A 44,016-nucleotide genomic window follows, 5' to 3' on the forward strand; every position below is an offset into this window, starting at 1 on the left:
ATATGTGATTTGCTTTTACGACCCATGCAGGTGCCCCTTTGCCATTTCTTTAATTAAATGCTTACTAATTTATTATTCTGATAATGGTATATAAAAAAAAAAATGTCAAGTGAGTTTTTTAATGTGTCGTATCATAGGGGGGGAGGCAGGTTATCGTCTTGCCGATCATACGTGGCAAGCAGATGATTCAGCGTGTAAAAATGTTGTCCAGCAGGATAGCAGGCATCACACCTTCTTGGTGGACCGGATTCGCCACCCCGATGAAAATGCGGAGTACCCCGGCGGGCGTACCGAAGAACCATCGCCAGAACTTGCCATGGGCGTTGATAAAAAGGAAGGCTGGCACCGAGTTAAGAGAAGATCCTGCACGACATTGAAGACAGAGCAGTTTCTGGCCATGGGTATTGATTTTTGTGGGACTTTGCAGGTAATGACCTGAAATTGCAGTTGTTTCTCATTAAAGATGTTGAGTTTCGAATGTCTCTACTATTATAATGGAAGCCATAAGGAAGATCAAAATTTAACCTGTATCCGGCCAATTATCCCCACCTGCATCCGTAACGGAGGTCTTGGAATGACACAACAAGGGTATGAAAAACTCGGCCTCTTTTATCTTGGTCGGGAAGTCAGCATGGACAGCGGTGCCGAGTCTGCCCTGCCACTTCTTTATAAATCCTCCCACCTGACCACCCATGCGGCTATCATCGGCATGACCGGCAGCGGCAAGACCGGGCTGGGGATCGCGCTTATTGAAGAGGCGGCAATCGACAATATCCCGTCCGTCATTATCGATCCCAAGGGAGATATGGGTAATCTCCTCCTCGCCTTTCCGGAGCTGCAGGCGAAAGATTTCGCCCCTTGGGTCGATCCGGGGGAGGCCGAGCGCAGGAAATGCAGCGTTGAGGAGTACAGCAAAAGCGTTGCCGACACCTGGCGAAACGGGTTAGAGAGCTGGGGACAGGATGGCGAACGGATCAGGAGGTACTGCGGTCGGACGGAGCGCACCATTTATACGCCAGGTGCGACTGCCGGTATGCCGGTTGCGGTGTTTGCAGGACTTGAGGCGCCGACGAAAGAGGTGGCCACCGACCCGGATACACTCAACAGTCTAATCGCCTCCACGGTCACTTCGGTCCTGGCCCTGGTCGGGGTGAGTGGTGATCCACTGAAAAGCAGAGAAAATATCCTGCTCAGCTCAATTCTCCTCTATTACTGGCAAAGGGGGGAGAACCTGACCCTGGAAACTCTCATTGGTGCCGTGGTGAGTCCACCGTTTAACAGGATCGGGGTGTTCGCTCTGGACACGTTTTTTCCCCAGGCGGAAAGGATGGAGCTTGCGCTGTTAATCAACAATATCATGGCCAGTCCCGGTTTTGTTGCCTGGACACAAGGTGAGCCGCTGGATATTCAGCGCATGCTCTATACCGAGGAGGGCAGACCGAGAACCTCTATTTTTTCCATATCTCATCTCAGCGAGCCGGAGCGCATGTTTTTTGTGACCATGCTGCTCAACAGGTTTGTGGACTGGATGCGCCGACAGCAGGGGAGTTCGTCCCTGAGGGCACTTCTTTATATGGATGAGATATACGGTTATTTCCCGCCGACGGCGAATCCACCGTCCAAGAAGCCGATGATGCTTTTACTCAAGCAGGCGAGAGCCTACGGTGTTGGCGTGGTCTTGGCCACCCAGAACCCTGCGGATCTCGATTACAAGGGACTCTCAAATATAGGATCCTGGTTTGTCGGGCGATTGCAAACAGAACGGGACCGGCAGAAGGTGACGGACGGGTTGCCGATGGATGAAGGAAGCGCAAGCCGCAGGCGCGTCCGGGAACTGCTCGCCGACATGAAGGCTCGAACTTTTATCCTGAACTCGGCAAAGATGGACGAGCCGCTTCTCTTTACCACCCGTTGGGTCATGTCCTACCTGAAAGGACCGATCTCCGTCAGCGATATCAGCAGACTGATGGCTGATCGGAGCGTGATGCAACCGGCACAACAACAGGCGCCTACGTCCATTGACCTGAGAGGCAGAGGAGCTGTGTCGAACATCAGGCCCATGGTGGGAGCTGGTCTCAACCAAAAATTCCTGTATCACCCGAACCTGACCGATGAACCTGTTTTCAGCCCGTGGCTGGTCGCCTCCTGTCGGGTTAGATTTTATAACAGCAGCCGTAACATCGATGAGGTACGGGATATCTGTTTGCGTCTGCCGGTGGATTCTAAGAGCCACTCGGTAGCCTGGGAGGAGAGTGAACCTTTTTCATATGATGATTTCGACCTGCAGGCGCACCCGGCCATGCAGAGTCGATTTGCTCCACTCCCGGCAGGTTGGGAAAATATCGTGCACACTCGGAGTTGGGAAAAGACGTTTGCCGACTTTCACTACCAGAACCAACGGCTGGAGCTCTACCGGGTGAAATCGCTGAAGCTTGAGTCCGATCCAGGTGAGTCCCAGGGGGATTTCAAGGTTCGGGTTGCCGATCTCTTGCGTTGCAGACGAGATGAGGCTGTCAGCCAGTTGGAGTCACGTTATGCGGTGAAAGAACGTAGGCTCAGACAACGTCTGGAGGATGCGAGGCTCAGGTTGATCAAGGAAAAGGGGGACGTTACATCCAGGACGACCGACACGATTATCTCCTTTGGCGCGGCCGTAGTGGGGGCGCTGTTTGGCAGGAAGAAGCTGTCTGCAACGACGATTTCCAAAGCTGGAACGGGGCTGCGTAATGTTGGTCGGGTGGCCAAGGAGAAAAATGATGTGGAGCGGGCTGAGGAGAAAGTGGCGGCCCTTGAGTTGGAGCTTGAGGAGCTCGGACTTGAGCTTGAGAGCAAAATTGACACCTTCACCACTGACCTGTCAATCGAGTCGGTTGAGATCGAACCCTTTTATATTACTCCGAGAAGACAGGATATTTTTAACCTGAAGATGTTCCTGTTGTGGGAACAGCGATATATGTAGATACGGTTCAGGGCGATAAAGGCTGCAAGGCTGCGGTCAAAAGACGGCGGTATCCTGGAGCAGGGACGTACTCGAAAAATAGCACGGGAGGTTTGTAGTTGAAATCTGTCATGCACCCTAGCCGATGATAATGTTGCGCAGCTCGTCGGTGTCATCTTCCTTTATGGGAAAATGGTCCTGCAACACGTTGCCCACCTGGGTGATGGCCTGGCAGAGGGCCTCACCCTGTTTGCCGGTTTTGATTCCCCTGGTGAGTTCGGCGACGATGTCCTGCCAGAGGTCTGGCTCTATTTTCTCATTTATCCCCCGGTCCGCAAGAATCCACACCTTGCGTTCCAGGACAGAGACAAAAACAAGAATGCCGTTCTCATCCCGCGTTCGATACAGTCCTTCGCCGTAAAATGCGGTTATGGCGGCTTCCTCCACCTCCTCCTGTACCTGGCTGCCCGGCAGAAACATCCGGGTAAGGGTGACGTTTTTTGACACCAGGTAGCGAAAGGGGAAGAAGAGTATGGCTGAAAACGCGAGGAACAGCCACATGTTCTGTGAGCCCAGCCAAAGGGTGGAACCGAGCAGGGATGTGAGCAGCAACGCCAGCGGGATGGTGAGAAACAGCCCCCCTGCAACCGAGGCGGTGGGATAGTTATGGCTGGCGGTTACGACCATCGGCACGATCTCCCCCGATGTCACCTGTTCCATACGCTGGACGGTCTCCGTGATTTTTTCCCGCTCGTGCTGCGAGAGAAACTGCTCTGCCAATTTTTTCATTTTACTCTATCGCAAAAGTTTTAGTGATTACCAGCCTCCTGAGGCGCCGCCGCCGCCAAATCCGCCGCCACCCCCTCCGAAGCCACCGCCGAAGCCACCGCCCATCCCTCCCCCGGAGGGTCCGCGATATATATAGTCCCCATGACTTCTTCTGGTCGTGCGCCTGGCCTTGGCAAAACTTGAGGTGACGATCGCACCAACTAAGCCGACGGGCACCAGGAGCATAAGGATAAACCACTGAGGGCCGAGGATCAGGTAGCCGAGAATCGGGGCGATTGCACCACCGAGCAGGGCGGCCAGGATCTTGTTCCTGCCAAAGACCTTGCCGATGAAAAAGAGACCCGCAGCCAGCGTCACCGCAAAACCAGCGGGGTCTTGGTTATTTTCACCGCCGGTTGCCAAACTCGACGAGTCGAATTCACCTCGCACGCTTGCCATCATTGCCCGGACTCCGGCCTGAATACCGGCATCGAAGTTTGCCTGCTTGAAGTGGGGCACAATAATGTTTCTGATTATCCTGCCGGCTCTCAGATCAGTCAAGCGACCTTCCAGACCGTACCCCACCTCTATGCGAAGCTTGCGCTCATTTCTGGCCACCAGCAGTATTGCGCCGTTGTCCAGACCGGAGTGGCCAATCTTCCACTGTTCTGCCACCCGCAGGGAATAATCTTCGATGGGCACCCCTTCGAGAGAGGTGACGGTTAAGACGACGATCTGGGTGGACTGCTCTTCTTCAAACAGTTTCAACTCCCCCTCAAGCCGGGCTGCTTGAGCTTTGGAGAGCAGTCCGGCATAGTCATTAACCCGAGCGGTTAATTGCGGTATCGCAAATCCGCGCGCAAGCCCAGGCAACTGCAACAGGGTGAGGAGCAGTACCATGCAGGCTGATCGTAAAGGTGTACCCATTGGCTCCTCACCCTCTACTGGAAGCTGACCTGCGGAACCGTTTTAGCAGCTCCGTCTGCCTTAAAGTACTCTTTTCGCTCAAGGTTCAGAAGGAAGTTGTTGGTAAGGTTCTGGGGAAACTTCCTGATAGAGCCGTTGAAGATCCGCACCGTCTCGTTGTATCTCTGTCGTGCCACGTTAATCCTGTTTTCAGTCCCTTCTAACTGGTTCTGGAGATCGAGGAAGTTCTCGTTGGCCTTCAGGTCGGGATAACGTTCCACCACCACCATGAGCCTGGAAAGAGCCGAACCAAGACCCGATTGTGCGGCCTGAAACTGACCCATCTTTGCGGCGTCGGCCAGGTCCTGCGGGCTGAGCTGGATTGAGGTTGCCTTGGAGCGAGCGTTTATCACCGCCTCCAGAGTCTCTTTTTCATGGCTGGCATAGCCTTTTACGGTTGCCACCAGGTTGGGGATCAGATCTCCCCGACGCTGGAGTGCAGCTTCAACGTCGGCCCAGGATTTGAATACTGCTTCTTCTTTCATCTGCAGCGAATTATAGCCGCAGCCTGAGATGAGCGATATGGAGATGAAAAATAATGCAAACAGCCTCAGTGTACGTAGCATGATACCTCCGACAGGTTCTCGATAATTAGCAAAAAGAAGAAAAATATCTTTTAATCACAATAATATACCTTAACTCGATCGCTGTCCAGAAAAACTGGAATTTTTCCTTGACACCCCATATATCAGCAAGCCTGGAGGCAGGAGGTCGGCCATCGCCTTGAAAGCCCTCACTGAGTTGTTGCAGAAAAAGTGATAGAAACACCTGGTAGGTAAGAAAACTTTTGCAAGACGACAATGCAGTACCTGAGTTGATCCCTGGCCAATCAGACTTTGCATTTTCACATCCATCAGCTTCTTGCTATTGCCTTAAAACGATAGCGCTAGGCAATAGACAGAGAATTGAGATATATAATCCGACAGACCACCTCAATTGAAGCAGCAACAGAAAGTTTTAAAACAATATATCATGCTAAAAAACTAGACAGCCGTGAGCCATGACATTTTTCGATCTTCCTCCGGTGTATTCGGACCTTCAATGTCATATACACATATCATGTGTTACAGGTTGTCCATCCCCCTGAGAACACAATAATAACAAAAAAAACCCGCAATCCTCTCTGGATTGCGGGCTTTGGAGGACCTCTATAAAAGTCCTTTGAAAATGGTGCCGAAGGTCGGAGTCGAACCGACACGGGTCTCCCCACACGCCCCTCAAGCGTGCGCGTCTACCAATTCCACCACTTCGGCACAAAAACTTTATTCGCCAGTCGTACCCTCGCTGTTCTGTTCTTCTGCAGCACTGTCCGTCGCCTTTTCTTCGGCTGCCAACGGCACTACCTGTTCAACTGCTGCGGGTTCGCTGATTGACATTCCAGACATCACAGTTGATTTGCTTGCCTGAGATGAAATATACGCTAACGTAACAGAAGTCAACATAAAAATGACAGCTACTGCGGTTGTTATTTTATTCAACAGCGGCAGCGGACCTTCTGTTCCGAAAAGTGATTGACTGGATCCCCCGAACGTTGCACCTATGTCAGCGCCCTTTCCGTGCTGGAGCAGAACTATGCCAACCAGAAACAGGCATACGACAACATGTACAATGATCAGTAGAGTATCCATACAATAACAACTTTTTTATGCAAAATTAATTATCCGCCCGAACGACTCAGCGTCAAGGGCAGCTCCACCAACGAGGGCGCCGTCAATATCCGGCTGTGCCATCAACTCATCAACGTTGGTTGGTTTGACCGAGCCACCATACAATATTCGGGTTCGCTCGGCAACGTTTTTTTCATAAATTTTTTGCAAAACGTCGCGAACGGCCACGTGAGCTTCCTGTGCCTGTTCCTTTGTTGCGGTTTTCCCGGTGCCGATTGCCCAGACCGGTTCATATGCGACAACCACATTCATCATATCATCTGCAGCTACACCTTCAAGCCCTTTTCTCACCTGAGCTTCCAAGACCGCGAATGTAGATCCGTTTTCCCTCTCATCAAGAGTCTCGCCGATGCATAAAATCATCAGAAGCCCAGAGGCGAGCCCGCCCCGTAACCTTTTGTTGATCATCGCGTCACCCTCCCCGAACAGTTGACGGCGTTCGGAATGACCGACGATTGCCGCAGTCCCCCCGGCATCCTTGACCATCAACGGAGATATCTCTCCGGTGAAAGCGCCTTGATTTTCCCAGCAAACATTTTGCGAGGCCACAATGATCGAGCTCTTCTGCAAAACGTGGGACACCTCGCTGAGAATGGTGAACGGCGGAGCCAGCAGAACCTCTCTGTCTTCGTACTGGTAACATTTTTTTGCCACCTCCGCGGCGAGCCTGCAACCGTCGACAACGGTGGTGTGCATTTTCCAGTTACCTGCTATCAGCGCCTTTCTCTCTACCATCCGATACTCCATGTGATTTTATCTATCATTATGCTTAATCCAAGGCGACCACGCCAGGAAGAGGCTTACCTTCCATCAACTGTAAAAATGCTCCGCCCCCTGTGGACATATAGGAAACATTACGTTCTTCTCCGGCTTTCTTGACCGCCGCGTTGGAGTCACCGCCGCCTACGATTGACAGGGCATGTGACGAAGCAATCTCCTGGCACAACGCCATCGTTCCCCTGGCAAAAGCATCCATTTCAAATGCACCCATGGGGCCGTTCCAGATGATTGTTTTCGCATCCTGCAGCGCCTCCTTGAAATAGATGGTGGAGGCGGGACCTATATCAAGGGCCATCCATTCTTTTGGGATATCGCTGAGCGTCACATTTTTGGTCACCGCATCCGGTGCAAACCGGTCGGCTACCACAAAATCGACCGGGAAGTAGAGTTTTACACCTTTTTTAGCCGCAGCTTCCGTAAACCTGGCTGCCGTATCCAAAAGATCCTCTTCTATCTTTGATGCTCCGACGTCCACCCCCCTGGCTTTCAGGAAGGTATTTGCCATGGCCCCGCCGATGATCATCCGATCAACCTTTTCCAACATATTTTCAAGGGCTCCAAGCTTTGAACTCACCTTGGCCCCACCGACCAGCGCCACCAGAGGCCGTACCGGGTTATCCATGGATTTATGAAAATAATCCATCTCTTTTTCAAGGAGAAACCCTGCCGCCTTATCCCTCACCTTTCCTGCAACCCCCACCACGGAGGCATGTGCCCGGTGGGATACTGCAAACGCGTCGTTGACATATACATCGGCAAGTTTTGCAAGCTCCTCGGCGAATCCCTGATCGTTGGCGGTTTCCTGTTCGTAAAAACGCAGATTTTCCAAAAGCAGAATCTCGCCGTCCTGCATCGCCTCGACCAGGGCTTCGACCTCCGGACCGATGGTGTCGGGCGCAAGAGTTGTCTTGACCCCGGTCAGTTCCTGCAGACGGCCGGCAACCGGTGCCAGGCTGAACTCTTCAAGCCTTTTTCCCTTGGGACGCCCGAGGTGGGAACAGATAATCAGCCTGCCCCGTTGCTCAAGGATATGACGAATCGTCGGCAGTACCATTCTGATGCGGATATCGTCGGTGATATTTTTTTCCTCGTCCATCGGGACGTTGAAATCAGCCCGGAGAAGAATTTTCTTTGAGCCAAGCTCAAGATTGCGGAGAGACTTCATCATTTACCTCGCATTACTATCTGATAATTTAACAAGAGCACCTGAACATACCTCACCTGGATATTTCATGAAATACCAGGTTGCGTGATATCTCTTTGCATAAGCAGCGCGTCGTCAACCGGCTCGCGATAGTAGCCGCGGCGCAGGCCTACCTCGTAAAACCCGTTTTTCCGATAGAACCCGACCGCCTGGTTGTTTTTCGACCGGACCTCGAGATAGAGAACCGAACATCCCTCCTTGACCAGTTTACCGATGAGATGGTCGAGAAGTTTCTGGCCGATGCCCTGCCTGCGAACCGCCCTTAGCACGGCAATTTTATGAAGCTCGGCCTCCGGCGGGACGACCTGCGCCTTGTACCAGCCCTCTATTTCGGCCCTGTCACCTTCCAGGGATTCGGCCACATAAACGTAATCCCGGCCCTGCTGCAGTTCATCCGTCAGTTCTGCAACAGGCCAGGGACTGCGTGTTTGTGATTCAATTTCAGCAAGCTGTGGCAGATCGACCGTGGTCAATCGGCGAATACGCATCGCCCTTACGGTTAAAACATCGATTCGGCCACATGCACGGTGAGGTCGCCGAGCATATTGGTGTAGCTGCCCAGTTCGTTGTCGTACCAGCCATACACAACGGCCTGGGTTACCGGGACATTGAGGATAGGATCGGCACCAGCGGCCAAACTCTCCGCCTTAACCTTGGACAGATCAACCTGGATATTGGCGGTCCTGGTATGGGTTTCCGCCCCTTCGATTATTGCCGCAGCCGCCGGCATGCCGATGATATCGGAGGACACGTTCTGCTTTTCACTGAACAGCAGATAACTGTTGTTGGCCGCATATTCCTTGTAGATCTGGTTCAGGTTTCCCCTCTTTATCGGATTCTCCAGGTCATCCTGCAGGTTCAGTACCAGGATGATCAGGGAGCCGGTTGAAGTCGGGACCCGTACCGATTCAGCCATGAACCCGATCGATCCCATTTCCGGGATTACAAGAGACAGCGCCTTTGCCGCACCGGTGGTAGTCAGGATGATATTGTTCAGTATCGACCTGTTTTTCCTCAGGTCAGAAGCGCCGGATTTAGGGAGCCGGTCAAGAACCTGCTGACTGCCGGTCGCCGCGTGAACGGTAACCATCGACGCGCTCATTATTTTGTCCGCGCCTATTTTCTCCATAAGCGGCTTGATCATATAGGATAGACAGGTGGTGGTGCAGGACGCGGCGGAAATCAGCGAGTGCCTACCGCTGTCGTACTTCTCCTCGTTAATCCCCATCACGGTGGTGAACGCATCTTCCGGCATCTCCAGTCCTTTGGACTTGATTTTAAAAGGTGCCGACAGAATCACCTTTTCCGCACCAGCGTGCATATGACCCCGCAGGGAGCCCTTACTCACATCCGGGTCGGCGGTCGGATCGGTGAACACCCCGGTGGTATCAACCACCAGCTTGACGCCGTTTTCCTGCCAGGCAATTTCTCCCGGATTTCTGGAAGAACGCAAAATGGTTACCGGAACACCGTTGACCACCATCGTTCCCTTCTCTTCGTTTAGCTCTTCAATGACTCGGGGGCATTTATGTCCGTACAGATAGGTCCCGAGACGTCCGTAAGTGGAATCTCTTTCCAGCATCGACGCGAGATCTTCCAGACTCGAACCGACCTCCCTGCCTATATTGGCGACTATCCCGGAAAAATATTTCTTGGACACATTGTGCCAAAGAGACAATTTACCAATCCTGCCTAAACCATTGATGCCTAATTTCATAGCAATGGATCTCCTTTGCAATTAATATGGAGTATCTTTTTTTTTTCAAAGCAACACGCTTTGAAAAACTCTTTTGTAAACAAACAGCGCATCTATTATTTACTCCGTTTTGTATCACTAACTCTATTGTTGCGCAACATTAACATTTAATAATTTTTGCTCTTTCCCAATGAAATTTGACACTCCTTTACTCCGTGGTACTCTAGTCAAAAGATACAAACGTTTCCTCGCTGATGTGACGCTTGACTCCGGAGAAACGATCACCGTTCACTGCCCCAATACCGGCACCATGCTCTCCTGCTCGGCGCCGGGCAGTATGGTCGGTCTGTCGGTTTCGTACAATCCCAAACGAAAATATCCGCACACCCTGGAAATGGTTCGTGTCGGCAACAACTGGGTGGGAGTTAATACCGCCCGGACCAACAAACTTGTGGCCGAAGCGGTAGAGCAGGGCAGGATCGATGAATTTCAAGACGTCCACAGGATCAAGAGCGAGGTAAAAACCTCTTCGCACACAAGGCTCGACCTCCAGATCTTCCATGGGGAGTCAACCACTTATGTCGAGATAAAGAACTGTTCGCTTGCACAGAATCATTGCGCCATGTTCCCAGATGCCGTAACTGCCCGGGGCACCAAGCATCTCCAGGAACTTGCCAGGCTTTGCCGGGAAGGCAGCCGGGCCTGTATTTTCTTTCTGGTGCAGCGCGCAGACGCCGACCGTTTCGCTCCGGCATCACACATCGACCCGGTGTACAGCATGGAGTTGTCAGCCGCTTCTGCCGCCGGGGTTATGGTACTTGCCTACCAGGCAAGGGTAAGCCCGGAAGCAATAAACATATACCGGCAGCTACCCGTCGAGCTCGACCAGGCTGCCCGATGAGGAACCGTAACACAGCATGATTCCTGGTTACAGAGGACCACTGACAGCCCTGCAGACAACAGCTTAGGCAGTTCACAGAGCAGATTTATAAGACGTTATAGGTTTCTGCTCCCCCCATAAATGTTGCCACGGCTAGTCCCTGCAGCTCCCAGCCGTCAAACGGGGAATTGGCCGCCTTGGAAAAACTTTTGGCCGCATCAAAAATGTATTTTCTATCCGGATCAATCACCGTCACATCGGCGGTTTTTCCCACGATGAGAGTTCCCCCGCCAACCCCAAGAATTGCGGCGGGATTACAGCTCATCAGTTCAACCAGCCGCTGCGGACTCAACAACTCCTCGCGCACCAGGGCGAGACTGAGGGAGAGGGAGGTCTCAAGTCCTGCGATACCGTTGGCGGCAATATTGAACTCCACCTCCTTTTCAAGAACAGTGTGGGGCGCATGGTCGGTTGCAATGACGTCAATGGTCCCGTCTGCAAGCGCTTCCACAATAGCCCTCCGATCGGCTTCACTGCGTAGCGGCGGATTCATTTTCGCATTGGTGTTGTAACCGGTTACCGCTTCTTCAGTGAGAGAAAAGTAGTGCGGCGCGGTCTCTGCCGTCACCCTGACACCTCTTTCTTTTGCCGCCCGAATCAGGCGAACAGCCGCCACGGTGCTGACATGGGCAATATGAATATGGACTCCGGTCAGTTCGGCAAGCTCTATTTCCCGCTGTACCATTATCGATTCCGCCGCTGCAGGAATACCGCGAAGCCCCATCCGGGTGGACAGTTCGCCCTCGTTCATGCACCCGCCCCTGCTCAATGCAAGCTCTTCTGCGTGGGAAATCACCAGCAGTCCGTGCGATGAGGCGTATTCGAGAGCCCGCCGCATCAACTGGCTGTCGACGACCGGACATCCGTCATCGGACACCGCTACGGCTCCCTCTTTTTTCATTTCACCATATTCGGCAAGTTTTTCCCCCTTAAGCCCGGTCGATATGGCGCCAACGGGATAGACACGGGCGTTGCACTGCGCCGCTTTTTCCCTGATAAAGGCGGTGACCGTTGCGTTGTCGTTTACAGGATTGGTATTGGGCATGCACGCCACACCGGTAAACCCTCCGGCGGCTGCGGCCATGGTACCGCTCGCGATCGTCTCTTTGTACTCCTCCCCCGGCTCACGCAGATGCACGTGCATATCTATCAACCCGGGAACCACCCAGCACCCGTCGACATCCAGCACCCGGCAATCGGCGGACTCAACCGATCCGGGCTCAACAATGTTCCCGTTCAGTATCCAGACATCTTCAACCTGGTCCCTGCCCTGAAGCGGATCTATTACCCGGCCGTTTTTCAGTATCGTAAAGTTGCTCATCAGTTTTCACCTTGTCCGTCGATCACCTTCGCACCGCCAAGTACCAGATAGAGTAAAGCCATCCTCACGGCAACCCCGTTGGTCACCTGGTCTAGGATAACCGACCTGGGCCCGTCAGCCACCTCGGGATTCAGCTCCACACCTCTGTTGATCGGACCGGGATGCATGACAATCGCGTCGTCTGCTGCATTTTTGATACGTTCATTGTTGATTCCGTAGCATCGGGCATATTCACGCAGACTTGGAATCAACGAATCGTTTTGCCGCTCAAGCTGAATTCTCAAGGCCATAACCACATCAGCGCCATCTAGCGCTTCTTCCACACTACTGCACACCCTGGCACCGAGAGAAGCCAGTCCGGGCGGCATAAACGTCCCCGGTCCCGCCACAGACACCATCGCTCCCATTCGGGAAAAACCGATAATGTCGGACATCGCCACCCTGCTGTGGGCGATATCGCCGATTATCGCTATTTTCAACCCTTCTATCCGCCCCTTGTGTTCGACAACAGTCAACATGTCCAGCAATCCCTGGCTGGGATGCTGGTGGGTTCCATCCCCCGCATTGACGACGGACGCATCAATGTGCTTGGCCAGAAGCTGCGGAGCCCCAGAGCTGGAATGCCTGACAACAATGATATCCGGTTTCATCGCCTGGAGATTGGCCGCAGTATCGATCAGGGTCTCCCCCTTTGTCGTAGAACTCGTAGAGGCGGCGATATTGAAGGTGTCCGCACTCATCCTCTTGGCGGCAATCTCAAAAGACATCCGTGTCCTGGTCGAAGGCTCGAAAAAAAGATTTATGATGGTCTTTCCCCTCAGGGTCGGTACCTTTTTTATCGGCCTGTTGGAGATCTCCTTGAAAGATTGAGCGGTTCGCAGGATATACGTGATATCCTGCTCGGAAAGCTGGTCGATCCCGAAGATATGCTTGTGGCAAAACTGATAATCAGAAGGCAGATCTTTAAGCATTTTTTTCCCTTAATCTATGAGGTTTGCCAGTCGTCCCCACCTGATCGACGTGAATCGGTCCAAGGAAAAGAGCGGTTTGTCGATGTCCCACGACCAGTAGAGAATGAATGCCTTGCCGAGAATATCCTTCTGGTCGACAAACCCCCAAAAACGGCTGTCGTAACTGTTATCCCTGTTGTCGCCCATTACAAAGACCCGGTCCTCGGGGACAAGAACCGGACCGAAGTTGTCCCTTGGGTTATCCCGGCCACTGAGAACGGTGGCGGAACTGATAAATGCATGTGGATCGTCAATCGCCTGTCCATTGACAAAAACTTTCTTGTTCTTTATCTCAATCGTGTCTCCGGGAGTTCCAATCACCCTCTTTATGTAGTCGACGGACCGGTCCCGGGGAAACTTGAACACGATCACCTCCCCCCTTTCAGGATCTCTGACCGGGATGAGCACCTTGCCTGAAAATGGGATACGCAGTCCGTATATGAACTTGTTTACCAGCAGATGATCGCCGATCTGCAACGTCGGCAACATTGATCCCGAAGGTATCTTAAAGGCCTGGACGATAAATGTGCGGATAACCAGAGCAAGCAGAACTGCAATGCAGATAGCTTCGAAATATTCCCTGAAAGTCGATTTTTTGTTGGCCTTGATACTCAATTTGTTCCTCTTTCTTCGCTGATTTTTTTCACCTCGCAAAAACCCACCCAAAATTACTTGAATTGATATACAATTACAAGAAAGTTTGGTAAAACGGCCGAGAAAGAACGGGTAACACCAGATAATTGGTTCAACACACTCTCTGACCCAACATGTAGTGCTTGCGCCAACCGTATGTTTTATGTCGCTAATTTATCTCCGTGTAAATACGCCCCTTCCTAACAAATACCCCTTGTCTTTCTTGACAAATAGTGCAATATATGACCTAATGATTGTAAATATTTGGTAAAGATACTGAGAGGGCACCAAACCTGTCTGTGCCGTTGATACAGGAAAGTCTTACAACATAAATTCAACCTGTCACCACTCATACGGAATATGGGAATTTTTTCGAACAACGAACTGGTAGTTGGTATCGATATCGGATCTCATGCGGTGAAGATTTGTCAGCTCAAGCGTTCTTCCGGCAACTATTCGGTCATCGCGCTTGGAAGTGCACCGTTGCCTGAGGGAGCCGTCGAAGACGGTACTCTCATGGAGCCAGAATCTGTGAGCAAAGTGATCGCCGGCCTGCTGAAAAACCTCAAAATAAAAAACAGGAAAGTCGGATTTTCCATTTCGGGCTACTCGGTGATTGTAAAAAAAGTCAACCTCAAAGCCATGGACGACGCCCTGCTCGAAGAACACATCATGGCCGAAGCGGAACAGTACATTCCCTTCGACATGGAAGATGTCTACCTTGACTATCAGGACCTGAAGACATCCACCGACAGGAACGACCGTACCGATGTCATGCTGGTGGCCACGAAAAAAGAAATTGTCGACGAGTACCTCGAAATGTTCGACGGCCTTAACCTGCAGCCGGTTGTGGTCGATGTCGACGGCTTTGCCTTTGAGAACAGTTACGAGTGCAATTTCAGCAAGGACGAGAACGTGGCCCTGATCGACATCGGCGCCTCCAAAATGCACATCAACGTCCTCTCGGGCGGGGTCTCGGTCGTCGCCAGGGACATTATCGCCGGCAGCGGACAGATAACCGAACAGATACAGAATGTTTTCGACCTTGACTTTGAAGAGGCGGAAAAGCTCAAACTCGGCGCCCTTCCAGCCGAAGACCGTACCGCGGAAATTGAGGATATCTTTGCCGCAACCTGTACCCAGTGGGTCCTTGAAGTAAAAAAAATCCTCGATCTTTACGCAGCAAATAATCCCGACCAGCCGTTACAAAAACTAATACTCAGCGGCGGCGGCTCCAAAGTGGCGGGACTGACTGAATTTCTCGAGAAAGAGACCGGCATAGAGGTTGACATCTTCAACCCGTTCACCAACATGACGTCAAACAGGAAGAAAATCGACGGAGATTACCTCGCCGCCGTCGGGCCGGAGATGGCTATCGCCGCAGGCATAGCGCTCAGATCATCTGCTATTTAAAAAACCCTGCCAAAGGTTCACTATGCTAAAAATCAACCTTCTGCCGATCAAGCAAATAAAAAAGCGGGCCAAGGCACGCAAACAATTTCTCGGGATGATACTGCTGTTCCTGATGGTTTGCGGACTGCTGGCAGGTACGGGATATCTGCAGGCCCGAAAAATTTCCTCCATCAGGACACAGATTGCAGCGCTGAATGCGGAAAAAAACTCTTACGCCTCGACCCTGAAAAAAATAGAGCAGCTCAAAAAAGATAAACAGGAGCTTGAAAGAAGAACCCAGGTCATCAATAAACTGAAAACAGACTCTTCTCTTACCGTCAGGGTTATCGACGAGGTCGCCAATCGTATCGACAATGAACGGATGTGGCTGACCTCTTTTCAGCAGCAGGGAGGATCACTCAGCCTCGCTGGCGTAGCACTGGACAACCAGACAATAGCCCAGTTTATGGACAATTTGAAGGAATCGCCCTTTGTCCGTGATGTCTCCTTGGCCAATTCATCGCTAAAGAACGTTTCCGGCAGGAATCTAAAAAGTTTTTCACTGAGTTGTGCCGTTTCACAGCCTGCTGAACAAACGCCAGAAAATGTTGCCGCTAAATAAACATGAAAATTTAGCCTATTAAAACGAGTATGAAAAAAGGTAATTCCGCATTTTCCTCCTTTATAGACAACAGATTCATTCCCCTGTCCAACAAGGCGAAACTGGTTATCCTGGTACTTATTGTCGCACTTCCCACGGTGGCGTTCTATTTTGCATATTACCAGCCAAATTCAGAGACCATCGCCTCGCTTGAGAGACAGAAAGCAAACATTGAGAAACAGCTGGCGGAAGTGAAAAGAAAAGCCGCCAACCTTGAAAAATTCGAACAGGAACTGGCCCAGGCTCAGGAAAAATTTCTTGAACTGGCCGTACTGCTGCCCAAGGAAAAAGAGATCCCGAAACTGTTAAAGGATATTTCATCCCTGGGGCGCACCGCAGGGCTTGACTTCAATATTTTCAAGCCGCTGCCCGATGTCCCGAAAGACTTTTATGCGGAGATCCCCATTTCCATCAAAGTCCGGGGACCATACCACAATATGGGTTTCTTTTTTGACAATGTCAGCAAACTGGAAAGGATCGTCTCCGTTACCAACGTAAAGATGAGCTCTCCTAAACAAGAACAGGGGGAGATGCTGCTCAATTCCGACTGCAGGCTGCTGACCTATCGATTCACCAATGTTGAGCTTCAGAAGAAAAAACCTAAAAAGTGATCCTTATGAACACCTATAAAGCAGATATAAAAGGTCGTATCGTAACTGGCTGCGCGGTCTTTTTGATCACTCTGGCGTTGCAGACAGGGCAGCTTTTCTGCGCCGTTTCGGGCGAGGAAGCCGGCGCGACCCAGCCGACACCAGCAAAGATCCAGCCTCCTGCCGCGCAAAAAGAACTTTTCAAGTATGCTCTTGAAAACAGAAAAGATCCTTTTGTCCCTTTCATTACCGAAAAAGCAGCTTCCGCCAGCAAGGTCAACATGAATGAAATCGTCGATGTGGAAAAGCCGCTTACCGGGATGCAGTTGTTTGAACCCGGACAGTTGACCCTGGTGGCCCTGCTCAGCCGAGGCCGAGAAGATCTGGCAATGGTTCAGGACTTTACCGGCAAGGGATATATCCTCAAAGAGGGCATGAAAATAGGCCGAAGGGGTGTGGTCAAAGACATCGCTTCCAACAACGTTATAATTGAAGAGACTGCCGTGACCCGTGCAGGAAAGAAAATCATTACAGAAGTCGTGATGATACTCAAGAAAGAGGGAGAAGAATAGAAAATGCTTAAATGGCTAGAAAAAACCAAACCGGCTGTTTTTTCCGCATTTTGCATCTCGTTCATTTTGCTGGCAAGCTTTGCAAAATCAGAAACAACAGTTTCTTACGAAATAACGGCTGTAGAAAGCTCGCTGTCTGACAGCACCCTCACCTACACCATCAAGGGAGCGTCGAAGCCGGTTTATACGGTTACCGAGCGTTTTGCTCCGTTCAGGGTTGTCGTAGATATCGCCGGGGGTGTATTTAGCGAGACGGTACCTGCGGCAACAACAATGATCCCTGAAAATCCTTTCTGTTCCCTTGACATTGAGGACCTTGCCCAAACCGAACCTCCCATCAAGCGATTTGTTTTCAAGCTTGCCGACAGCCACGATTACAAAGTCGACGACTCCGGCGACGGCCTGGGCCTTACTTTTGCACCGGCCGCCCCGGATGGCTCCGAAACCACCGGGACCATGAAGGGAACTGTCCTCACCAATTTCCAAATTGCGTCAACGCCTAAAAGCACCACCGTCTCCATAGTCGCCAACGGCACAATCGAGAACTACACAGTCGACTCCATCGGCAGCGGGCCAAAGGATCCTCCGCGAATGTTCATTGATATTGACGATGTTGCGGTAAACGAACTTGTCAAGGAGAAAAAAATCGGTTCGACCTCCCTTGACAGGATCAGGGTCGCTCCCCGTGGCAACGGGGTACGAATCGTGTTCGACTCCGCAACCGATAATCCTCTCGTCTATTCGGTAACCCCGGACCCCAACGGGCTGACCGTTGTTATCGACGAGACCGCAAACATCGCCGCAGCCGGTGATGCCGCTACAGCTGATGCCTCCACCATCGATCAGCTCATCTCCTCTTCGGAGAGACTGCTCAATGAAGATTCAAACGGATCATCAGTATCCGCAAAAGTTGCCGAGCTTCGCGATGATTTCACCTTTGCCGGATACCAGAAGCAGAGGGTCAGCTTCGATTTCTACAAAATAGACATCCATAACGTCTTCCGCCTTTTCCGGCAGATAACCGGCCTCAACATTATAATTGATGAAGATGTCAAGGGCAGCCTGACCCTCGCCCTCGACGACGTACCTTGGGATTTTGCTCTCGACATAATTCTCAATCTGATGGAGCTGAAGAAGGAAGAAAAATTCAATACCCTGGTCATCTATCCCGCCAAGAAAGAATTTATCTGGCCGACCCGTGCCGAAGACAACCTGGCGTTCGAGGCGGATGTCGCCGTCATTCAGGAGGAGGCTCTTATCGTTGAGCAGGAAACCAGCCAGACCAAAGAGATCATGATGGCCAAAGAGCTGATGGTCAAGGCGCAGAAAGCTGAAAAGCGTGAAAAATTTGAAGATGCAGCCTCCTTTTACGAGCAGGCCTTTGAACTGTGGCCGGAAAACAATAAAATCGCCAACCGGTTGTCATCTCTTTACCTGGTCCATATGGGCATGAACGCCAAGGCGCTTTTCTACGCAAAGAAATCCCTTGAGATCGCTCCCAACGATACCAGCGCCGCACTTTATGCGGGCATCGGCTCCGCCAATATGCAGCGAATTTCCGAGGCCAGGGAATATTTCACCCAGTCCATAAGCGGGTCGCCGCCGATGAAAGAGGCGCTGCTGAGCTACGCCGCATTCAGTGAAAACAACGGGCTCAACGATGCTGCACTCAAACTGCTTGACAAGTATCACTCCTTCTATGGCGAGACTGTGGACACCATGATCGCCAAGGCAAGAATTCTCGACAGGCTTGGACTTCGCAAGGATGCGGCCGACCAGTATCTCGCGCTGCTCGCCTCAGGGTACCAGCTTCGTCCTGATCTCAGGCAGTATATCCAGGACCGACTTGCCGACAAGGACTTGAAATAAGTTAAAGTAAACTTTGAATATTTATAAACATCAAATGTCCAAGGGGTTTTTATGATGGCCATAAAAAAAGCATTCCTGTCAGGTAGCCTCTTGCTACTCTCGTTATCAATTGCGTCCTGTTTTTCCGATCCTCAACAACATGGTTCGGCTCCGTCCCAGGAAACAATGAAACCAGCCGAGAGCGTAGTCGAGGCCCCGCCAAAACCGGCAACTCTTCCCGTCACGTACCAGATGGCAAGTTACGTTGTTGACCGGACCGGCGAGGAAGACATTTCCATCGCCGCCGAGAGCGTCCTGAAAGTGGGAGCCCGTATCACCTCCACCCAGGGTCCGCAACCGCTTTGGGATATAGTTAAAAGACTTGTCGCCCTGAAGGGAATGAACGTTTCGTGGGCAAGCGACGTCGACCGCAACGTCCTCGTGGATGTCGACATCAATGCCGATGACGATTTCTATCAGGCTCTTGACAATATGCTGCGCCAGGTGGACTACTTTCATGAGGTGCACGGCAAAACGCTGGTTATAAAATACCGGGAAACCCGGAGCTTCCAGATCGCCATGCCGTTCACCAAGCAGAACTACACCACCGAGGTGGGGGGAAATGTTCTTGGCGGCGGTGATACCTCAAATGATATTGGAGGCACCATCCAGCTCGACAGTAAAGACAACAAATTCGATATCTGGGAAAATATCGAGACTAACCTGCAAACAGTGTTCAACATCTACACCAGCACCAAGGCGGAGCAGGCGGTCAGAGCTGCTGCCGACATGAAGGCGGACGCCAAGGCCGACCCCAGTGAAGATTCCAACGTGACAGCCACGCCAACCCCGCCCAGAGGGGCCACGGGGTTTTACCTCATCGATAAACCGGTCGGCATTATTACGGTAACAGCTCCGCGCCCGATGCTTGAAAAAATAGAAGATTACTTCGCTACTCTCAAGAAAGCCCTCTATCGACAGATCTCCATTGAGGCAAAAATTATCGAGGTCCAGCTCTCGGATGCGTCAAGCATAGGGATCAACTGGTCCAACGTGCTCAAGGATTTCTCCATTAACGGTGCGGTTCAATTCGGTGCCAACGGCCAGGTATACCCATTCGTCTACAATAATCCCGAAGTCAACGGCAGCAGGACCTATCTCGGTGAAGACCAGGGCTCATTTTTCAAGACCATCGACCCTGGGCAGTTTGTTTCTAAAATTTCACTGTCCCCTGCAAATTTTAACGTACTCCTCAATGCCCTCAAGGAAGAGGGCGATACCAGGATTCTGTCGAACCCGAAACTCTCGGTCATGAACGGCCAGCCGGCGCTTATTACCGTCGGCAAAAACGTCACTTATATTGACGAGATAAAATCAGACAGCGAAACTGACAGTGACATCATAACATTTACCGTTGAAACGGAACGTATTCTCTCAGGCATTGGCATGTCGCTCACCGCGACAATTCTCGGGAACGACGAGATCATCATGAACCTCGTGCCCATCACGTCCGAACTTGAGCCAATCGAGTACATAGATGTAGGAAACCTCGGCGGAAAAGTCGGGTTACCCGTTGTCAACGTGAGGGAGATGAGCACCACAGTTAAGGTTCGTGACGGCGAAATGCTCGTAATAGGCGGCCTTATCAGCAATGTCGACCAGAAAAATGGTGAATTCGCCCCGATCCTCGGCGATATTCCCCTGCTGCGCTATCTCTTCGGATATGAAGAGAAACAAACGCTGAAACGGGAGCTTATAATTCTACTGAGACCCCGGATAATATAAACTGACTAATTCTACGTCCCACACTAATATGAGCATGGAGATAAACATGAACAGGCTGAAATATCTCATCATTGGAGCATTAGCACTGGTTTTAGCCGGATGTGGCCAGACAGTAATCGAAACTCTGCAGGTTCCTGGGGGACAGGATTACGATGCTCCAGGGAGTGGCAAGAGTATTGTAATACTTCCTTTTGCCGATTACTCTGAAGGCAATATTGAATCCGCACAGAGAAGAGACAGAGCTATCACCGAACACTTTACCGACAGATTGGTTGCAAACGGCTTCTGGCTGCCGATACAGGAGGATGTCTGCGATTTTCTCGTGGCAGAAGAGGTGATTCAACCGGTCTCCGCCGGCAGCGTCAACACCAGCTCCATCGATCTCGAACTGGAAAATGAATGGTCCGCGGCAATGAAAAGCCAGCTCAACTTTTATAAGGACCAGGTGCAACAGGCCGCGTTGAAAAAGAGTTCCGCATTCCCCGGCACCCACGGCCTGGACAGGAACGAAATCGTCAAGATCGGTCGCCAGTTCAACGCCGATTACGTGGTCCGGGGACGTATACTTGAATATAAAACCCGTGACGAAGCCAACTGGGCTCCATGGAAAAAAGGTATCCTGCCGTTTGCCATCGGCGGCACCAACAGAGCGGTCAACGGCTTTGCTTCATCAGATGCGTATGACGAGCGCAATGAGATGATCACCGGTGCGCTGCTTGGGACCATTATAGGCTACAACAATACAGACTTTCCGTCGTCGGACAATGAATCTATCTTCGGCTTTGTCAACGGCAGCAGCAATGCCGTCTTCTGGGGAGCCGTCGGAGGCGGACTTGGAACAAACGCCCACAATTCCGGGAAGGTGGACCAGGCTGTGGTACAAATGCGGGTCTGGGTGCAGGAAGCCGCAACAGGTGCTGTTGTCTGGACCAACAGGGTGAGGGTACAGGTTTCGCCGGAAACCGTCTACGCCGACAATCAGTACGATCACCTGTTCGACCAGGCGATCGAAAAAGGGGTGACAACCCTGGTGGATCACTTCGTCACCTACGGCCTGTAATACCGGTTGCCGGTGCCAAACGTTTAGAAGATGACAAAGGGCCTGACGCATCAAAGCGTCAGGCCCTTTGTCGTATCGGCAAAATACCGGATGCAGTTCGCTTCCGGCTTTGACATACTCCCTTAGTTTTTAGCCTGTTTTTTTTCCTTCTGTGCTTTCTGAAAAAGAGCCATAAAGTTGACGGGCTCCATCAAGAACGGCACGAACCCGCCGTCGATTGAGACCTGGCTTACAATCTGTCTGGTAAAGGGAAACAGCAGCGTAGGGCAATCGACCCCCAGCAGCATGGGCATATGTTCCTTGGGGATGTTTTTCAGCTTGAATATGGCAGCATGCTCAACTTCAAGAATAAAAAGGACCTTATCATCGGCCTTGGTGGATACCTTGGCGGTAATCTCCAGCGCCACCTCCCAATGGTCCTCGTCAACCTGCTTGTTGTTGAGCTGAAGGTTAACCTCCACCTTGGGCTCAGCGCTTTGCTGGACGGTAAAGACTTCCGGAGCATTTGGGTTTTCAAACGATAGATCCTTGACATACATTTTCTGCATACGAAATTCCGGTTTAGCGCTACCGGTAGTATCTGCTGTTTCTGCCATTTTTTTTCCTCGTAAATTATATTGATGAATAATGTTGATGCCCTACACCTCGCAAGAAGCTATTAGAGCGCACTTCAGCTCCTGATACAAGGGGCAATTGTCCGTCACAGTATCTTGCCCAGAAACTGTCCTGTATATGAGTTTTTATGTTGCACTACCTGTTCAGGCGTACCGGTTGCAACAATCTGTCCGCCACCGTCTCCGCCCTCTGGCCCGACATCTATTATCCAGTCGGCGGTCTTGATAACATCCAGGTTGTGTTCTATGACCACCACACTGTTACCCTGGTCGACCAGCCTGTTGAGCACATTGAGCAGGTGTTGAATGTCGGCGGGATGAAGTCCCGTAGTCGGTTCGTCGAGAATGTAAAGGATGCTGCTGCTGTTGCGGCCCGACAGCTCCTTGGCAAGTTTCACCCGCTGCGCCTCGCCTCCTGAGAGGGTGACCGATGACTGGCCGAGAGATATGTATCCCAACCCCACATCGAACAGGGTCTGCAGACGGTTTTTCACCGGTGGCACATTCTTAAAAAAATCGAGGGCTTCTTCAACCGTCATCGCCAGGACGTCATGGATATTTTTTCCCCGGTACCGTATATCCAGTGTCTCCCGGTTGTATCTTCTGCCGCTGCAGACATCGCACTCCACGTAGATATCGGGCAGAAAATGCATCGCTATCTTGTTGACGCCTTCTCCTTCACACGCTTCGCATCTTCCGCCCTTGACATTGAAGCTGAACCGTCCCGGCTTGTACCCCCTGGACCTGGATTCCGGCAGTTTGGCAAACAACTCGCGTATCGGGCCGAAAACACCGGTATAGGTGGCGGGGTTGGACCTCGGGGTCCTACCAATGGGACTCTGGTCGATATCGACGACCTTGTCTATCTGCTCCAGCCCCTCGAGCCTGCCTCTATTGTCGGTTATTGCCGCCTGCCTTTTGTTGATGCCTTTCCGGGTCAAAGAGAACAGCGTCTCGATCACAAGCGAGCTTTTTCCGGAGCCAGAAACCCCGGTAACACAGGTCATCACGCCCAGGGGAAAATCAACGGATATGTTTTTGAGGTTATTGGCAGTGCAGTCTTTAAGATGCAGCTTTTGTTTATTACCCTTGAACACGCGGCGTCTTTTTTCCGGGGACTCGATTTGCAGCCGTCCCGCCAGGTACGCTCCCGTCACCGACTTTTTATCTTCGAGCAGACCACCGATATCACCGTTGTAAACTATCTCTCCGCCGTGAATTCCGGCTCCAGGTCCCATATCGAGGATATAATCGGCTGCCAGGATGGTATCGGTGTCATGTTCGACAACGATCACGCTGTTGCCCAGGTCGCGAAGCTCGATCAGGGTACGAATGAGCTTCTGGTTATCTCGCTGGTGCAGCCCGATACTCGGTTCATCAAGGATATACAGGACCCCCGCAAGCCTCGATCCTATCTGGGATGCCAGACGAATACGCTGAGCCTCGCCGCCTGAAAGAGTGCCCGCCCTCCTCTCAAGGGAGAGGTAACCGAGCCCAACATCTTCGAGGAAGGAAAGCCGGTCAACAATTTCCTTTAACACCGGCTCGCCGATTTTCCGTTCACGCTCACTCAAAGGCACTACCGGCAGCCGCTCAAGTAATTTTTCCACCGACATGCAGGTGAGTTCATGGATTGACCAGTTGCCTATTTTAACGGCCAGCGCTTCGGATTTGAGCCGTGCCCCCTGGCACACCGGACAGATCTGCTCGTTCATGTATTTACCCAGTTCATCACGAATCATCGACGACTGGGTCTCGTGGAATCTCCTGTCAAGCTGCGGAATAACCCCCTCAAACTGCTTGACCGAAGATATCATGCGGCGCCCTTTCCGGTAATGAAAAGTGATCTCTTCCCCTTTCGAACCGTAGAGGAAGACCGTTCTCACCTTTTTCGGCAAATCGCCAAAAGCAGTATCCAGGGAGACGTCGAAATGTCTGGCGACCGACTCCAGCATGTGCCCGTAATAGGATTCCTCCCGGCGCCATCCCCAGGGTGCAATCGCCCCCTGCCTGATGGACTTTGCCGGGTCGGGGACAACAAGGCCGGGATCGAAAAACTGCTTCACCCCCAGCCCGCCGCACTCTTCGCAGGCTCCTTGCGGATTGTTGAAACTGAACAGCTGTGTTGAAATCGGCGGCATTGATACCCCGCAGTTGTGGCACGCCGCCAGTTCGCTGTAAAGCTGCTCCCTGCCCTCGTCAGGATAGAGAACCGTCAAAAACCCCTCGGTCAGTTTTACAGCAGTCGAAACCGAGTCGGAAAGACGTCTTCTGATCGAATCTTTAATAACCAGCCGGTCGACCACAACATCGATTGAGTGCTTCTTGTTCTTCTCAAGAGAGGATACGTCATCGGCATGCACAATCTCACCATCCACCCTGATACGGACAAAACCTTCCTTGCGAATACGGGCGAGAAGCTGTTCATGGCGCCCCTTTCTTTCCGTGACCAGCGGCCCGAGCAACATCACCTTGGTTCCCTGGGGCAGCCTCATCAGGCTATTGACCATATCCTCCACCGACTGGGCCTGGATTTCATCGCCGCATATGTGGCAGTGAGGATGTCCGCACCGTGCAAACAGGAGCCGCAAATGGTCGTAAATTTCCGTTACAGTGCCAACTGTGGATCTTGGGTTCTTGCTGGTCGTCTTTTGTTCGATGGAAACTGCAGGCGACAACCCCTCAAGGGAGTCGACCTCCGGTTTATCCATCTGACCGAGAAACTGCCGGGCATAGGTGGACAGCGATTCGACGTACCGCCGTTGCCCCTCTGCATAGAGGGTGTCAAAAGCCAGGGTAGACTTTCCCGATCCCGACAGACCGGTAAACAGAACCAGCCGGTTTCTGGGAAGATCGACGTCAATATTTTTTAAATTATGCATCCGCGCTCCGCGGATGCTCAGGGTCTTTGGTTCCATACTAAAGGCAGGCTGGTTACCTGCGAACGGGCGGGCAACTATCCGGCAAGATTTTGGTGATCAACCTTGATACACCTGTCCATAACCACAAATATGCCGTTTTCCCGGGCAAGTTCCGCGGCTTCCTCATTTATTATTCCCTGTTGCATCCATACCGCGAGCGGCTTTTTGCTCAGTGCGACTATTTCCTCAACTATCGGCAGAATGTCCTCAGACTTCCTGAATATATCGACAACATCGACCGGGTCGGGGATTGCGCTCACACTCGGATAACACTTCACCCCGAGGATTGCGTCATGGCCCGGATTAACCGGATAGACCGTATACCCGGCATCGACCAGATATCGACCGACCATGTTGCTTGGCCTGTTTGTCTTCGGGGACAAGCCTACGACTGCCACTTTTCTGATTTTCTTGAGTAGTTCTGCTATCTCGGCCGTCTGGCCCAAGCTTTCTAAATTTTGCATTTTTACCACGAAAGGTTGCGGGATTATCTGATAACGCGCAGGATTAAATTTTCACCGACAAGGTGGAGATATAATGAGGACCCCATGGACAAAAGTCAAGATAGCAGTTATATACTTACCCATAATTTAATTTGGACACTAAGACATTCACTCATAATAAACGCACCACTCCGGTGAAAGCCATGTGGTGCATGAGGAAACTCCATGAATTTTCAAAATATCATCTTCGCACTCAACTCATATTGGGCGGATCAGGGCTGTATCATTCAACAACCCTATGACATGGAAGTCGGCGCCGGCACCTTCCACTCGGCCACAACCCTCAGGGCCCTGGGTCCCGAGCCATGGAACTGTGCCTACCCGCAGCCGTCGCGACGCCCCACCGACGGTCGTTATGGAGACAACCCCAACCGGCTTCAACACTATTATCAGTATCAGGTGGTGATGAAACCGTCACCTCCCGACATTCAGGAGCTGTTTCTCAACAGTCTGAAACAGTTTGGGTTGAACCTGCTCGATCACGACATCCGTTTCGTCGAAGACGACTGGGAATCACCGACCCTTGGCGCCTCCGGCCTGGGCTGGGAGATCTGGCTCGACGGCATGGAAATCACCCAGTTTACCTATTTCCAGCAGGCCGGATCAATTGAACTCCATCCGACAACCGTCGAGATTACCTACGGACTCGAAAGGATCGCGATGTACCTCCAGGGAGTGGAAAGCGTCTACGACATCATGTGGAATGACAAGATCAGTTACGGCGAAATTTTTCACCAGGCCGAAATTGAATACTCCACCTTCAATTTCGAGGAAGCCAATGTTGAAAAACTGCTGATGTTTTTCGATACGTTTGAACAGGAAGCACTCAAACTGGTTGATAAAAATCTGGTACTGCCGGCTTACGACTACTGCCTCAAATGTTCCCATACCTTTAATCTTCTCGACGCCAGAAAAGCGATCTCCGTCAACGAACGGACCCGGTATATAGGAAGAATAAGAAACCTGGTACGCAAAGTCGCCGAGGCCTACGTAGCCCAGCGGGCACGGATGGGCCATCCGCTGTTAAAAAAGAAGCAGGCCTGAAAATGACAGGTAGGTTTCCTCTAACGGAAACCTTCCTGCATCTGCTGTTTTCGACCACCCCTCCAACAAAATATACAACCTCTTCGCAGGAAACCTTATCAGGTGGCTTGTTCTGGGCCAAGATGCAGTAGTTCTGATTCGACAATCACCAACTTGCAAAAGGATTTCTGTCAGGTCAGATTCAGTTCAGGAATTTTTCCATTCGGCAACAGCCGTTTTTTTGACTTTATCGCACTTATCAAGTGGCTTGACAACGCAAAGGTCATATCCCAGGTGGATTCAGCCTGCAACATTAAGGTCGGGGCGATACCGTTCTATCTTTCCGGCCAGTAAGCCATAAGCCGGACGGCTTTCATCCAAGATGGACTACAGCGTCGGAGGAGTGCAAGTGGAAATCATTTCAACTTCTTCTTCACCGACATTACGAAATCGGTGGGGAATACGGCTGTCAAAATAGTAGGCATCACCAGGTTCGAGAACGTGTGTCTCGCCTCCTACAGTCAATTCCAGTCTTCCTTTAATGACCACCCCACCCTCTTGGGAGTCGTGGCGCAGCATCTCTGCCCCGCTGTCTGCTCCCGGAGATATTCGTTCGTGAAGAATCTGCATCGATTTATCTTGGAGATTCTTTCCAACCTGCCTAAAAGAGAACCCCGAACTTCCGATTTCGACAAGCTCATCCGCTCTAAAAACTATTTGCCGGCTACCGTCGATATCATTTGAGAAAAACTCCGCAAAGGAGATGGGTATAGCGTCAAGAATCTTTTTAAATGTCGCCAGAGAAGGGCTGTTACGGTTCTGCTCAATCATCGAGATCATGCCGTTTGTTACTCCGGCTTTTTTCGCAAGTGCCCTCTGCGACAACCCATACAACTCTCTTACAGAACGGAGACGCTCCCCCGCATCAAACTCCATATGCCGCTTGTTATCCATATTTATCATGTTTCAATTCCCTAATCTCAGCTAAAATCCGGAAAATAGACTTTATCCCATACTGATCAATATTTCAACACATCACACACTACAACATGGCTTTTTGGTAAAGTTTGCAATGATTATTTCGATTTAAACTCGCACTGTATTGTTTAATATATTTTACCACAACTTCATTGTTTCGCACAAACACGACCTATTTACAACACTCAACCCCTTAGTGATATTTTTATTGATTAATTTATTAAACACCACTATTATACAGCTCGAGAGTAAACAGGCAAGAGGGAGTCACGACTTCCATGTACTAAAATAGTAAACACCAGGCACCCATGTGCCAGAGCGACACCTCAAGGAGGAGACAGATGACAAAGATAGTTGAGCATTTCATTAATGGTGAAATCGTGGCTGACGACAATAGTCGCTACCAGGATGTTTTCAATCCTGCGACAGGTGAAGTAAGCAAGCAAGTTGCCATTGCGAGCAAGGCAACAGTAGAACAAGCGATTGGTGCTGCCGAGGCGGCTTTTCCAGCCTGGAGAAATACCTCCCCTGCCAAAAGAACCCAGGTGATGTTTCGGCTAAAGACACTGCTAGAAGAACACAGCGAGACAATCTGCAACATGATTAGCGACGAGCACGGCAAGGTCCACCATGACGCCATGGGAGAGCTGACCCGTGCCATTGAAAATGTTGAATTTGCCTGTGGAGCTCCCCAGTTTCTCAAAGGAGAGCACAGCAAAAACGTCGGGACAAACATCGACTCATGGAGCGAATTCCAGGCCTTAGGGGTCGTTGCAGGCATAACCCCCTTCAACTTTCCGGCAATGGTCCCATTCTGGATGTGGCCGCTGGCAGTGGTCTGCGGCAACACCTTTGTGCTCAAGCCATCTGAGAAGACCCCTTCGGCGTCGCTCTTTATGGCGCAACTGGCCCTTGAGGCCGGTCTCCCGCCTGGCGTCTTAAATGTTGTCAACGGTGACAAGGAAGCTGTCGATACCCTGCTTCAGGACCCGAGGGTTCAAGCAGTCAGTTTTGTCGGCTCGACCCCGATTGCTGAATATATCTATACGACCGGAACTGCTCACGGAAAGCGTGTTCAAGCCCTCGGTGGGGCGAAGAATCACGCGATCCTCATGCCTGATGCCGCTTTGGACAATGCGGTTCCAGCTATTATGGGTGCAGCATATGGTTCCTGCGGAGAGCGATGCATGGCCTTGCCTCTGGTTGTCGCTGTGGGAGATGAGGTTGCTGATGCCCTGATTGAAGAGCTGAAAATCGAGTTGGCGAAAATGAAAATCGGCCCCGGCCGCGACAACAGCAATGATATGGGCCCGCTGATCACCAAGGCTCATTACGACAAAGTCAAAGGTTATGTTGACCTGGGTGTGGAAGAAGGGGCTACCCTTGTGGTCGATGGCCGCGACACAGTCGTCGAAGGGTATGAAAACGGGTACTTTTTAGGCGGCTGCCTGTTTGACCATGTCACCCCCGAGATGAAAATATACAAGGATGAAATCTTCGGACCGGTGCTCGGTATCGTTCGGGTGAAAACCCAACAGGAAGCAATGGAGCTAATCAATAACCATGAGTATGGCAACGGCACCTGTATCTTTACCCGCGACGGAGAATCTGCCCGCTACTTTACCGACAATATCAAGGTTGGAATGGTCGGGGTAAATGTTCCGCTGCCGGTACCGGTCTCCTACCACAGTTTTGGCGGCTGGAAGCGGTCTCTTTTCGGCGATCTGTCCATGTATGGCCCGGACGGCGTCCGCTTCTGGACCAGGCGTAAAACCATAACCCAGAGGTGGCCTTCAGCCAGCTTGCGCGAAGGGACATCGTTTTCTTTTCCAAATAGTTGATAGCGTACACAACCCTGTATGACTGGAATAACAATTGTACATTACGAGGAAAAGAAAATGACTATTAACGCAAAAAGCATCATAGAAAAAGACAAGGCCCACGTGTGGCATCACCTGATCCAGCATAAACCGTTTAAAGAAAACGATCCCATTGTCATGGTCGAAGGCAAGGGATTGCGGATACAGGATATCAACGGAAAAGAATATACCGATGCGCTCTCAGGCGGGGTCTGGAGCGTCAATGTCGGGTATGGCGAAAAACGGATCGTAGAGGCCATCAACGAACAAAACAAGAAGATGTGCTATTGGGCCGGTACTGGTGGTACAATCCCGGCCATTGAACTCGCGGAATCAATCGTGAGCAAGATGGAAAGGATGAGCCGGGTCTATCTTTGCACATCCGGATCCGAGGCAAATGAAAAAGCTTTCAAGATGGTTCGCCAACGTTCGGCCCTTAAGTTTGATGGGAAAAAGTACAAGATCTTATACCGCGACAGGGATTATCACGGCACCACCATCTCCACACTGAGCGCAGGCGGCCAGGAAGAACGGAGGATGCAGTATGGCCCGTATACTCCGGGATTTGTACAATTTGAACACTGCTGCTGCTACAGATGCCCTTTCGGCAAAGAATACGGATCCTGCAAAATCGAATGTGCAAAGGCCCTTGAGCAGTGCATATTAATGGAAGGTCCCGACAGTGTCGGCGGCGTCATAATCGAACCGATGACAGCGGGTGGCGGCATCATAATCCCAGTAAAAGAGTATCTGCCGATGGTTCGTGAAATTTGCGACAAATATGATATCTGGCTGATCATTGACGAGGTGGTCTGCGGACTTGGCAGAACAGGGAAATGGTTCGGCTATCAGCACACTGACATTGTGCCGGATATCGTTACGACCGCTAAAGGACTTGCCAGCTCATACGCTCCACTTGCGGCGACGATAACCACCGAAGAAGTTTTTGAAGAATTCCTCTCTGATCCACAGGAAATTGAACGATATTTTCGAGATATCAGCACCTATGGAGGATGTGCCGGCGCTGCAGCGGCAGGTGTTGCAAATCTTCGGGTAATTGAAGACGACAATCTCATCGAAAACAGTCGGTTAATGGGCGAGTACCTACTGGAGCAATTAAAGAGCAAACTAAACTCCCATAAAAATGTCGGAGAGATCCGTGGACTCGGTCTTTTTGCAGGAGTCGAACTCGTTGAAGATAAAGAAACCAAAGTACCGGTTCATGAGAACAAACTGGCTGCCATCGCCGGGAATTGCATGAAAAACGGCGTGATTATCGGCAGGACAAACAGGAGCCTGCCTAACCTGAACAATACCATCACGCTCTGCCCTGCCCTGATTGCGACCAAAGAGGATATTGACAAGATAGTCCAGGCTATCGTTAATGGTGTATCCACGATCCTGGGTTAATCGAAGTTTCCGTTAAGCAAAATGATTTCGACTCGCAGAACCGTGACATTTTTTCTCGCGAGTCGGAATCAAAAACAGGTACATTCACAATTCCATATCATCCTTAACATCCTCCCTGTCCTGCCAGAGCAGAGATAAGAACCAGCACTGACTCCACTTTACTGGAGCAAGACCAGATCGCCACTTATCATTTCGTTTGAACTTTACTTTATACTTAAAACAGGGCAATTCAGAACCAGCCGGGTTAACAAATCTCTTAAAGCGTGACTTAACAACATCCACACCCGACAGGGTATATTGCTCTGACATTACGTATATCTGGACAGCTGAAGTTTGACTGTATTTTGCTGTTATTATAGATTTTTTTCTCGTAAGATTGTCGGCTGGTCACTCAACAAAAGAATGACAAGGCAGCTTGTTATCAATGCATTGCAGACAGCGATTTGGCATCGTCTTCCATCTTCTGGCCAGATCTTTCACTCTGACCGAGGCAGTCAGTATTGCAGCATAGATTTTCAAAGATTGCTCAGAAAAAACAAGATGAAGAGCAGCATGAGCCGCAGAGGTGATTGTTGGGACACTCAGTTTATAATGTCTATGAGGGTCAAGCTAGTCTGACCCGTGCTGGGATTGACGATTGTGCCTTTGCATTGACCTGTTGACTGGCCTCTGGCGTTCCCCGAGCATCGTCGGGCCGATTGCTTGTGACCTAATAGGAGCTTTGTCTTGCATCGTGAGTGTCTTGTCCTGTAATTCGGGCTGGTTTCCCTAGAAAAAAATACAGGGAGGTGGCCGATGAGCAGGCGGAGAACAATTGAAGTGATCCTTGGTGTAGATACCCATCTGGGTGAGCATATTGGGGTTGTTATTGACAGCGTAGAAAAATATTTGAGCCATTTATCTGTAACAACTGATAGTTACGGATATCATAAATTGGTGCACTGGGCCCATTCTTTTGGTGACTTACGAAGAGCGGGGGGTAAAAGCACTGGAACTTATGGGGCAGGTTTGGCCAGATTTCTTACAGAGCAAGGTGTTTTGGTTTTAGAAATAAATCGCCCTGATCGTTCAATGCGTCGCTTTCGAGGTAAATCAGACCCAACGGATGCTGAGAGTGCAGCCCGTACTGTTTTATCAGGTATTGATTGTTCTATCCCAAAGTTACAGTCAGGCCCTGCTGAAGCAATGCTGATCATTTCTGTTGCTCGACGTAGCACGGTTAAATCAAGAACACAGACAATTAACCAACTTCGAGGCTTGTTGATTTCAGCGCCTGATGAAATTCGATCCAGGCTATGGAAATCAAATGCCGCTGAATGCGCTAAAAGCTGTTTGCGTCTTCGTTCATTCGGTAAAACACCGTGGGGAAAAACTTTGGCGTCAACACTTCGCTTTCTTGCTAAGCGCTGGTTATACTAGACAGAAGAATCAAAATTACTTGACCAGGATCTGGAACGCTTGACTGCAAAATCAGCTGAACGGGTGCGCAAGCAGTTTGGTGTTGGACCACAAACAGCTGCACTATTGCTATCAGTTGCTGGTGATAACCCAGAACGTTTGCGAAGTGAAGCTGCACTTGCATCTTTGTGTGGTGTTAATCCGTTGGAGGCATCTTTAGGGAAGACAGTTCTTCACCGTTTGAATCGGGGAGGTAACCGAGCTGCCAACAATGCTCTATGGACGATCGCCATGGTCCGCATGAGGAGTGACCCGCGCACTCTGGTTTATGTAGCTCGTCGAACTGCTGAAGGTAAATCAGTGAAAGAGATACATCGTTGTTTGAAACGTTATATTATCAGAGAATTGTATCTACTTATTTTGGCAGATTTGCGGAAATCCGCCCTTTACTGTTGACATAGGAGCGTCAACAGTGTCGCGGAGAGTTTTTTTGGAAGCCTGAAGACTGAACGGATATTTGGCTCTTCCTATCCCACCCGGGAAGAAGTCAGGCGAGACATCATTGATTACACAGAAATGTTTCACAACAGCACAAGGGCCACTACTATTTGGGATATCTCAACCCAAATGAATTTGATTAAAGAGATGGAGCTGAAAAAAGCAGCTTAAGGAAAGTGTCCGATTTTATTTGACCACCTCATTAAGGATTGGATATGCTCCTAAAGTCTTACGATAAGATCGCCCTTCATGCCAGTCTTCCGCCAAGAAGGTTATTTTACCTGTAGGATATGCCTTAACACCAAACCCTTTCAGGTTATTTTATTATCCCGAAGAAAGTATGGCGCTGAAGCTGGCTTTAGGCTATTAATAGTCTGCACATTGATGGTTGCCGATGACATTGTCTCTTTCCTCTTCCAATAGATGAATAAGTAGAGGATTGAGACAAAAAGAATGATAATCGGGAATTATCGAAAGAGGAACACAGACAGGGAACTTACTGAAAAAACTGGCGGAAGTGCATGGGAATCGAACCCACCTGACGGGCTATTAACCCGCCACACCGGATTTGAAGTCCGGGAGAGCCACCAGTGCCCTATCCACTTCCTCAGTTCTGTTAAAAGTGCAATATATACTATATTTGTATTGACCTTGAAAACAACTTTTTATTATATTATGGAGATTTTCATTTAATTTTTGTCTGGACAACATAACGAAACCTTTTCATCCAACCAAGAGAGAACTCTCCCTTCCCCTATGCAGTGTGACAGATTAATAAATTTGATCAAATCGTGGTATATACACGTCCGCGAAGAAACCATGGCACCCGCCCGCATGGTGTCCTTTATGGAGCAGCACGCAGAGACGTGTGACGTTTGTCTTGAAGATCGCAATCTCAGAGATGAGATCGCAAAAATCACGGAGATGATCCTGCCGGAATCCAAAATCCCTAAAGCTGTTCGACAACAAAACAGCGATGATGACGAAGAGGATGACGACGACAACCAGGATGACGACGACAACTACGACGATGACGATGACAATGACGACGAAGAAGACGAAGACGAAGACGATGACAGCTACGATGACAGCTACGATGATGACGAAGATGAGTTGATAGACTTGGACGACACCATGTGAGAGTTCTCCATATGGCTTGTCCCGGGCATACCCCACTCCGGATTTTTCGAGGCGACAAACGCGTCAGGATGCGCTTGTCGCCTCGAAGCCCTGATTACTGAGTCTTCAAATGTTCTCCACCGTCATACCCTTTAGCTCTTTCCACCCGATGTCATGGGCATTACTCGTCATTTGTCCATTTATTCAATTCTTCTGCAATGAAGTCATTGACCAACTGCTGCTCAACATCCCCTTTCCCTGATATTTTTATTGGTTTTCCGAAAGAAAAGTAAGCAGTCCTGCCGGGAATAATACGTCCAAAGTCTTTTAATTTCCTGCCATTTTGCCAGCAGTCCGTTTTCAGGGCAAGGGGAATAATGGGTACGTCCGCCTTCTTGGCAAGCTTTACACCAATGGAACTCATCTGCTCCGGATCAAAGCGATAAGCTCTTGTTGTCTGGGGAAAAACGATCACGGAAATATCGTTTTTGATCCGCTCGACTCCCTCGGACATGACTGTTTTAAGGTCCTGTCGGGGATTAGTCCGCGTTACGGCAATCGGATTCCTTGATTTCATGATATGGTGAAAAACAGGATAGGTGAGCAGTGATTCCTTGATTACATAGGTCACTTTTCTGAAGGGACGGACAATCCATGGCAGTACAACCGTCTCCATCATGCTCATATGGTTACCGATGATCACTACGGGCCCTTCGGTCTTCTTAAGATTATCAAGCCCCCGAATATCCAGCATCACACCGACAGTCTCTAAACTTTTCACCACCTCAAGACTGCTCATCATCCATCGTTCTCCATCATACATGCCCTTTCTGGCCATGCTGCTGGAACGAAGAACAATCAGTATCAACTTGAAGTAAAAATAGAGGGAGGGACACAATCTTGCCAGAAACGGTATTTTCTGCACCTCAGTCCTGTAATAAACACCACCTGATTCAACCATATCGATCACCGATCAACTTGAAGATAATTTTCAAAAAGTAGAAAAAAACACTGCCTGCTACACTCTCACAACCTTTATACTACTCTATCCCAAAGCTACATCGAGAATCATCATCACCGTAAATCCGATCATGGTTGCCAAGGTGACAATATCTATATTCTTGAATTCTCGTTGCGACTCCGGAATCAACTCCTCAACAACTACAAAAATCATAGCCCCGGCGGCAAAACAGAGGGCGTACGGCAAGACACCGCGTAAGTTCAGGACAAACAAGGCGCCAAGAACACCAGCGACAGGTTCGACAAGCCCGGAAGCCTGGCCATAAAAAAAACTCTTGGTTTTCGACATTCCCTCTCGACGAAGAGGCATGGAAACCGCTGTACCTTCCGGGCAGTTCTGGATACCTATACCTATGGCAAGAGCAATGGCTCCACCGATGGTCGCCGAAGGAAGTCCCGCCGCGACCGCACCAAAAGCTACGCCAACCGCCAGACCTTCCGGTATGTTATGCAGGGTAATCGCCAGCACCAGGAGAGTACTGCGCTGCCAAGATGTTTTAACCCCTTCCGCCTTTCCTGAATTCAACCCCGGGTGGAGATGGGGAAGGAATCTGTCTACCAGTCGCATAAATATCCCGCCTCCCATGAAACCGATTGTCGCGGTAAGCCACGGAATCTGTCCCAGATGTTCCGCCATCTCAATCCCGGGAGCGAGCAGAGACCAGAAACTCGCCGCAATCATCACCCCGGCAGCAAAACCGAGCATACAATCCATAAGCTTTTGGTTGACCTCCCTGGTAATAAAGACCAGGGAGGCTCCCAGAGCGGTCACGCCCCAGGTGAACAGTGTGGCAATAAAAGCCTGGGCAACAGGGCCAAGTGACAGAAATTTCTCCATTCTATCTCCTTCTCATAAAGGACCCGCGATATCTCACAGAACTCCTGGCCAGCCAATCTGTTCAGGGGGGCATGTTCTGAAAGCACGCAGCTTACGACATTTTCATTGTGTCCATGAGGATGAATGCATCATAACAGATTTCGCAGGGAGACAGAAACGATAACTTTCAGAAATTACTACAGATCCATAGAAACAATAAATATTCCAGGCTCCCCGACGACATATCACCGCTGCAGGACGTATGTCATGCTTCACCTTGTTTTACAAAAGCAACCGTAAACTTCACCAAGCTTCCCTTGCCGGGCTCACTTTCAACCCCGATTTTTCCGCCCATCAGCTCAACCAGCTGCCTGGCTATCGCCAGCCCCAAACCCGCACCGCCATGTTTTCTGGTAGAAGAATTATCTACTTGGGAAAATTCGGTAAACAAATTATCCAGCTGGCACTCGGAAATACCTATCCCTGTATCGGCTATGGCAAATTCGACTATCGTCCGCTCCCTTGTTGTTTTCCTGAGAACAACAGATATTGTTACTTTTCCATGTTCTTTGGTAAATTTGACACCGTTGCCGACTATGTTGCTCAAAAGTTGCCCCACTCTCTGCTGATCTCCAACCACCATTTGAGGTATGGTGCTGTCCAGTTCAACAACCAGCTCGATATTTTTATCCCTTGCCTCTGGCCCCAGCGAACAGACTACGCTCCAGACTACTTCAGATAGAGAAAAGGGTGCCTGACTCAATTCCAAATCGCCTGAATTCATTAAAGAAAACTCTAGTATATCGTTGAGCATCCTCATCAAATCACGGGAAGCCTGCTGGGCTTTCTCGATATAGCCACGCTCCTTCTGCGGCAGATTACCAAGCAGGGCCAGAGAGCCCATGCCGATAATTGCATTCATCGGTGTCCTCAACTCATGGCTCATGTTCGCCAAAAATTCCGATTTTACCCTGGAAGAAGCTTCGGCTATCTGCTTGGCCTTTATAAGCCTCTTTTCACGCTCACCGAGTTCTCTGTCCATATTGACGAAGTTGTTACTGAGCTGATGAATTTCCAGGATATGCGTATCAATTCCGCTGACCAGCGATGCTTCTCCCGCTATCTGCGACGTCTGGTCGGACAATTCGTGCAACGGTCTGGTGATGGTATCGGAAAAACGTCCGATCCGGCGGGATACAAAGAAGTAAAAACATATATAAAAAAGCACCATCAATCCCACCGCTCCATATCCTATCTTATCGGAGAGAGCACGAAGCAGATAAACAGACCCAAGCACCCTCTCTTCATCGATCAGTATCATCAGTTTCCAGCCGGTCTCCACCACCATCTGCTTCATGGTCAGGTACTTCTTGCCGTCAATCAGCAATTCGGCGTGATCCACAGGGCTTTCAAACAGGTTTTTAAAATGCGAGGCAAAAGGACTGTTGTTGGTGAGAATATTATAACTCTCCGGCTTGAAAACCGTTTTCAGGATGGCTTCTTCATAGACATGCTCTTTCAGTTCCTTCAACCCCAGAAGATTTTCTATTTTCTCAGGCATGGCGATAATCATGCCGTTCCCGTCGACCATGAACATGTTGGCGGCGTAAGACAGCTTTCCCGACAGAATATTGGCCACAAAACTCTCGATAGTAATATCAAGGCCGGTTACGCCTTCAAGGAACTCGCCATGGTAAATGGGAACCACACAGGATAGCATCCAGCCGTTTCCGGCCGGATCGAGATAGGCGCCGGTCCATTTCGGCTTTTTCTCCGGATTATGGCTTTTATCGGCCAGATAATAGAAATTGTACTTTTCCATGTCGATATGAGCGCCATACTGTTCGTACACTCTATCTATAAACGGATAGAGACGGTTCATATCGTCCCAGGAATTGAAGTACGCAGCAACAATATTGGGATTGATATCTACGATACTCTTGAAGCCGACATCCATAGCCTCGGTAAAAATTGCCTTGTGGCGCTTTTTTGCCGTTATATTCGTATTTGCAGAATAGTAGAGGCTGGCTCCCACCTTATTGGTCTTGTAGAACACTCCGTTGGGTGCCACCCTGAATTCGGGCGAGCCGTTGGGCAGGCCGCACACATCAGGGTTGGCAAATAACAACTCATGCTCTTTTTGCAGCACTGAAACCAGGCGCGATACTTCGGACAGCTTGTCACTTATAAATTGAGCCTCGTTTCTGAGAATGCTTTGACTGTGCATCTTGGCATCGGCAAAGAGCACCTCGATGTTCTCTCTGGAAATATAAGCATTTATAGAAAAATACAGTATAACAAGCGCGACTTCGACAACCAGTATGGGGATGAGGGAATATTTGAAAAAATGGGTGGAAAGGACAGAACCTAATTTTTGATATCCGTTTTCTTCCATTTAGTCGGCAGCCATGCCCGATAAAGAATGGTACACGGCAAAACGCCCCAGGTTAGAGTTGTGAACAGGTTTTATACTCTTCTTTTTGCAGAAAAACCCAAGAATATTCTTGTAAAATACCCGAAAAAACGGTTCTGCTGAAGAGAAAAAGTTCAATTCTTTCACCCTTTACTATCCGAAGAAAAAAGAATAATCCCTTTTTATTCTGGGAAAACGGCAGGGACGCCCGGCTGACATTTGCTACTGTCCACAGCGGGTAAGCTGGTAAAAACAGCCGCCCCGGTGTCACCTTGCAGCGCGGCCAAACAGCTTCTGCATAACCGCCAGAATCCTGATGTTCATCAATCGACCGAGCACTCTTTTAGTGCCGGCCTCACCTGCCCCCGGGGATTTATCCAAAAAACCCGAATAGAGCCTTACCCACCAGAACACATGCCGGGGATGATGAAAAAAGCGCGCAGCCAGCATCTCTGTTTTGGAGGATACGCCATAATACGCCCGAACCCACCAGGAGGAAGGCACAAAAGTCTCCTTGAGAATTTCAGCAACGGTTGCCGTTTTCCGCAACTCCTTGAGTTTTCTCTGCGGCCAGCCGACAAACGGCTTGGGTTCCAGTCGTTTTTTCTCGCCGGTTAAGGCGACAAATTCTTTGGGGACGTTGTCATGGTTCCAGGGCGTGATATGATGCATGGTCGGCAACGATTTGTAAAGAAGCGGATATCTTTTCCCTATTCCATCCCAATCAAGCGATCGGCAGTTTTTTTCCACAAAGCCGACCACATCAGCTATGTTGATCAGTTTAAAGTTTTCATAGCTGATCGGCGAACGGACACCATGCAGAAAGAGGTAATTGAGCATCTCTTCGTCACCGAAGGTAACGGCACCGACATCACCGACCGTAATTTTTTTTGCCGATCTATATAAACGGTCAAAATCAACATCCGGATAGTAAGGCGGACAGTTCGGGTACAGTCCGCGGTGCAGCTCAAAACAGACCTTCATTTCCCCGACCGTCTTATGCAGGGGAGGCAGGTGGTAATGATCGGGAGGAACCGGTGAACCGGAGCTGGCAAATCCCATTTCCCTCAGCAATTGCTGGGCGTCGTCGACTTCTTCTTTCCGAAACAGGATATCGATATCCCGCATCGGCCTCAAAGCCGGATCGGGATAAAGGGTAAAGCAGAGCGCGGCTCCCTTTATAACAATAGGAGAGAGGGAATGCTGCCGCATAAGTGTGAGGACCTCCTGCAACACCTCTATCCGCATGCGGGCGCAGTGTCGGTGACGATTTTCCAGCACCTTCAGTGTCATGCGCACTCCGCTCGGATAATCGCACCCGGCCTCCTCGAGATGCTTCCTGAGCAATGGCGCCATTCCCTCACGTTCGGCACACGCCACCATATTTTCCCAGTCGGAGAAATCACGGCAATACTCGCGCAGCATGTTATGCTGGGTGTTGTGGCCGTCTATCCTGGCACAGACATCAAGAAGCGGATATCTTATCATGACATTCAAGAAAATCGGGACCGGCTGATGGCCTGAGAAAAATATTTTCGAGATCGTCGAAACTGCCGTAGGTAAGGGTATAGGATCTGCACTGCCGGACTATGGATGAAAGATCGGACATCCCCATATTATTCAGATTTCTGGCATTCACATAACTCTGTACAAGAAAAAGACAGCTTTTTGCCGGCGAGATCTGCCCGAACTCAACGGCCGCCCCCTTGATAAATTTAGGAAAAATGATATGGGTCACCTTCCGCTGTTCTAAAGAGAACCTATTGTTCACCAGCCTGTGTGGAATCATTGAGCCTTTTGCACAGGAAATGATCCGGCCGCCGAAATCCTCGGGTAAAAGCCAGGATTCATGTTCCCGGTCCACTTTCAGGTTTATCGGCCGGGTCAAGGGCATCATGGAGCCGTCCTTTTCCAGAAAGACCAGCTCATCGCTGAGATAGCTGAAGCCGTTTTTCACCAGCCAGGTGGTAAGTGTTGATTTGCCGGAGCCGCTTTTTCCCGGCAGGATAATGCAGCAGTTGTCGTCGGCCACCGCTCCCGCATGGATTGCATGTTGCCTTTCGTTTTTATCGATACAATGAAAAATGACTTCGTTCATCAGGATATAAGCCAGCTGATACGGCGATTCGCCGTGATACAACAGCTTTTCCCCATCCCACAGCGACAGCATGGGCGCCGCCCCAAGAGAAAGAATCCGGTACCGTTTCAGAAAACTCCTCGATTGCGTCCCCGGAAAATCACTGAAGAGGAATTGCGCAAGATTGTACCCGTTATTATCGTTGCATTCGATCTCAAACAGCCGATCATTGAAGCCGGCCTGAAAAACCTTTGTATATTCCACCGTACGATTACCTGACCTGTAAGTATAACATCATGTTCTGGATATAGAATTATATAGTGCAAGAAGACTAGCCAAGTATCGTCAGGTTGGCAATCTTTTTTCAAGAAAGCGGATGGTGTTGTCACCTTTCACCCTTTATCCTGTTCCGGCGATCCACCCAGTTCCCGAACCCTGGCGACTGCATCATCATGCAGTGCCTGAATTTTCGAAGACTTGCGAAACAGACGCTCTCTGGTCTGTTCGCTTCTCTGCAGCTGTTTTTCAAGAACTTTCAAATCTTCAAAATCCTGCACTTTTTCGCCGTTGCCCTTTATCCTGCCGATCTTCAGGGCTATTTTTTCAAGCTCGTCAACGGCTTGTTTTTCCTCTTTTTTCACCCTGGCCAGCCGTTTTTGAAATTCGAACAGCTCATCCATGGCTTCTGCAAGTTCTCCCGCGACACCTTCTTCCGGCCTGGCGTCAAGATCGATCTCTTCTGCGGCATGCACCAGTGCAGTTGCGTGAAGCCGAGGCAGTACCCGCTCAAGGCTGTATCCGGTGATATCGATCAGTTTTGACTGGTTGATTTTAAACGGCATAAACACCAGGGCCGAATCAAGCGAATGCTCAAGAATCGTCGCAGGATCAATGTTTTCCACCAGCAGCGGTTGAGCCGGAATCCGTACCTCGTCAAAAAACTGCATCAGGGTGTCGTTAGCAGCTTGAAAATCCGCAGAACTCTCCGTTATAACGCGTATTTTCGCCCGCTTCCACAGAGGGTTCCTGGTCACCAGGTAGGCCAGCAGCAGCATCAGCCGGCTGCTGTTATTTTCCACCTCCCACCAGATATCGATCCTGTCGCGATTCTTGTCCGGCCTGACCAGGTTATCCCATTTCGACTGGTCGCAGTGAAAGACAATAAGATTGTATCCCAGTCGGTGGGCGGACCTGAGATTATGACCGTACTTGAGCTGTTCCAGTCCGGAGAGTTGACTTTCCAGCTCGCGATACCAGTTAACCAGGACACTGTTGGGTTGCAGGGGACCTACGCCATGGCTCAGGAGTAAGTTTTTAAATGTTGATGCAAAATTGGTGGAGGCGACCACGACTGGAAAACAGAACACGGTGGCTTTTGCGATATCTTCCACCAGCTCCCGGCGGGCGTCGTCCTCGATTTTTTTTCTTGACCACCCGGACCCGGGCACAATCCGCACAGCACTCATCAGGCCGGTGTCACCGCAGATCCAGTCACCAAAAGTGAGAAGCTTCTGCCGGGTATCACTATGGTTGGTAAAAGCGAGCAGATGCGGATACCAGTCATTCTGGTGTTCGGCGACAGCAGACATCTGCTGAAGGTACCTGCGTACCTGGCTAAACGCGTAAGACCTGCCGGCATCCGCCCACCGGGCGGGCTTTGCGCTGCTTTTGAGATAGAGATAGATACTGAACATGAAGCCGAAGGCAACGATGCCGTGCACTGTATCAAGGGCGATTATGATCGAACCACACAGCAGGCAGCCGGCAAGGCTGACATATTTATTGAAAAATCTGAACCTGGGCCTGAACGATGGAGATTTGGTGGCTGCCTCAAAGTAGGTGGCATAGTTAAGAAGGCCATATGAGATAAGAAAGAAAATTGAGACGACCTGGGCAATGAGATTGAGTTGGCCGAGATTGATTGTCACAAGCGCAATTGCACCGGTAAGCAGCACTCCCCGCCGCGGGTTATTGGTTGGCCCCGCCCCTTTTGCAAAAAAAGTGAGTAAAGGGAAGATGCGATCCCCCCCCAGTGACTGCAGTATTCTGGGAGCCCCCATAAAAGAAGCCATCGCCGAAGAAAGCGTTGCAGCAATTACACCTACATCGATCAGGAACCCATATCTCGCCACCTTCTGCATCGCCCGGTAATCTGTGGCAAGCTCCTGGTTGGCAAGGGTTCCGCCAAAAACTACGATCACGGCAAAATAGACAACAATCGACGTTGCAACCGCACTAAACGTTCCCACCGGCAAACTCTTTCCGGGATCCTTCAGATCCCCCGACATGCTTACCCCCTGGGTAAATCCTGTCACCGCAGGAAAGAAAACAGCAAAAATAGCCCAGAACGGCGGTCCATCGCCGGGCGGCAGCCAGTTGGCGACAAACATCGATTCCTGCCACTGCTCTACTCCACCCAGGAAAAAAGAAAATAGAGCCGCACCGATCAAAAACATAACCACATATTGAAAGCGGGTGGCCCAATCGGCACCGAGCCAGGCGAGAAAGAACAGCCCGACGATTGCACCTGCGGCGATGACTCCGGGATGAAGCGACACCTGGGGCAAGGCATGAACAGCCTCCCCGAACCCTATGCAGTAAAAAGCCACGGAGACAGATTGCGCGAGGTAAAGCACAATCCCGATAGCACCGCCAAATTTATACCCCAGGGTGCGGGAGATGAGATAATAATCACCGCCTCCCTGCACCTTGATGTTGGTGGCTATCGCCGCCAGGGACTGACTGGTGATAATCGTTATGACATTGGCGATGGCAAGAAGAAGAAGCGCCTTGCCGACTCCGCAGCTTCCGGTTACGTAGCCGAGTCTTAGAAAGAGAATAATGCCTAGAATGGTCAGTATACTTGGGGTGTAGACACCGCCAAAAGTCGAAAGACGACCGGTAACTTCGGCCCGGTCATCAGCCGGAGTACGGGCCCGTTTATCTGAGGAAGACATAACTCACCATAATATTTTTATAAAAGATATCCGCTGGCAACTCCTGAGGGCTGACCAGCATTGGTGGAATTGCGAGCACCGGAACAAACCGCGCTTTTCGCTTCCGCCGGGAGTTGCCACAGCTCCTATCCTACCACATGTTTATCTATTTTTTCCGACCGATTTTACAAGATAAACGGTGCAGGAATTTCCATCCCCGACATCATACGGGCTCACCGTAATTTTTTGTGGAAAAATCGGAATTGATTTTTATCTTATCTTGGATCACTCTTGTCCCAAATAGCATTTAAACAGGAAAACCCTCTTGTTAGATGTGGTATAAAGTTTTTACGCCAATAAAAACAGAGCCACAATCAACGAAGAGGGTTAGTCCATGATAAAAGGTTCCAGTTTGTTTAGTCAACTTCTTCAGCATTTTCCAAGAACAGAGTTTGCGCAGCTTGTTGCCAAGCACAAGGCTGAGCGCTGTTCGAAAGGATTTACCTGCTGGACCCAACTTGTCTCCATGCTGTTCTGCCATATGGCCCATGCCGATTCTCTCCGTGAAATTTGCGGCGGGCTCGCCTGTTGCTTAGGCA

At 50.3% G+C, this 44,016-nt stretch carries 37 protein-coding genes, 2 tRNA genes and 3 pseudogenes (1 of these 42 cut by a window edge); 18 read left to right on the forward strand and 24 right to left on the reverse strand.

Annotation, left to right across the window (positions count from 1 at the left end; all coding sequences use genetic code 11):
- Positions 1-26 carry the 5' portion of a TetR/AcrR family transcriptional regulator gene (locus BLQ17_RS13090; RefSeq protein WP_092223567.1) on the reverse strand. 580 nt of this gene lie to the left of the window's left edge, so only the first 26 of its 606 coding nucleotides appear in the window; it begins with the start codon at positions 24-26; the stop codon falls past the left edge of the window.
- 95 nt (positions 27-121) lie between these two features.
- Here BLQ17_RS13090 and BLQ17_RS13095 point away from each other — a divergent pair, with 95 nt between their 5' ends.
- Positions 122-439 (forward strand): hypothetical protein, encoded by a 318-nt coding sequence (locus BLQ17_RS13095; RefSeq protein ID WP_092223568.1) that lies wholly within the window; start codon positions 122-124, stop codon positions 437-439.
- Between the two features lie 135 nt (positions 440-574).
- Positions 575-2,959: an ATP-binding protein gene (locus BLQ17_RS13100; RefSeq protein ID WP_176761222.1), complete on the forward strand. Its 2,385-nt coding sequence runs from the start codon at positions 575-577 to the stop codon at positions 2,957-2,959.
- A gap of 117 nt (positions 2,960-3,076) precedes the next feature.
- On the opposite strand, the gene BLQ17_RS13105 is transcribed toward BLQ17_RS13100, so the two are convergent.
- From BLQ17_RS13105 to BLQ17_RS13145, 9 genes are all read right to left on the reverse strand, one after another.
- Entirely contained in the window at positions 3,077-3,727 is a 651-nt protein-coding gene (locus BLQ17_RS13105; RefSeq protein WP_092223572.1) for a TPM domain-containing protein, read from the reverse strand.
- Positions 3,728-3,754: 27 nt separating this feature from the next.
- Positions 3,755-4,633, reverse strand: coding sequence for a TPM domain-containing protein (locus tag BLQ17_RS13110; RefSeq protein ID WP_218121781.1), 879 nt, complete (start codon positions 4,631-4,633; stop codon positions 3,755-3,757).
- Between the two features lie 14 nt (positions 4,634-4,647).
- Positions 4,648-5,238 carry a LemA family protein gene (locus tag BLQ17_RS13115; protein ID WP_092223576.1) on the reverse strand — a complete coding sequence of 197 codons (591 nt, stop codon included), beginning with the start codon at positions 5,236-5,238 and terminating at the stop codon, positions 4,648-4,650.
- Between the two features lie 602 nt (positions 5,239-5,840).
- A tRNA-Leu gene (locus tag BLQ17_RS13120) sits at positions 5,841-5,925 on the reverse strand.
- A 9-nt stretch (positions 5,926-5,934) separates the two neighbouring features.
- A complete protein-coding gene (gene secG / locus BLQ17_RS13125; protein ID WP_092223578.1) occupies positions 5,935-6,300 on the reverse strand; it encodes a preprotein translocase subunit SecG in 366 nt (121 codons plus the stop codon).
- 15 nt (positions 6,301-6,315) lie between these two features.
- Positions 6,316-7,074 (reverse strand): triose-phosphate isomerase, encoded by a 759-nt coding sequence (gene tpiA / locus BLQ17_RS13130; RefSeq protein WP_092223580.1) that lies wholly within the window; start codon positions 7,072-7,074, stop codon positions 6,316-6,318.
- Between the two features lie 34 nt (positions 7,075-7,108).
- Entirely contained in the window at positions 7,109-8,284 is a 1,176-nt protein-coding gene (locus BLQ17_RS13135; protein ID WP_092223582.1) for a phosphoglycerate kinase, read from the reverse strand.
- Positions 8,285-8,349: 65 nt separating this feature from the next.
- On the reverse strand, positions 8,350-8,811 hold the full coding sequence (rimI, locus tag BLQ17_RS13140; protein WP_092223584.1) for a ribosomal protein S18-alanine N-acetyltransferase: 462 nt from the start codon (positions 8,809-8,811) through the stop codon (positions 8,350-8,352).
- An 11-nt stretch (positions 8,812-8,822) separates the two neighbouring features.
- Positions 8,823-10,040: a type I glyceraldehyde-3-phosphate dehydrogenase gene (locus BLQ17_RS13145; protein WP_092223585.1), complete on the reverse strand. Its 1,218-nt coding sequence runs from the start codon at positions 10,038-10,040 to the stop codon at positions 8,823-8,825.
- 169 nt (positions 10,041-10,209) lie between these two features.
- Here BLQ17_RS13145 and sfsA point away from each other — a divergent pair, with 169 nt between their 5' ends.
- Positions 10,210-10,920: a DNA/RNA nuclease SfsA gene (gene sfsA / locus BLQ17_RS13150; protein ID WP_092223587.1), complete on the forward strand. Its 711-nt coding sequence runs from the start codon at positions 10,210-10,212 to the stop codon at positions 10,918-10,920.
- Between the two features lie 85 nt (positions 10,921-11,005).
- On the opposite strand, the gene BLQ17_RS13155 is transcribed toward sfsA, so the two are convergent.
- From BLQ17_RS13155 to lepB, 3 genes are read right to left on the reverse strand one after another with little or no spacing between them, the layout of a single operon-like run.
- Positions 11,006-12,280, reverse strand: coding sequence for a dihydroorotase (locus tag BLQ17_RS13155; protein WP_092223589.1), 1,275 nt, complete (start codon positions 12,278-12,280; stop codon positions 11,006-11,008).
- Positions 12,280-13,251: an aspartate carbamoyltransferase catalytic subunit gene (locus tag BLQ17_RS13160; protein ID WP_176761223.1), complete on the reverse strand. Its 972-nt coding sequence runs from the start codon at positions 13,249-13,251 to the stop codon at positions 12,280-12,282. The genes BLQ17_RS13155 and BLQ17_RS13160 overlap by 1 nt, the downstream gene beginning before the upstream one ends.
- A gap of 9 nt (positions 13,252-13,260) precedes the next feature.
- Complete coding sequence (gene lepB / locus BLQ17_RS13165) at positions 13,261-13,905, reverse strand: signal peptidase I (RefSeq protein WP_176761224.1); 645 nt, start codon at positions 13,903-13,905, stop codon at positions 13,261-13,263.
- A 378-nt stretch (positions 13,906-14,283) separates the two neighbouring features.
- On the opposite strand from lepB, the gene pilM reads away from it, so the two are divergent.
- The 7 genes from pilM (at position 14,284) to BLQ17_RS13200 (ending at position 21,831) form a co-directional block, all read left to right on the forward strand.
- Positions 14,284-15,336, forward strand: coding sequence for a type IV pilus assembly protein PilM (gene pilM, locus BLQ17_RS13170; RefSeq protein ID WP_092223594.1), 1,053 nt, complete (start codon positions 14,284-14,286; stop codon positions 15,334-15,336).
- Between the two features lie 22 nt (positions 15,337-15,358).
- Positions 15,359-15,937, forward strand: a complete 579-nt coding sequence (locus BLQ17_RS13175) for a PilN domain-containing protein (RefSeq protein WP_092223596.1) — start codon at positions 15,359-15,361, stop codon at positions 15,935-15,937.
- A 29-nt stretch (positions 15,938-15,966) separates the two neighbouring features.
- Positions 15,967-16,587, forward strand: coding sequence for a type IV pilus inner membrane component PilO (locus BLQ17_RS13180; RefSeq protein ID WP_092223597.1), 621 nt, complete (start codon positions 15,967-15,969; stop codon positions 16,585-16,587).
- Positions 16,588-16,592: 5 nt separating this feature from the next.
- On the forward strand, positions 16,593-17,138 hold the full coding sequence (locus tag BLQ17_RS13185; RefSeq protein WP_092223599.1) for a pilus assembly protein PilP: 546 nt from the start codon (positions 16,593-16,595) through the stop codon (positions 17,136-17,138).
- 3 nt (positions 17,139-17,141) lie between these two features.
- Positions 17,142-19,007: an AMIN domain-containing protein gene (locus tag BLQ17_RS13190; protein WP_092223601.1), complete on the forward strand. Its 1,866-nt coding sequence runs from the start codon at positions 17,142-17,144 to the stop codon at positions 19,005-19,007.
- A 165-nt stretch (positions 19,008-19,172) separates the two neighbouring features.
- Entirely contained in the window at positions 19,173-20,771 is a 1,599-nt protein-coding gene (mshL, locus tag BLQ17_RS13195; protein ID WP_176761225.1) for a pilus (MSHA type) biogenesis protein MshL, read from the forward strand.
- A 46-nt stretch (positions 20,772-20,817) separates the two neighbouring features.
- The gene (locus BLQ17_RS13200) at positions 20,818-21,831 is read left to right on the forward strand and encodes a hypothetical protein (RefSeq protein ID WP_176761226.1); all 1,014 of its coding nucleotides are present in this window, start codon (positions 20,818-20,820) and stop codon (positions 21,829-21,831) included.
- Between the two features lie 122 nt (positions 21,832-21,953).
- Here BLQ17_RS13200 and secB read toward each other — a convergent pair whose 3' ends face one another.
- The 3 genes from secB to BLQ17_RS13215 all read right to left on the reverse strand — a co-directional run bounded on the left by secB (position 21,954) and on the right by BLQ17_RS13215 (position 25,830).
- Positions 21,954-22,427 carry a protein-export chaperone SecB gene (secB, locus tag BLQ17_RS13205; RefSeq protein ID WP_092223607.1) on the reverse strand — a complete coding sequence of 158 codons (474 nt, stop codon included), beginning with the start codon at positions 22,425-22,427 and terminating at the stop codon, positions 21,954-21,956.
- A 104-nt stretch (positions 22,428-22,531) separates the two neighbouring features.
- On the reverse strand, positions 22,532-25,363 hold the full coding sequence (gene uvrA / locus BLQ17_RS13210; RefSeq protein WP_092223609.1) for an excinuclease ABC subunit UvrA: 2,832 nt from the start codon (positions 25,361-25,363) through the stop codon (positions 22,532-22,534).
- Positions 25,364-25,401: 38 nt separating this feature from the next.
- Positions 25,402-25,830, reverse strand: coding sequence for a CoA-binding protein (locus tag BLQ17_RS13215; RefSeq protein WP_092223642.1), 429 nt, complete (start codon positions 25,828-25,830; stop codon positions 25,402-25,404).
- Positions 25,831-26,034: 204 nt separating this feature from the next.
- Between BLQ17_RS13215 and glyQ the strand changes: the two genes are divergently transcribed.
- Positions 26,035-26,913, forward strand: a complete 879-nt coding sequence (gene glyQ / locus BLQ17_RS13220; protein WP_092223611.1) for a glycine--tRNA ligase subunit alpha — start codon at positions 26,035-26,037, stop codon at positions 26,911-26,913.
- A 366-nt stretch (positions 26,914-27,279) separates the two neighbouring features.
- Here the strand turns inward: glyQ and BLQ17_RS13230 are convergent, their stop codons facing one another.
- Positions 27,280-27,855, reverse strand: coding sequence for a cupin domain-containing protein (locus BLQ17_RS13230; protein WP_218121782.1), 576 nt, complete (start codon positions 27,853-27,855; stop codon positions 27,280-27,282).
- Between the two features lie 356 nt (positions 27,856-28,211).
- Between BLQ17_RS13230 and BLQ17_RS13235 the strand changes: the two genes are divergently transcribed.
- From BLQ17_RS13235 to BLQ17_RS23700, 5 genes and pseudogenes are all read left to right on the forward strand, one after another.
- Positions 28,212-29,711, forward strand: a complete 1,500-nt coding sequence (locus BLQ17_RS13235; protein ID WP_092223615.1) for a CoA-acylating methylmalonate-semialdehyde dehydrogenase — start codon at positions 28,212-28,214, stop codon at positions 29,709-29,711.
- A 57-nt stretch (positions 29,712-29,768) separates the two neighbouring features.
- Positions 29,769-31,139 (forward strand): aminotransferase family protein, encoded by a 1,371-nt coding sequence (locus BLQ17_RS13240; RefSeq protein WP_092223618.1) that lies wholly within the window; start codon positions 29,769-29,771, stop codon positions 31,137-31,139.
- A 250-nt stretch (positions 31,140-31,389) separates the two neighbouring features.
- Positions 31,390-31,718: pseudogene (locus tag BLQ17_RS13250) on the forward strand (DDE-type integrase/transposase/recombinase); the annotation flags it as partial.
- A gap of 216 nt (positions 31,719-31,934) precedes the next feature.
- Positions 31,935-32,993, forward strand: a pseudogene (locus tag BLQ17_RS23525) (IS110 family RNA-guided transposase).
- A 12-nt stretch (positions 32,994-33,005) separates the two neighbouring features.
- Positions 33,006-33,178: pseudogene (locus BLQ17_RS23700) on the forward strand (IS3 family transposase); the annotation flags it as partial.
- Between the two features lie 366 nt (positions 33,179-33,544).
- Here BLQ17_RS23700 and BLQ17_RS13265 read toward each other — a convergent pair.
- Positions 33,545-33,642: transfer RNA gene (locus BLQ17_RS13265), tRNA-Sec, on the reverse strand.
- A gap of 239 nt (positions 33,643-33,881) precedes the next feature.
- Between BLQ17_RS13265 and BLQ17_RS22645 the strand changes: the two genes are divergently transcribed.
- Positions 33,882-34,175, forward strand: a complete 294-nt coding sequence (locus BLQ17_RS22645) for a hypothetical protein (protein ID WP_176761228.1) — start codon at positions 33,882-33,884, stop codon at positions 34,173-34,175.
- Between the two features lie 160 nt (positions 34,176-34,335).
- Here BLQ17_RS22645 and BLQ17_RS13275 read toward each other — a convergent pair whose 3' ends face one another.
- The 6 genes from BLQ17_RS13275 to BLQ17_RS13305 form a co-directional block, all read right to left on the reverse strand.
- On the reverse strand, positions 34,336-35,115 hold the full coding sequence (locus tag BLQ17_RS13275; protein ID WP_092223626.1) for a lysophospholipid acyltransferase family protein: 780 nt from the start codon (positions 35,113-35,115) through the stop codon (positions 34,336-34,338).
- An 84-nt stretch (positions 35,116-35,199) separates the two neighbouring features.
- Positions 35,200-36,012: a ZIP family metal transporter gene (locus BLQ17_RS13280; RefSeq protein WP_092223627.1), complete on the reverse strand. Its 813-nt coding sequence runs from the start codon at positions 36,010-36,012 to the stop codon at positions 35,200-35,202.
- A 244-nt stretch (positions 36,013-36,256) separates the two neighbouring features.
- A complete protein-coding gene (locus BLQ17_RS13285; protein WP_092223629.1) occupies positions 36,257-38,386 on the reverse strand; it encodes a sensor histidine kinase in 2,130 nt (709 codons plus the stop codon).
- Positions 38,387-38,671: 285 nt separating this feature from the next.
- Positions 38,672-39,892, reverse strand: a complete 1,221-nt coding sequence (locus BLQ17_RS13295; RefSeq protein ID WP_092223633.1) for a nucleotidyltransferase domain-containing protein — start codon at positions 39,890-39,892, stop codon at positions 38,672-38,674.
- Complete coding sequence (locus tag BLQ17_RS13300) at positions 39,870-40,745, reverse strand: hypothetical protein (protein WP_092223635.1); 876 nt, start codon at positions 40,743-40,745, stop codon at positions 39,870-39,872. The genes BLQ17_RS13295 and BLQ17_RS13300 overlap by 23 nt, the downstream gene beginning before the upstream one ends.
- A 128-nt stretch (positions 40,746-40,873) precedes the next feature.
- Positions 40,874-43,438, reverse strand: coding sequence for an amino acid permease (locus BLQ17_RS13305; RefSeq protein WP_092223637.1), 2,565 nt, complete (start codon positions 43,436-43,438; stop codon positions 40,874-40,876).
- Between the two features lie 373 nt (positions 43,439-43,811).
- Between BLQ17_RS13305 and BLQ17_RS13310 the strand changes: the two genes are divergently transcribed.
- Positions 43,812-44,016 (forward strand): DUF4372 domain-containing protein (locus BLQ17_RS13310; RefSeq protein ID WP_143005507.1); only part of this gene is annotated, 205 nt, incomplete at its 3' end.

This window comes from Desulforhopalus singaporensis, assembly GCF_900104445.1.
Taxonomy (GTDB): Bacteria; Desulfobacterota; Desulfobulbia; order Desulfobulbales; family Desulfocapsaceae; genus Desulforhopalus_A; species Desulforhopalus_A singaporensis.

What these genes read in the sequence shown, in the direction of transcription:
- BLQ17_RS13095 (WP_092223568.1), top strand. Translation starts at nt 122, where the DNA reads ATGTGTCGTATCATAGGGGGGGAGGCAGGTTATCGTCTTGCCGATCAT.
- BLQ17_RS13100 (WP_176761222.1), top strand. Translation starts at nt 575, where the DNA reads ATGACACAACAAGGGTATGAAAAACTCGGCCTCTTTTATCTTGGTCGG.
- BLQ17_RS13105 (WP_092223572.1), bottom strand. Translation starts at nt 3,727, where the DNA reads ATGAAAAAATTGGCAGAGCAGTTTCTCTCGCAGCACGAGCGGGAAAAA.
- BLQ17_RS13110 (WP_218121781.1), bottom strand. Translation starts at nt 4,633, where the DNA reads ATGGGTACACCTTTACGATCAGCCTGCATGGTACTGCTCCTCACCCTG.
- BLQ17_RS13115 (WP_092223576.1), bottom strand. Translation starts at nt 5,238, where the DNA reads ATGCTACGTACACTGAGGCTGTTTGCATTATTTTTCATCTCCATATCG.
- secG (WP_092223578.1), bottom strand. Translation starts at nt 6,300, where the DNA reads ATGGATACTCTACTGATCATTGTACATGTTGTCGTATGCCTGTTTCTG.
- tpiA (WP_092223580.1), bottom strand. Translation starts at nt 7,074, where the DNA reads ATGGTAGAGAGAAAGGCGCTGATAGCAGGTAACTGGAAAATGCACACC.
- BLQ17_RS13135 (WP_092223582.1), bottom strand. Translation starts at nt 8,284, where the DNA reads ATGAAGTCTCTCCGCAATCTTGAGCTTGGCTCAAAGAAAATTCTTCTC.
- rimI (WP_092223584.1), bottom strand. Translation starts at nt 8,811, where the DNA reads ATGCGTATTCGCCGATTGACCACGGTCGATCTGCCACAGCTTGCTGAA.
- BLQ17_RS13145 (WP_092223585.1), bottom strand. Translation starts at nt 10,040, where the DNA reads ATGAAATTAGGCATCAATGGTTTAGGCAGGATTGGTAAATTGTCTCTT.
- sfsA (WP_092223587.1), top strand. Translation starts at nt 10,210, where the DNA reads ATGAAATTTGACACTCCTTTACTCCGTGGTACTCTAGTCAAAAGATAC.
- BLQ17_RS13155 (WP_092223589.1), bottom strand. Translation starts at nt 12,280, where the DNA reads ATGAGCAACTTTACGATACTGAAAAACGGCCGGGTAATAGATCCGCTT.
- BLQ17_RS13160 (WP_176761223.1), bottom strand. Translation starts at nt 13,251, where the DNA reads ATGCTTAAAGATCTGCCTTCTGATTATCAGTTTTGCCACAAGCATATC.
- pilM (WP_092223594.1), top strand. Translation starts at nt 14,284, where the DNA reads ATGGGAATTTTTTCGAACAACGAACTGGTAGTTGGTATCGATATCGGA.
- BLQ17_RS13175 (WP_092223596.1), top strand. Translation starts at nt 15,359, where the DNA reads ATGCTAAAAATCAACCTTCTGCCGATCAAGCAAATAAAAAAGCGGGCC.
- BLQ17_RS13180 (WP_092223597.1), top strand. Translation starts at nt 15,967, where the DNA reads ATGAAAAAAGGTAATTCCGCATTTTCCTCCTTTATAGACAACAGATTC.
- BLQ17_RS13185 (WP_092223599.1), top strand. Translation starts at nt 16,593, where the DNA reads ATGAACACCTATAAAGCAGATATAAAAGGTCGTATCGTAACTGGCTGC.
- BLQ17_RS13190 (WP_092223601.1), top strand. Translation starts at nt 17,142, where the DNA reads ATGCTTAAATGGCTAGAAAAAACCAAACCGGCTGTTTTTTCCGCATTT.
- mshL (WP_176761225.1), top strand. Translation starts at nt 19,173, where the DNA reads ATGAAACCAGCCGAGAGCGTAGTCGAGGCCCCGCCAAAACCGGCAACT.
- BLQ17_RS13200 (WP_176761226.1), top strand. Translation starts at nt 20,818, where the DNA reads ATGAACAGGCTGAAATATCTCATCATTGGAGCATTAGCACTGGTTTTA.
- secB (WP_092223607.1), bottom strand. Translation starts at nt 22,427, where the DNA reads ATGGCAGAAACAGCAGATACTACCGGTAGCGCTAAACCGGAATTTCGT.
- uvrA (WP_092223609.1), bottom strand. Translation starts at nt 25,363, where the DNA reads ATGGAACCAAAGACCCTGAGCATCCGCGGAGCGCGGATGCATAATTTA.
- BLQ17_RS13215 (WP_092223642.1), bottom strand. Translation starts at nt 25,830, where the DNA reads ATGCAAAATTTAGAAAGCTTGGGCCAGACGGCCGAGATAGCAGAACTA.
- glyQ (WP_092223611.1), top strand. Translation starts at nt 26,035, where the DNA reads ATGAATTTTCAAAATATCATCTTCGCACTCAACTCATATTGGGCGGAT.
- BLQ17_RS13230 (WP_218121782.1), bottom strand. Translation starts at nt 27,855, where the DNA reads ATGATAAATATGGATAACAAGCGGCATATGGAGTTTGATGCGGGGGAG.
- BLQ17_RS13235 (WP_092223615.1), top strand. Translation starts at nt 28,212, where the DNA reads ATGACAAAGATAGTTGAGCATTTCATTAATGGTGAAATCGTGGCTGAC.
- BLQ17_RS13240 (WP_092223618.1), top strand. Translation starts at nt 29,769, where the DNA reads ATGACTATTAACGCAAAAAGCATCATAGAAAAAGACAAGGCCCACGTG.
- BLQ17_RS22645 (WP_176761228.1), top strand. Translation starts at nt 33,882, where the DNA reads ATGGAGCAGCACGCAGAGACGTGTGACGTTTGTCTTGAAGATCGCAAT.
- BLQ17_RS13275 (WP_092223626.1), bottom strand. Translation starts at nt 35,115, where the DNA reads ATGGTTGAATCAGGTGGTGTTTATTACAGGACTGAGGTGCAGAAAATA.
- BLQ17_RS13280 (WP_092223627.1), bottom strand. Translation starts at nt 36,012, where the DNA reads ATGGAGAAATTTCTGTCACTTGGCCCTGTTGCCCAGGCTTTTATTGCC.
- BLQ17_RS13285 (WP_092223629.1), bottom strand. Translation starts at nt 38,386, where the DNA reads ATGGAAGAAAACGGATATCAAAAATTAGGTTCTGTCCTTTCCACCCAT.
- BLQ17_RS13295 (WP_092223633.1), bottom strand. Translation starts at nt 39,892, where the DNA reads ATGATAAGATATCCGCTTCTTGATGTCTGTGCCAGGATAGACGGCCAC.
- BLQ17_RS13305 (WP_092223637.1), bottom strand. Translation starts at nt 43,438, where the DNA reads ATGTCTTCCTCAGATAAACGGGCCCGTACTCCGGCTGATGACCGGGCC.